Below are 46340 nucleotides of genomic sequence, written 5' to 3' on the forward strand. Positions count from 1 at the left end.
TGCGTCTGTCTGCTGCGCTGCGTCTGCCTGCTGTGCCGCAAGGCTCTCGGCGCGCATCCGGAGGGAAGCCTCCTGCATCTCCTGATAGAGCGCCTCATAGCGCTTTGTGACGCGCCGCTGGAAGCGCTGTTCATAGTTCTTTTCAAAGCGCCGGAAGAAGACGAGCGCCAGGAGCGACAGGAAACTCACAAAGGCACCGAGTTTCAGCCCCTCCGGGAAATATCGGAAATGAATGTGGTGCTGTCCGCTCGGGACGCGGAACGCGAGAAAGGCATCCATGGCCTTCTCGGTCTTGACCGGCTTCCTGTCCACATAGACTGTCCAGCCCTTGTCATAGGGGATGCTCGTAAAGAGCAGGGACGGCCCCTCCGCCTCGACCTCTGCGTTGATTGTGTTGTCCGTATAACTGTCTATCTGCATCCCGTGCTTCAGCATGGCCTGTCGGAGTTCTTTCAGTGCGTCGAAATCAAAGCGGTACACGACGACCGAGGGCTCGGGCTTATCGTCGGAAATCTCCGAAAAGTTCAGAATTTCGCCCGCCTTCCGGTAACCGAGTTCCATCAGATAGCGGCGTTTCAGATTGTCGAAGGTCTTGTCTTTGTCGTCCGACGAAAACTTGATCTTATTTGCCTTCGCATTGGTCGCAAAGGCAAAGTAGAGGCCGTCCTGCTCCACTGTCATGCTCTCCTGACTGCCGTTCGGCTTGGTGTCGTACGCAATCAGCACAGGCGACGTATTGAACAGGTTGCAGAGATCGTTCTGCACATCGGCGGGATTCTCAAAGGTGCGGCTCCAACTGTCCGTGAAGTCGTGCTCTGCCACAAACCCGAGCGGCAGCGTGTCAGGGTTTTTGACGAGCACAGTTGAGCCGGAGCGCCCTGCCTCTTCTTGGCTCTTATCGTACGTTTCGTCCGAGACAAAGCCGTACCCGACATCCAGCAGCGCATCGACGAGCGGCGTGGAACCGGTGATCGAATAGGCGTTGACCGACGCCTCGCAGCCGACCGAGCGCAGGAAGTCCGTGAGCGACTTATCGGCGGTCGAGCTAAAGAGTGAGACCGAGTGGAAGTTCAAGAAAGCGCCGTCGTCCTTACTCTTCCGCTCGTACTTTTTGAAGCGCACAAACGGCGTCTCGGGAACCGATTTTTTCAGCAGCTGAATATCCGCATTGTCCGCAGTATATTCGGTGCGGCTCGTCGTCGGTATGCTCGTATAGGCGAGATTCAGCGTCGACTCCAGCGTGACCAGAAGGAGCAATATGCAAAAATAGTACTCCCTCGCAAACTGTCCCGTCGCATAGGAGCGGAAAATGAGCCCGTAGAGCGCCGCGAGCAGAAACGCGAGATAAAAGACCCAGAAATGAAAATGTTCTTCCGTGACCAGTTTTTCGGCAAACAGAATAAAGAGCACCACTGCCGCAAAACTCAGGAAAATTTCGCGCGGCGAAAAACGCGGAAAGTGCTCCAGGGCCTGAAACGAGAGATAGAGCACGAGGAAACAAAAGATAAAGCTCTGTCTCGCAGGGAGCGAATTCGGGTAGTGGAAGCCGTGCCAGATGTAGTTCAGCACATTGACCGAAAAACTCGCAAAGAAAAAGAGCAGGAACAGCGCATAACCCACGCGCTGCTTAATCGGCACTTCGCGGCTTGTAAAGTACAGGAGCAAAAGCTGTAGCGTGAAAATACCGCAGTAAATGTTCGGCCAGTGGTCAAGGCCGATCTCGCACTCCACAAACGGGAGCTGACGCGCCATCATGTCGACAATCGAGAAGTAACTCTCAAAGGTCTTCGGGAAGTTCATCTCGCCCGAGGCCGTTAAACGCAGCGCAAAAATCTCCGGCAGGAGCACCACCGCCGCGAGCCCCGCCGCGATCAGCGAGGCGATTGCAAAGCGAAGCGCTGCCTTTCCGGTTTCCGCCGGGCCGAGTTCCGCCGTGACTGCCTGAAAGACCGCATAAAAAACCAAGAACAGGCAGATCATGATGGATATATAGTAGTTCGAGAGAATACTCAGACCGAGGCAGAGAATGTACTTCATCGAGCTCTCGCCCCGCACCATTTCCTCCGTGCCGAGCAGTATCAGCGGGAACAGCACGATGCAGTCGAGCCACATGACATTCCAGGAATAGGCTGCCATATAGGCCGAAAAGGCATAGAGGATACCGAAAATCGGTGCAAAAAGTCCGTCCCGGCGGCTGTGGCGCAGCAGATAGTAGGTCATGCTGACCGAGGAGAGCGCTGTCTTTATCACAATCAGAAGCGTCACGAACTCAATCACATAGCGCTTCGGAAACAGCACCACGAACCAGTTTAGGGGACTCGCAAGGTAGTAGGCGTAGATTGCCGTGAAGTTTACCCCGAGGCCGATGTCCCAGCTGTACAGGAGGCTGCCGCCGTGCTGTAACTTGTACTGGAATTCGGAGAAAAAGGGCGCGTACTGGTGGTAGAGGTCGGTGCGAAGAAAGCTCTCCTCGCCGAACGGGAAGATGCCGCGTTGCACAAACAGGCAGAGCAACGCAAAAAGCGGCACAAAAAAGGAAAGGAGTAAAATCCTCCTACGAGAACGTCTCTGTTTCATCGTCATCGGCCGTTTTAACTCCTTCCCAAAATACTACGGATTCTTACCGGGCTGTGCGCCCTCCGAAGTCAGCATGGTGCCGTCTTCCAGAATCATATAGCCGTAATAGCCCTCTGTGCGATTGAGCAGCGCCATGCCGGCCTCCTGCCCCAGCGAAAAAACCGTCGTCGAGAGCGCATCGCACTCCGCTGAGCTCGGCCCCACAATGGTCACGGACGTAATGCCGTTCTGATAGGGGTAGCCTGTGCGCGGATTTAAGATATGGTGATAGTGGACGCCGTCAATGTCGAAAAAGCGCTCATAGACGCCCGAGGACACGACAGAGAGTCCGTCGATATCCAGAATTTTGACGACATCGTTCGAGTGCTCTTCCGGTTTCCGGATGGCAATCTGGAAGGGCTTGCCCTTCGCCTTTTCGCCGATACAGAGCACATTGCCGCCGAGGTTGATGATGGCACTCTTGACGCCTTTCTCGACCAGGAAATCCTTCAGGCGGTCGGCAATATATCCCTTTGCCGTGGAGCCCGAGTCAATCTGCGTGACATCATCGCCGAAGTCGATCACATCTCCCTCGATGTGCACGCGTCGATAGTCGACTTTTGCAAGTGCCGCCTGAATCTCTGGCTCGGAAGGCAGCTTGGGCTCGCCGCCCGAAAAGTTCCAGAGCGAACTCAGCGGAAGCACCGTCACATCAAAGGCGCCGTCGGAGAGCTCACTGTAGCGGAGTCCGAGCTTTACCATGTCGAGCATCGCAGGACTCGCCTTCCAAGTTGTGACACCGCTGCCGCGGTGATTCATGCGGTACAGCTCGCTGTCGGTCTTCGTCGGCGAAAACACTTCCTCGTAGTGCTCGAGCAGCTGAAAAGCCTCGTCGAGCACAGTCTCGTCCTGCTTGTCGTAGAGCGAGACCGCAATCACGGTGTCAAAGAGAAAGCCGCTGCGCTCTAGCGGCTTTCGGTTCGTTCGCTCTGCCTGCAGGCGCCAAAGAATTCCGAGTAGCAGCACCGCGATAAGGCAGAGCGCGGCGAGGGATTTCTTTTTCACGGAACCCCCTGTCAGTTCGTCTGGTTATTGTTCCTGAGAATGACATCGTGGCTGCCTCCCTCGACAATCGAGGTCGAGGAGACAACGGTCAGTCTCGCCTTCTCCTGCAGCTCTTCGATGGAAAGCGCACCACAGTTGCACATGGTCGAGCGCACTTTGTAGAGCGTCGTCTGTACGCCCTCCGCGAGTGTGCCCGCATAGGGAACATAGCTGTCCACGCCCTCTTCGAACGAGAGCTTCTGTGCGCCGCCGAGGTCGTAGCGCTGCCAGTTCCGCGCGCGGTTCGAACCCTCGCCCCAGTACTCCTTGACATAGTTGCCGTTGATGCGAAGTTTTGCGGTCGGACTCTCGTCAAAGCGCGCGAAATAGCGACCCAACATCACGAAATCGGCGCCCATCGCGAGTGCCAGCGTGATGTGGTAGTCGTGGACAATGCCGCCGTCCGAGCAAATCGGAACATAGATACCGGTCTGCTTGAAGTAGTCGTCTCTCGCCTTCGCGACTTCGATGACTGCCGTTGCCTGGCCTCTGCCGATGCCCTTGGTCTCGCGGGTGATGCAGATGGAACCGCCGCCGATGCCGATCTTCACGAAATCGGCGCCCGCCTTCGCGAGGAAGAGGAAGCCCTCACGGTCCACAACATTGCCCGCGCCGACCTTGACGCGGTCGCCGTAGTTCGCGCGAATCCAGGAGATGGTTCTCTCCTGCCACTCGGAATAGCCCTCGGAGGAATCGATGCAAAGCACATCGACACCCGCCTCGACCAGAGCCGGGACGCGGGTCTCATAATCGCGCGTGTTGATGCCCGCACCGACCACATAGGACTTGTTCTCGTCGAGAAGCTCGTTCACATTCTCCTTGTGGCTGTCGTAGTCCTTGCGGAACACCATGTACTGAAGTCTGCCCTCGTCGTCGACAAGGGGCAGGGAGTTAATCTTGTTGTCCCAGATAATGTCATTGCAGTCGTGGAGATTTGTGCTCGCCGGCGCCGTGATGAGACGCTCCAGCGGGGTCATGAACTCTTTGACGCTGAGATCCATCGGCATACGAGACAAGCGGTAGTCGCGGCTCGCGACAATACCGAGGAGCTTGCCGTGCGCCGTGCCGTCATCCGTGATGGCGACCGTCGAGTGACCGGTCTCATTCTTCAGCTCAAGCACGTCCGCCAAGGTTGCGGTCGGCGGCAGGTTCGAATCCGAGGTCACAAAGCCCTTCTTGTACTGCTTGACGCGGCGCACCATGTCCGCCTCATCCTCGACGCTCTGGGAGCCGTAAATAAAGGAGACGCCGCCCTGCTTTGCGAGCGCAATCGCAAGCTTATCGCCGGAAACCGACTGCATGATGGCGGAGACCATCGGAATATTCATCTCAACCGGGCACTGCTCCTCGCCCTTCCGGAAACGCACCAGCGGCGTTTTCAGGCTCACAGCGGTCGGAACACACTGTGCGGAGCTGTATCCCGGAACCAGAAGGTACTCTCCGAATGTTCTCGACGGTTCCTCAAAATAGTATGCCATCTCTTTACTCCTTTCAGGCTCTCAGTTCAGACTTGCCACCCATGTAGGGACGAAGTGCTTCAGGAATACGGACCGATCCGTCCGCCTGCAAATTGTTCTCGAGGAATGCAATCAGCATGCGCGGCGGTGCGACGCAGGTGTTATTCAAGGTGTGGGCGAGGTATTTCTTGCCGTCCGCGCCCTTCACGCGGATGCGGAGGCGGCGCGCCTGCGCATCGCCGAGGTTCGAGCAGCTGCCCACCTCAAAATACTTCTTCTGGCGCGGGCTCCAAGCCTCCACGTCACAGCTCTTGACCTTGAGATCCGCAAGATCGCCGGAGCAGCACTCGAGCGTTCTGACCGGAATATCGAGGCTGCGGAAGAAATCCACGGTGTTCTGCCAGAGCTTGTTATACCAGTCCATCGACTCTTCCGGCTTGCAGATGACAATCATCTCCTGCTTCTCGAACTGGTGAATGCGGTACACACCGCGCTCTTCGATGCCGTGTGCGCCCTTCTCCTTGCGGAAACAGGGGGAATAGGAAGTCAGCGTGTAGGGGAGCTTTGCCTCGTCGTTCACGCTGTCAATAAAGCGCCCGATCATCGAGTGCTCGCTCGTGCCGATCAGATAGAGATCCTCGCCCTCGATTTTATACATCATCGCGTCCATCTCGGGGAAGCTCATCACGCCGGTCACGACATCGGAGTGGATCATGTAGGGCGGAATCACATAGGTGAAGCCGCGGTCAATCATAAAGTCGCGCGCGTAGCTCAGCACCGCCGAGTGCAGTCTCGCAATGTCGCCGAGCAGGTAGTAGAAGCCGTTGCCCGCGACTTTGCCGGCTGCCTCTAAGTCAATGCCGTGCAGGCGCTCCATGATATCCGTGTGGTAGGGAATCTCAAAATCCGGCACCACCGGCTCGCCGTAGCGCTGAATTTCGACATTGCAGGAATCGTCTTTGCCGATCGGAACCGACGGATCCATGATCTGCGGGATGGTCAGCATAATCTCCCGGATTCTGGCCGTGATTTCCGCCTCTCTCGGCTCGAGTGCCGCGAGGCGCTCGTTAATCTTTGCGACTTCTTCTTTCGCCTTCTCGGCCTCGTCCTTCTTGCCCTGTCCCATCAGAGCGCCGATGCTCTTTGAGATTTTATTCCGGTCGCTGCGAAGCTGATCGGCCTCCGCCTGGGTCTTGCGGCTCTCCTCATCGAGCGCAATGACTTCGTCCACCAGCGGGAGCTTCTGCTCCTGAAACTTCTTCCGAATATTCTCCTTCACCGCCTCCGGGTTTTCCCTCAGAAACCGAATATCAATCATTCCTACTCCTCCTAAGCGCTTGTCCGCCCGCAAAAAAGATTTAACCGATTATACACCGAAAACGAAAACAAGACAAGCAGGGGCACTGACCCCGCTTGTCTCTGTCTCTCAGTGAAACAAAATACCCAACAGACCGTAAGAGACAATTGCCATAATAAAGGTCGCAAGCAATACGCCGAGCGAAATTGCGAGCATCGCTTTTTTAAAGTCCATCTCCATTAAACTGGCGACCAGGGCGCCTGTCCAACCACCGGTTCCGGGCAGCGGTATTCCGACAAAGAGCAAAAGCCCCCAGAACTCACCGCGCTTTAAACCTGCCGACTTATTTTTGGCGCGCTTTTCGAGCCACTCGACAAAGGGGCGCGTCATCGAAAAACGGCGCATAAAATTCAGAATACGACGCATAAAAAGCAGCACGAACGGAATTGGGAGTATGTTCCCGACAATGACCAGTGGTATTGCCTTCAGCAGGTTTACCTTGAGGATAGACGCCAGCAATAATCCGCCTCTGCATTCCAGTATGGGCAAAAGGGAAACGATAAAGGTGACGGCCTCCGCCGATATTCTGCTTCCTACGGTTGTCGCAAACCAGTTTACGACCTGATCCATTTAGACTCCTCTCTGTCACAACTCTCAATCAGGAGGAGTCCCGCCGCAGGGTCTCCCGAGAGTTCCAGTTCCGCACTGTCGGCACTGATTTCATTGCTCACGGTCAGCGTCGGCGCTGTTGCATCGCTCAGCGAAAAGTCAGTGAGCGGATAGCGCACGCCTCTCAGTTTCTTGATTTCCACGGTTCCGCCGATCGGGAAAAAGCCGAGATACTTTCCCCACTGCCTGTCCCGCCGAAGTGAAAAATGCCGTTCGGCTGCCAAAACGCAGCGGATGCGGTTCTGCTCATCCAGCAAGTACAGCGACACGCCTCTTTTTTTGTAGGCATAGCAGAGACGCATATTGGCAAGGCTGTGATCTGCCCTGCCGCCGAGTGCGCCGAGCACATAAATTTCCGTGCATCCTTTCTCCGCGAGTGTGCCGATTGCAAGCGCCAAATCCGAATCGTCCTTGACCGGATTATGGCGCTGCACTTCTATGTCCGGGTGATTGATATAACGCGCGAGAATCTCTGCCTCAACTGTATCGAAATCCCCGACCAAAAGTGCAGGTCGTAAATCGAGCAGGTCAAAGGTTCTGAGGCCGCCGTCGGCTGCCGCAAACATAAGCGGATTTTCGATTTCCTGCAGAGCACTTATGACCCGCTCCGCGAAATATTTGTCCACATGACCGCTCGCAATTAACAGCGCCCGTTTCATGCCTTTTCTTTTGCCTCCGCCTGTCGGAACGCATCCAGGAAAAAAGCGACATTTTCCGCGATATTTCCTCCGAAAACGGCCGATCCCGCGACAATGTCATCGGCTCCCGCAGCGAGCACTTCCGCGAGTGTTTTCCGGTTCACGCCACCGTCCACCTGAATCGAGAGTTCCGGATGTTTTTGATCTGCGAGTGCCCGCAGTCTGCGAATTTTATCCGTGCAGTAGGGAATGTAGCTCTGCCCGCCGAAGCCCGGATTCACCGACATAAGGAGAACCATGTCGAGTTCCGGCAGAATGTCCTCGACCGCGACAAGCGGTGTCGCCGGATTTAAGGCGACTGCCGCCTTCTTGCCGCAGGCCTTGATGTGCTGTACCGTGCGGTCCAGATGCCGACAGGCCTCGGCGTGCACCGTAATGCCGTCTGCGCCCGCTTCGACAAAGGCGTCGATATAGCGATCCGGTTCCGTCACCATGAGGTGCGCATCCAGAAAGAGATCGGTTTTCTTTCGAATTGATTTAAGAACCGGCATGCCGAAGGAAATGCTCGGCACGAAATCGCCGTCCATAATGTCGCAGTGCAGGGCACGAACCCCCAGGGATTTGAGAAAGTCAATCTGACTGCCGAGTTCCGTAAAATCCGCCGACAAGAGGGACGGTGCCAAACGATATGTCTTCAATATTTTCTCCTCTCTGCGCTCTCTTCTGCCATCTTCCGATAGCTCTCATAGCGGCTCGCCGCAATCTCGCCGCGAGCAACCGCTGCCTTGACGGCACAGTCCGGTTCCGCGCCGTGGTTGCAGCCGGTAAAGCGGCACTGCCCCTCCAAAGCCCGGATTTCCGGAAACGCCTGTTTGAATGCTTCCGTATCGCCCCAAACCTCGACTGCCGTAAAGCCCGGCGTGTCAAGCAGATAGCTGTTCTCGCCAAGGCAAAAGAGCTCCGTGTGGCGTGTGGTCTGCTTGCCGCGCAAATTCTTGCGGCTCAGCTCTCCAGTCTCCATGTTCGCCGCAGGGCAGAGTAAATTCGTGAGAGTCGACTTTCCGACCCCGGAGGGACCGGCGAGCACCGTGGTCTTGCCCGCGAGATGGGCGCGCAGCGTTTCGATGCCGCTGCCGTTTTCGGCACTCACCGAAAAGACCGGATACCCCGCCGTTTCGTAGCGACTTCGGTAGTCCGCGAGTTCCCCTCTGTCCAGATCTTCTTTGGTGAACAGAATCGCCGCCGGTATTTCCTGCAGTTCCATTGTGACCAGATACTGGTCAAGCAGATAGAACTGCGGGTTGGGGGTCCGCACCGCCATCACGACCAATGCCTGATCCACATTGCTGACGGCCGGGCGAATCAGGCGGTTTTTCCGCGGCAACAGGGTTACGATATTTGCCTCCGATTCGCTGGTCTGCGCTGCCTCGACTTCCGCTAAATCGCCGACCAGCGGCTTTTCCCCCCGCTTCCGGAAGAGGCCCCGCGCCTTGCAGGTCAAGACCTCACCGCCGCAGTCTACGAGATAAAATCCGGCAATGCCTTTGATGATTTTTCCCCGCATGGCTTACTGCACCTTGAAGAACTGCACATCGAAGCTCTGCAGTACCTGGCCGTTATCCGTCCGCACGATCTCCACATAGCCCGTGTCCACGCCATAGGCGCCCTCAATGGTGCGGAAGCGGAGCGGCAGAATCGCATCGCCCCGAATGGTGCGCGGTTCCATGAGCGTCCGGTAGACGGTCTGTCCGTTCACATCCTGGCGAAGGCGCACCATGACCGAGACACTGGTTGCACCGGAATCCGGTCCGATCAGATTCGAGAGTGTAAAGTTCGTATCAATCGAGGCGACATAGCGGGACGCGGCCTCGCTCGCCTGTGTGGATTCGACCGCGGTGACCTTCGGACCGTCGCTGAGCACAAGATCCACACTCTTGCCCTTTTCGATTTCCGTTCCGTTGCTCACGCTCTGGCGTATCACCTGTCCCTGCGGCACGGTGTCCGAGTGCTCTTTGGTCACGGTGCCGAGCGTCAGGCCGACTTCGGTGAGCGCCTGTTTTGCGCTGTCCTCCGTGTTGTAGGTAAGATCCGGCATCTTGACCTTCTCCGGTTCCTTGCCGAGGGAAAGTACGATCGTGACGGTATCGCCCTTTTTCACTTTTTCGGGACTTAAGCGCACCACCTTGCCTTTTTCAATCGTGTCGGAGTATTCGCTCTTCTCTTCCACGGAAAAGCCTTTCTCTGTGAGCGCCTTCTTTGCGCTCTCCTCCTCCGTACCGACCAGATTCAGTTCCGAGAGTTCGGTTTCTGCGGTGCCGAGGCTCAGGGTCACATAGACCTTGCTGTATTTCTGTGCCACGGTGCCGGCCTTCGGCTCCTGCTCCATCACGACATCTTTTTCAAACTGATCCGAATTCTTCCGGAGCTGGATGACCAGCGTCAGGTCGTCCGCGCGGAGTTTTTCCTCGGCCTCGTCACTGCTCAGCGCAATCAGATACGGCACATAGGTCTGCTTCTCGCTGAGCGCGGAACTCGATTCGGTCTCGGCACTCTCGCTCTCCGCGACTGTCGGATCTTTCCGGAGCATCCCGGAGAGTATGAGTCCGGCCGCAACTCCGCCGCCGAGTAAGAGCACCAGCAGTACAAAGCCGACGCCCTTAATCAGCTTATTCAGGCGGCGATCTGTCGGCGATGTTTCCTCGTCCTCAGTTTCTTCCTCGCCTCCCGCAGTCTCCTCGCGCGCACTGTCGGCCTGTGACGCGCGTTCTGTGATATCTGCCGCGTGAAACAGGATAGTGTCTCCTCCCGTTCCGTGCGTCTCCTGCACGCGGGGCAACATGTCGCCGCTGTTCCGGGACGCTGCCTCCAGATCCTGAATCAGCTCGGCCGCACTCTGGTAGCGCGCCGCCGGGCGTTTCTCGAGACTCTTTAAAATAATATAGTCGAGTTCTTCCGAAATCTCCGGATTCAGCGAGCGCGGCGACACCGGCTTCTGATTGATTTGCGCGAGCAGCACGGTGACCGCCTCTTCACCGTCAAAGGGCACATGCCCCGTAACCATCTCATAGAGGCAGATGCCGAGCGAGTAGAGATCGCTCCGCGCGTCAGTCGGCTTTCCCTGCGCGTGTTCCGGCGAAATATAGTGCACGGAACCCATGGATTCCTGTGAGAGTGTCTCGGTCGAGGCCGCGCGAGCAATGCCGAAGTCTGCGAGCTTCACCTTGCCGTCGCTCGAAATAATCATGTTCTGCGGCTTCACATCGCGGTGCACAATGCCCTGCCGGTGCACTTCGCCAAGGCCGTTTGCGACCTGAATCGCAATGCCGATGGCCTCTTGCTGCTCGAGCTTACCCTTCTGGCGGATGTACTCCTTCAGCGTGATGCCGTCCACAAATTCCATGACAATGTAGTAGACGCCGTCCGTGTGCTCAACCTCGTAGACATTGACGAGATTCGGATGATTGACCTTGGCGGCCGCCAGCGCTTCCTGCGTAAAGCGGCGGATAAAATCCTCGTTGCCGTTATATTCCTGCTTCAGGACTTTGATGGCGACTGTGCGCTGCAATTTGTGACAGAAAGCGCGATACACTTCCGCCATGCCGCCGGTGCCGATTATGGCTTGAATCTCATAGCGATCCTGCAAATACGAACCTAATCTCAAAATCATTGCGCACCCGCCTCCTCTCTAAGGTCAACCAGAACCACGGAGATGTTGTCCCGCCCGCCTTTCATATTTGCCGCCTGAATCAGCTTTTCGGCCTTTTCTTTCAGCGTGATTGTCTCACAGAGTATTTCCCGAATTTCCGCATCCTCGAGCATATTGGTGAGTCCGTCCGTGCAGAGTAAGAGCAGCGCGAGATTCTCGGCCGGAAGCTCGAACAAATCCATCTGCACCTCCGCGCCGACACCGATGGCCCGCGTGATAATGTTTTTGGACTTCTTATACGCCTCGCTGCCGCGCTGCATTTTCCCCGCGCTCACCATCTCTTCGACATAGGAGTGATCCCGCGTTACCTGGCGGAAGCTGCCGTCCGTAAAGCCGGCATAGCAGCGACTGTCACCGATATTCAGAACGGTTGCGCTCTGCTCTTCCAGAAACGCAGCGACCAGCGTGGAGCCCATGCCCTCGAGTTCCGCATGGCGCCTGGCCTCCGTAAAGAGACTCTCGTTCGCGAGCAAGACCGCGTCCCGAAGCGCCGGGAGCGGTAACTTGCCCTCGCTCTCCCGCACGGCGGAAACCACGCGCGCGGTCAGTGTCTGGGAACAGTAATCGCCCGCGCGGTGGCCGCCCATTCCGTCTGCCACGATATAAAGGTTCGGCAGTGCTCCCACGGGATGATTTTCCGCAAACACAGTATCCTGGTTGGAATCCCGAACCCTTCCCCTGTCTGTCAGTGCGACTGCATTCATCTGCTACTCCTCTTTGGTATCTCCCTGTTCTCTCTTATCCCGGTACCGGCGTCTCAGCTGACCGCAGGCGCCGTCGATATCTCTCCCCATTTCCTTTCGAATTGTGACATTGATGCCGTTCTTTTCGAGCGTATCGCGAAAACGGTGTACCGCCGCGAGACTCGGTTCTTTGAGACTCCGCTCCACAACCGGATTGACCGGAATCAGATTCACATGACCCTTCCGGTGCCGCAAAAGCGCGATCAGCTTCGCGGCCTCCGCAGGCGTGTCGTTGACCCCCGCGACCAGACTGTACTCGAAACTGACGCGCCGCCCGGTCTTTTCGAAATAGTAGGCGCAGGCGTCCAGCACATCACGAAGCGCATAGCGATTTGCAATCGGCATGAGGCGCTGTCTCGTCGCATCATCCGCTGCGTGCAGAGACAGTGCAAGCGTCACCTGCAGCTTTTCGTCGGCAAAGCGCCGTATCTCCGGGACCAGCCCGCAGGTCGATACCGTGATGTTGCGCTGAGAGATATTTAAACCGTCCTTTTCGCTTAAGAGCCGGATAAAACGGACCACATTGTCGTAATTATCCATCGGCTCGCCGCTTCCCATCACGACGACATTCGAGACGCGCTCCCCGATTTTCCGCTCGATTGCATAGACCTGTGCCAGCATTTCTCCGGCGGTCAGATTCCGCGCGAGGCCGTCCACGGTCGATGCACAGAAGCGGCAGCCCATGCGACAGCCCACCTGGGAACTGATGCAAACCGAGTTGCCGTAGTTGTAGCGCATCAAAACGCTCTCAATCATATTGCCGTCCGACAGCGAGAAAAGATACTTCTCCGTGCCGTCGTTCTTTGAGACCTGTACAACCTCCTGCACCAATCCGGGCAGTCTCGCATGTTCTTTTAAGCTTTCGCGGAGACTTTTCGGGAGATTGCTCATCTCGTCAAACCGCTGTGCTTTTTTCTGATGCAGCCAGGAAAAAAGCTGCTTTGCGCGAAAGCCCGGTTCGCCGAGCTCTTTCAGATATGCGCCGAGTTCGCTTTGCGTCAGCGAACAGAGATCCAGTTCCGTTGCCATCTCATTCCGCCTTTCGAAATACGGAGATAAAAAAGCCGTCGGCGGGCAGACGGGACGGTAAAATCTTGACCGCTCCCGCAGGGCAGAGAAGCACCTTCGCGCCGGTGAACGACATCGCCGCAGCGACATCAACCGGCATGAAGTCGTGAAACTTTGCCGCAATCCACGCCGCATTCGCTTCATCTTCCTCTTCCGTCAGCGTACAGGTCGAGTAGAGCAGCCGACCGCCCGGACGGACATAGCGGACTGCATTTTCTAAAAAGCGCCGCTGTAAGTCACAGAGCGAACGAATATCCTCTTCGCGCAGTCTGAGTTTGATGTCCGGCTTTCTGGACAGAACACCGAGTCCCGAGCAGGGCAGGTCCGCAATGACGAGGTCAAATTCGCCCTCCCAGTCCGGACGGAACACGCCCGCATCCGACTGTAGCGGCCGCACACAGCCGGAAAAACCCGTGCGCGCCACGTTCTCTCTCATGCGTTCCACCTTTTGGAGAGAGAGATCCGCGCTGACTATGCTGCCCTCGCCCCGCATGCAATCCGCTGCCGCAAGGCTCTTGCCGCCCGGTGCGGCGCAGAGATCCAGAACCCGCTCACCGGGCTTCGGCTGCGCCGCCTGTACCGCAAGCGAGGAACTCAGATCCTGCACAAAAAACATCCCCGCCGCGAGCTGCCGCCGGATGTGTTCTGTGAGCCCCTCTTCCGCAATAAAACTATCCGGCGCGTACGGAGACTGCGTGAGTCCTTCCGTCACGGCGTCAGGTTCTCCTGCCGCGATATACTTAGTCCGGTTCAGGCGAAGCGTGAGCGGTGCCGGTTCCAGAAAGCGCGCCGCAATTTTCTCGCTCTCTTCTCTGCCGAACTGCGCTGTAAAGCGCTGCGCAAGCCACGGCGGCAGGGCATAGCGGAGAGCAAAGTCAGGACTCCCGTCAAGTTCCGCCCTGATTTCATCCCGCTCACGCGCAAAGCGCCGCACCATAGCATTGACAAAGCCTTTCAGGCCAAAGAGCCCCCGGCGCTCTGTCAGCTTCACGGCCTCATTGACCACAGCGTGCGCCGGAATCCGGCTGAGATATAAAAACTGGTAGAGCGACAGGCGGAGAATGCAGCGAATTACCGGCTTCAGTTTTCGGAACGGCGTCTTAGAGCGCGCCGCAATCAGCCGGTCAAGCTGCGGCAGATACTCGACGCTGCCGTGCACGAGGCGCTCTATGAGAGCTCTCTCTTCCTCCGGCATCCAGGCGAATTTATCCCGCGCAGCCGCAAGCACGACATGCGAGAACTGCCCCTCCTCTGTGATGAGGAGCAGGCAGTCCAAGGCGACACTTCTCGCGTTCGGCGCAGTCATTTGCGCCTTCTTCCGCCGAACAGAATCCAGAGCCGAAGAAGCTGTAAGAGCGAAGACGCCGCGCCCGCCACATAGGTCAGCGCAGCGGCAAACAAAACAGATCTCGCCTGCGACTCCTCGTTGGGCGGCAGAATACGCAATTCACGGAGCTGAATCAACGCTCTGCGGCTCGCATTAAATTCGACCGGCAGCGTGACCAGCTGAAACAGCACGGCAAGGCTGAACGCAAGCAAGCCGAGATTCAAAAGCTGCGGTCCCAGAAAATTTCTGCCGTTGCTGAGCAGAACGCCTATGATGATAATCGGCATGGCGAGCTGAGAACCGAGGTTTGCGAGCGGCACCAGCGCGTGCCGGAAGCGGAGCGGAAAATAGCTCTTGTCATCCTGAATCGCATGGCCGCACTCGTGTGCCGCGACGCCGAGCGCGGCAATACTCCGGGAGTCGTAGATGACTTCCGAGAGATTTACGGTCTTTTTCGCCGGGTCGTAGTGGTCGGTCAACTGTCCGCCGATTGCCTGCACTGTGACATCGTAGATGCCGTTCGCCCGGAGAATCCGCTCCGCGACTTCCCGCCCCGTGAGTCCGGTGCTGCTCTGCACTTTAGCGTAACGCGCAAATGTGCTCTTTAAAAAGGCCTGGGCGCCGAGTGTCAGTCCCACACCTAAGAGTACCAGAAGGTAAGTCCAATCCAATCCGTAGTAGCCGTACATGATACCCTCCTCTCTGTCTTATCCCTTGTTCTCTGCGTCCCGACTGCGCTGTAAGCGGTCTCCCGGCTGCACCTTGGCGCCGCGGAGCCAGTTGGCCGCCGCCATTGCTTTTTTGCCCTCCGGCTGCAGCACGGTGATGCAGAGTGCACCCGCGCCGGTCTGCACAAAAATACCGCGCTCATCCGCCGCGAGTATCTCGCCCGGCATGTTGCCGGATGCCTCTCCGCCTTCCGTTGCCTGTTTGATTTTCAGGAGCTTCCCGTGCAGATAGGTAAAAGTGCCAGGCCACGGGTCAAGTCCGCGAATCAGACGAAGCAGACTCGCCGCATCCCGGGTAAAATCGAGATTTCCCATCTCTTTCCGCAGCATTTTGGCATATGCGGTTGTCGTCTCGCCCTGCTTTTCGGGGACGATGCTGCCCGCCTCGAGGCCCTGTACGGTGTCGAGGATTGCCTCCGCGCCGAGCTTCTCAAGCTTCGCAAACAGACTCCCGCCGGTTTCTTCCGGACTGAGTGGGAGCGGATACTTGCGGAGAATGTCGCCGGTATCCAGTCCCTCGTCCATTAACATGGTCGTGATGCCGCTCTCCCGCTGTCCGTCGATGACAGCCCACTGAATCGGTGCCGCTCCCCGGTAAGCGGGAAGCAGAGACGCGTGAATGTTCACACAGCCGTAGTGCGGCAGTTCGAGAATTTCTTTCGGCAAAATCTGACCGAAGGCGGTCACGACAAAGAGCTCTGCCTTCTGTGCGCGGAGCAGCCCGATAAAGTCCGCATTTCGCGCCCTCTCCGGCTGTGCGACCGGTATTCCGAGGCGAAGCGCGGCTTCCTTGACCGGCGGAAACTGCAGCGCGTGCCCTCGGCCCCGCGGCTTGTCCGGCTGGGTCACAACGAGCACAATCTCGTGTCCCGCCTCATGCAGCGCGACGAGCGGTGCGACGGCAAAATCCGGCGTTCCGAAATAGACAATTCTCATTCCTGCTCCTCTGCCGCCTCTTCTTCCTGCATCGCCTCGAGTTCCTCATTCGTATAGAGCTCCTCGGCGACTTCCGTATAGAGATGTCCGTCCAGATGATCGATTTCATGGCAGAGTGCCCGCGCGAGCAACTCTTCGCCCTCGACGGTGACAGGCTGCATGTCCTCATTCAGCGCTTTGACAATGACATGCATCGGACGCGTCACAATGCCGGTCTTGCCCGGAACGCTGAGGCAGCCTTCATAACCGGTCTGCTCGCCGTCCCGCTCCGTTATCTCGGGATTGATCAGCACATGGAGTTCGCCCTCCTCGCACTCGATGACGACGAGCCGCTTCAGGATGCCGACCTGCGGCGCCGCAAGCCCCACGCCGTTTGCCGCCCGCATGGTCTCCACCATGTCGGCAATCAGCGTCTTTAGATGCGGGGTCATGCTCTGAATCTCCTTGGCCCGCTGATTTAAAATAGGATCACCGATCTCTCTGATTGTACGAAGTGCCACTTGTTCTCCTCTCCGTCAGACAAACTCGTAGAGAAGCGAAATGCCTCCCGGAATCTGTGCCCGGAACGCCTCCTCTGCCGCTGTCTTGATTTGTATCAGTATATCATAGCACGCATGCTTCATGTAAATCATCTTCCGGAAATAGTCCTGCACGCGGTACACGCCCGCATTGACCGGCCCGATGCACTGCGGTGCCTCCGCAGCAAGCGCGGTCGCTTGTTTGAGACAGTCCGCAAAGAGCGCCGCCGCCCGTGTGAGCGCAGTCTCGTCCTTGGCGGCGAGCTGTATGGTCAGCATGTGCAAAACCGGCGGGTACCCGGCTGCGCGACGGTAGGCGAGCTCCGCCGCCGCAAAGCGCTCATAGTCCTGCGCCGCCGCACTCTGAATCGCATAGTGTTCCGGGCGATAGGTCTGAATGACAAACTCTCCCCGTTTTTTTGCGCGTCCCGCGCGCCCCGCAGCCTGTGTTAAGAGCTGAAAGCAGCGCTCCGCGCTCGTATAACGATTTGCATAGAGCTCGGTATCCGCCGCCATCACCCCCACCAGCGTCACATTCGGGAAATCGTGCCCTTTCACAATCATCTGGGTTCCGATCAGAATGTCGGCTTTGCCCGCCCGGAATTTTTCCAGTATGCCCTGTCCACTGTCATGTCCCCGCACCGCATCCGCGTCCAGCCGCAATACGCGCGCCGCCGGGAACATGCGCCCGGTCTGCTCGACCAGCTGCTGGGTGCCCATACCGAAGCCGGCAAGATACGGAGAACCGCAGCTCGGACAGCGCTCCGGTTTCACGGTACGGTATCCGCAGTAGTGACAGCGAAGACTGCCGTCTTCGTGAAGGGTCAATGTCACATCGCAATGCGGGCAGCGAAGCGCCTCGCCACAGCTCCGGCAGGACAGAAAGCGCGCATAGCCGCGCCGGTTCATAAAGAGCATGACCTGCTCGCCGCGCGAAAGCCGCGACACAATTTTTTCGCTGAGCGCTCGGCTAAAAACCGAGCGGTTGCCCTTCCGCAGTTCGTCGCGAAGATCCACGACAGTTGCCTCCGCCGGAACGGCACCGGAAACCGCGCGCTTCGTGAGGCGAAGCAGTCGATACTCGCCCTGCTTCGCGCGTTGCCAGCTCTCGACCGAAGGAGTCGCAGAGCCGAGAATCAGCTGGGCCCCGGAGAGCTCTGCCCGCTTGGCCGCGACTTCCCGCGCGTCATAGCGCGGCACGGCATCGTTCCGGTAGGCGCTGTCGTGCTCCTCATCGATGATGATGAGCCCGAGATTCGGAAACGGCGCAAAGAGTGCCGAACGCGGTCCCACCATGACACTTGCCTCCCCGCGCGCCGCGCGGAGAAACTGGCGATAGCGCTCGCCCTTCGAGAGCTTGGAGTGGATGATTGCGACTTCCTCGCCGAAGCGCTCTTCCAGATAGCGCACGGTCTGAAAGGTCAGGTTGATTTCCGGCAGCAATAAAATGGCCTGTCTCCCCAGGCGGCGCTGTTCTTCGATACAGCGCATGTAAACTTCCGTTTTCCCGCTGCCGGTCACGCCGAAGAGCAGATAGCTGCCGCCCGGTTTCTCTGCCTCCGCGCGCCGAAGTTCCGAGAGCACGGTACTCTGTTCTGATGTGAGTTCCCGCGCTGGCCTGGCGACTTTTGCCTCGCTGCGCCCCGTCGCTTCGGTCTTCCGCGGCCGCGCTTTCACAGCCTCCTTGACCGGCAGCACGGTTTTCAGCGCCTGGTTTAACATGCAGCCGTAGTGCTCATGCATCCAGACCGCAAGGGTCAGAAGCCTCTCTTCCACGCCGACCTTTTTTTCGGCAATTCCCAGAATTTCGCGGAGCTGAAATCCGGTCGGCGCTTCTTTCCGGAGCGCGAGCACATAGCCGAGTTTTGCTTCCTTCGCATTGCCGAAGGGCACTTGCACCGCAGTTCCCGGTGTAAGTTTTCCGCGCAAGTCCTCAGGAATGATATAGGTAAACGGGCGGTCCACGCTCTCATGGCTGATGTTCGGAATGACATCCGCATAGCGCTCGCTCAATGCGCGCCTCGCTCTCCCTGTCCCGAAAAATAATCCGCGAGTTCCGAGAACTTCATACTGTTCGAAGCTTTCAAGAGCAGCGCATCGCCCGGCTTTACCAGCGCTTTGAGCGCCGCAAAAAGCGACTCTCGATCCGAAAAACAGCGAAGTTCGGGGCGATAGTCCGCGTCGCAGCTCTCCCGACACGCTGCGGCGAGCTCCGCCGCGAGGTCGCCGAGTGTATACAGGCACTCCGCCCCTTTCGCGACTGCAAGCTCCGCGCCGATTTCCCGGTGCAGCTCTTTCTCCGCTTCGCCGAGCTCTTTCATATCGCCGAGCACCGCAATGCGACGGCGATCCTTCATCTCGCGGAGAATCGAGAGCGCCGCCCGCATCGAAGCCGGGCTGGCGTTATAGCTGTCATCGATCACCAGCACGCCGTCGCGCTCAAAAATCTGCTGGCGGTGACGATAGCCCTTGAATTTCTCGAGTTTCGCGGCCGCTCCCGCAAGCGGAACGCCGTACGCTTCCGCAACCCCGAGCGCCGCAAGAGCGTTCCACACCTGATGCTCGCCCGGCACGCCGAGTTTCACGGCGACGCGCTTACCGCGTATATTTGCCGTAAATACGGCACAGCCGTTGACCAAGCCGACATTCTCCGCGCGGCAGTCCGCACCTTCCGCGAGGCCATAGGTGCGCGCCGTAATTCCCTCCCGGACCTGACCCGAGAGCAGCATCGCATCGTCCGCATTTCGAAACAGCAGTGCATCATTTTGCATACCGTCCTGTATTTTTAATTTCTCATCGCGTATATTTTCCCGGCTTCCGAGTTCCATGAGGTGCGCCGTGCCAATGTTGGTGACGACGGCCGCCGCAGGACGCACGAGTTCGCTGATGATGTGCATCTCGCCCGGGCGGCTGATGCCCATCTCAATCACACCGATTTCTTCGTCTTCGATGTCGAGTAGCGTGAGCGGTACGCCGATCTGCGAATTGTGATTCGCCTTGGTCTTAAACACTCGGTACTTTGCCGAGAGCGCAGCCGCAATCATCTCGCGGGTTGTGGTTTTGCCCACACTGCCGGTCACGCCGATTAACGGCAGCGAGAGGCGGCTTCTTAGCCAACCCGCAAGTGCCTGTAAGGCGAGAAGCGTGTCGGCCACACGGATGACCGCAGTCCCTGCAGCCGCCGCAGCCTCATGCTGTGCCTCCGTCAACTCTTCTGCGGTGAAGACCGCCTTGGCACCGTCCGCAATCACCTGCTCCAAAAAGCGGTGTGCATCCACTTTCTCGCCGACAAGCGGCACGAAGAGGGTCTCCGCCTTCACATCCCGCGAATCAATGCTGACATAAGAGATCTTTTCTTCTTCCCGGCCAAACAGCAGCTCGCCGCCGGTTGCCTCTCTGATTTCACCTACATTCAGCGCGCGCATCTCACTCTCCCATCTCGCGGAGCGCATCTTCCGCCACTTCCCGGTCCAGGAAGTGCGTGCGCACACCGCAAATCTCTTGGTAGTCCTCGTGTCCTTTGCCGATAATCGCAATCATATCGCCGGGCTCTGCCTTCTGCACCGCATAGTAGATGGCTTCCCGTCTGTCCGGAATCTCAATGAATGCGCCGCCGGTCTTCTCGATGCTCTCGCGAATGTCGGCGAGAATATCCTCGACTTTTTCATAGCGGGAGTTGTCCGCCGTGATAATCGAGAGATCCGCCTTTTTGCCGCCGATTTCTCCCATCGATGACCGGCGCTCCTTGGCGCGGTTGCCGCCGCAGCCGAACACGACCACGAGACGCTTCGGATGGTACTCGCGCAGGGCGTCGAGCAGAGCTTCCATGCTGACCGCATTGTGCGCATAGTCCACCAGAACCGTGTAGGGATGCAGCTTAACAATCTCCATCCGGCCGTTCACGCGGATGTTTTTTAATCCGATACGAAGCACTTCATCCTTCACCCCCGCGAGTGCCGCAACCGAGAGCGCCGCGAGTGCATTTTCCGCGTTGAAGCGTCCCGGCATACCGACCTTGACATCCGCGACGTCTCGTCCCGCGCCCGCAAAGTCAAAGCACATACCGACAAAATCGGGGTCTGCCGTATGGGAGAGATTGCGAAGCGTAAAGTCCGCCGGATTCTTTTCGCCGAAGCGGTACAACTTCTCGCAAGTCGCCATTTTCTCAATGTAGAGCGAGTGCACATCGTCCGCATTGATGAGTCCCGTCTTGCACTGCAAAAAGAGTTGCGACTTCCAGAACAGGTATTCCTCAAAACTCTTGTGCTCATTCGGACCGATGTGATCCGGCGCAATGTTCATAAAAATGCCGTAGTCGAACAGAATACTGCCTGTGCGGTGCAACATAAGCCCCTGACTCGAGACCTCCATGACCACAGCCTTCAAGCCCGCATCCGCCATTTTCCGGAAACTCTCCTGAATCTCATAGGACTCCGGTGTCGTATTCTTGGTCGCGATGTGTTCTTTGCCGACGGTGATGCCGTTGGTGCCGATGAGCCCGGTCGGAATGCCGCCCGCCTCGAGCAGCGCGCGTATCATGTGGGTGGTCGTCGTCTTGCCCTTGGTGCCGGTCACGCCGATCGTAAGGAGTTTCCGCGCCGGGAAACCGAAGTAGGCCGCCGAGAGCGCCGCCAGGGCCGCCCGCGCATTGTCCGCGCGGTACACAGTAAGCCCCTCCGGCAGCGCTTCGACTTCGCGGTCAATGACAACCGCCGCAACGCCCTTGCCCGGAAGCTCGGGGAGCAGCTCGTGAGAGTCAAAATTGGCACCCTTCATGCAGACAAACAGACAACCCGGACTGATTTTTCGCGAATCATACACCAGTGCACCGAGTTCCACGCCCATATCGCCCTGCAGGAGCTCTCCCTTGAGCTCCGACATCGCAAGTTCCAGTAATTTCATATGTCTCTTCCTCTCATTGCTCCATTGCTTCAAACTCTTCCATACTCATCAGCAACTCGCGGGGCTTGGTGCCCTGCTCTTCGCCGACCACACCCGCCGCCGCGAGCTGATCCATGATACGCGCCGCGCGGTTAAAACCGATTTTAAACATGCGCTGCAGATTTCCGATCGAAGCCTTGTTCTTCTCGATCACAAAGCGTCCCGCCTGGAAAAAGAGCGGATCTCGTCCGCTGTCGGCAGTCTGAACCGCCGGACTGTCACCCGAACGCAAAATCTTGTCCTCGATCTCTTCCGAGTACGAGAGCGGAATCTCCTCTTCCCGGATGAATTCGACCGCCTTCTGCACTTCCTGATCCGAGACAAAGGCGCCCTGCACACGCACCGGCTTCGGGATACCCTGCGGGAAAAAGAGCATATCACCCTTTCCGAGCAGTTTTTCCGCGCCGACACCGTCCAGAATGGTCCGCGAGTCGATCCCCGAGGAGACCGCAAACGCGATGCGGGACGGTATATTTGCCTTGATGAGGCCGGTGATGACATTGACACTCGGCCGCTGCGTTGCGATCACGAGGTGCATGCCGGCCGCACGGGCGAGCTGCGCAATGCGGCAGATAGCCTCTTCCACCTCATTTTTGGAGACCATCATGAGGTCGGCAAGCTCATCGATGATGATGACGAGCTGGGGTAACGGCGTCGGCAAATCCTCCTGACGCACCGTCCCGCTCGCCGCGGCCGCCCGGATTCTCTCGTTATAGCCCCGCAGGTCGCGAACACCGGTCTCCGCGAATTTCCGGTAGCGGTCCGTCATTTCCGCAACCGCCCAGTTGAGCGCCCCCGCTGCCTTCTTCGGATCCGTGACGACCGGAATCAGGAGGTGCGGGATGCCGTTGTAGACCGAGAGTTCCACGACCTTCGGGTCTATCATGATGAGTTTCACTTCCTCCGGCCGATAGCGGTAGAGGATGCTCATAATCAACGTGTTGATACAAACCGACTTACCGGAGCCCGTCGCACCGGCAATCAGGAGATGCGGCATCTTTGCGATGTCCGTGACCACAGTCTGTCCCGCAATGTCCTTGCCGACCGCGAAACTGATCTTGCCGTTTGCCTTTTTGAAGCGCTCGCTCTCCAGGAGATCCCGAAGATAGACCGTATTGTTCTCCTTGTTCGGCACCTCGATGCCGACTGCGGACTTGCCGGGAATCGGCGCCTCGATGCGGATATCCGCCGCCGCGAGGCTGAGTTTAATGTCATCGGCGAGCGCCACGATACGCCCGACCTTGACGCCCTGCGCGGGCAGAAGCTCGTAGCGCGTCACGGCCGGCCCGCAGCTGAAGTTCGTGACTTTGACATCGACGCCGAAATTGTGAAGGGTCTCCTCGAGTTTCAACGCCGTTGTCCTGTACTCGAGATCGCTCTCCTGTCGCTTTTCCTTGCCCTTTTCGAGAAGGTCAAGCGGCGGTGTCTTGTACTTTTTCGGCGGCGCCGGTTTCTTCGGCGCGCTGACTTGCCTGTACGCGCTCTGCTGCCGCGAAGCTGTCTCCTGCCGCGTCGTCGCTGTCCGGGCAGGCGCTGTGTCTGTCGCGACACCGCGCTCTTCCGTCCGGAACGAAAGAGGGCGCAATGGCTCGGCCTCGGCAATTTCGATGGAGCGCGGCACCTCCTCTTCGTCTCGGTTCCACTCGGCAGTCTCGCTCTTTTCAATCTGCGCGAGTTTCTCTGCCCTTTCGGCTTCGCTCAGCTCTGTCTCCGGTGCCTCGTATGCCTCACCGAAAGAAATCGGTTCATCATATGTCGGTTCGTCATACCTGTCTTCTTTCTGTGAAACCGCTGTCTCTTCTGCCGGACTGTCATCCCGTCTTAAAATTTCATCGGCACGTCGCAACGCTTCGAGGAGGGCGGGGTCGCCGTCCGCGTACAAGTCCGGCGTCGGCGGTACGGCAGACGCCTCCTCTGTCACGGTCTCTTCCGGTGGATACAAGTCTCGCGAAAAATGCAGTACCTCCGGCTCGTCTTCCTCGCGGAATTCCCGCCTTGCGCTCCGGCGCTCCTCCCAGCCATCCTCGATCTCCGTCCGTATGACCTCGCGCGGCAATGCATCCGCCTCTTCTTCCGCAGTCTGTTTGTCCGGTTGTATGGCGTCAATCATTTTTTTCCAGGATGTTCCGGGGATGGGGGCTGTCTCTGTTTTCGCCGCCTCGCTGTCCTCAGTGACCGGATTTCCGGCCTCCAAAGCCGCCTTCTTGGCTTCGAGCTCTTCGAGCCGCGCCGCAACTTCCGCCGAGAGCGCAGCCTGTCGCTGCTCTCTCTCTGCGCGACGCCTCGCAAGCACTTCGCGGGTACGGACATAGGCCTTGTCGCTTTGGCGCTGCACGAGCGCGACAAACGATTTTTCCGTGACATACGAAAGGCAGAGAATCAGGAGCACCAATACAATCAGCGCAGCCCCGACCTGCCCCAGAACCGCGCGGAGTGCACCGGCGAGCAGTCCGCCGACGGCACCGCCGCCCCGCTTGCCGGCATAAAGATAGGCGAGATTGCCGCCCTCTGTCCCCTGCATGAGATGTGCCAATACAATCAGAAACACATAGGAGAGAAAAAGCGCTGTGTTTTTCCGGAGCGCCCGCTCCTTGTCACCTGAGAGAAGGCTGTAAATCACGGTCCCGCAGAGCAACAGCGGAAACAAGAACCCCAGACTGCCAAAGAGACCCAGCTGCACATCGCGAAGCACGGCACCGAGTGCGCCGCAGAGTCCAAAATTGCCGAGCAGCAAAAGGACTGCCAGAAGACCGAACAAAAGGGGCAGTGCTTCCTCACGCAAAAATAGGGGTTGCTCCGCTGCTGACTGCCGCTTTTTCCGCACAGTCGCGCTGCTCCGTTTTCTGTTTTTTGCCGTTGTCGCGGTACGCCGTCTGCTTCCGCCCTTTTTCTGCGCCAAAATCGCCCCTCCTCTCCGTGAACCTGCGTTCGATAAAATAGGAACCCTGAACTTACAGTATAACACAAGCAGGGGAATCTGTCACAGAACGCCTTTGCCTTCCGTGACAGATTCCCCTGTCCTCTTCACTGTTTTGACCTGCCTTCGCCGTTCACAGCTTGTGTTTGGGCTGTCCCGCCGTCTGGATGCGAATCAGTGCGCGGTACAACTTGGCGCGCGCCTGAATTCTCTCCTCATCCGAGAGCTTCGCCTTGAGCCGCTCCTCGGCTCTCTGCTTGGCCTCCTCCGCGCGGTGCAAATCAATCTCGTCGCTCCACTCGAAGGTGGTCGGCAGTAAGCGGCATACACCGTCCATCACCGAGAGCATGCCGCCGACACAAGCGGCCTCCCGCTCTTTTCCGTCGGGAAACCGAAGCTTTGCCGTACCCATACCGACTGCCGTGCAGTAATTCGTATGACGCGCGAGGATTGCGAGATCACCCGTGATGCTGCGGAGCGTAAGACGCTCCACCTCACCCTCGTATTTCAGCCCGTCCAGCGTGACAATTTCCAAATGGAAGTTCGCCATGCGCTCTCCTCCTTACTGCGCGTTCTTTAACGCCTTTGCCTTCTCAAATGCCTCGTCGATGCCGCCGACCAGAAGGAAGGCGCTCTCCGGAAGCTCGTCGCACTCGCCGTTTAAGATCATGCGGAAGCCGCGGAGCGTCTCCTTGAGGGATACGTATTTACCCTGAAGACCCGTGAACTGCTCTGCGACAGAGAAGCTCTGCGAAAGGAAGTTTTGGATTTTGCGCGCGCGGAACACCGTGACCTTGTCCTCTTCCGAGAGCTCGTCCATACCCATGATGGCAATAATATCCTGCAACTCCTTATAGCGCTGCAGAACCTGCTGCACACCCATTGCAATCTCATAGTGCTCCTGACCCACAACCTCCGGCGTCAGAATGCGACTCGTCGAATCCAGCGGATCCACAGCCGGGTAAATTCCCTTACTCGCAATGTCGCGCGAGAGAACCGTCGTCGCATCGAGGTGCGTGAAGGTCGTCGCCGGCGCCGGGTCCGTCAGGTCATCGGCAGGGACATAGACCGCCTGCACCGAAGTGATGGAACCCTTCTTGGTGGAGGTGATACGCTCCTGCAGGGCGCCCATGTCCGTCGCCAGAGTCGGCTGATAACCGACGGCGGACGGCATGCGGCCGAGCAGCGCCGACACCTCGGAACCCGCCTGGGTAAAGCGGAAAATGTTGTCGATAAAGAGAAGCACATCCTGGTTTCTCTCATCGCGGAAATACTCCGCCATCGTGAGTCCCGAGAGACCCACGCGCATTCTTGCGCCCGGCGGCTCATTCATCTGACCGTAAACCAGAGCGGTCTTGTCGAGGACACCGCTCTCCTTCATCTCGCCGTAGAGGTCATTGCCCTCTCTCGTGCGCTCACCGACGCCGGTGAAAACCGAAATGCCGCCGTGTGCCGTCGCGACATTGTGGATGAGTTCCATAATGAGGACGGTCTTGCCGACACCTGCGCCGCCAAAGAGACCAATCTTACCGCCCTTTGCGTACGGGCAAATCAGGTCGACAACCTTGATACCGGTCTCCAGAATTTCCGTTGCCGGCGTCTGCTCCTCAAACGAGGGCGCGGGGCGGTGAATGCTACGGCGCTCCGTCGTCTCCACGGCCGGGCCGTTGTCGACCGTCTCGCCGAGCAAGTTAAAGACGCGGCCGAGGCACGCATCGCCGACCGGCACCGTAATCGGTCCGTTTAAATCGCGCGCGGCAGCGCCGCGCACCAAGCCGTCGGTCGAGCTCATTGCGATGCAGCGGACCGTCTCGTCTCCGATCTGCTGCGCCACCTCGGCAATGAGCTTTTTGCCCTCCGGCATATCTACTTCAATCGCATGGAGGAGCGCCGGAAGTTCTCCCTCCGCAAAGCGGACGTCGAGCACAGCGCCCATCACCTGAACGACTTTACCTACATGCTGCTCACTCATCAAAGCTTCTCCTTCATAAGCGCTTATCCGTTGCTGCCCTCTGCGCCGCCGACAATCTCCGTGATTTCCTGCGTGATGCTCGCCTGACGCGCGCGGTTATAGTAGAGGCTCAGTTTGTCAATCATCTCGCCCGCATTGTCCGTCGCAGCCTCCATGGCTGTGCGGCGCGCCGCATACTCACTTGCGAGCGAGCTTGCGACCGCGCTGTACAAAAGGCCTGCGAGATACTCCGGCACAATGGCGTCAAAGACCTCCTCTGCGCTCGGCTCGTAGAGAATCAGATTCTGCGCTTTCTTTTTCTCTTCTCTTTCTTTGCCGCTAATTTCAGAGACCTCATCCTTGAAATCGGCCAGCGGCAACAGGCACGTCGCGCCCGGTTCCTGCTTCATCAGCGAGACAAAGTCTGTGTAGACAAGCGAGACGTGTCCGAACGCTCCGCTGCGAAACAGCGTGCAAATCTGTCTCGCAATCGCATAGCAATCCGAGACATGAACGGTGGCGACCAGGAGCTTCTCACCCTCGAGGCGCGAGAGCTTTTTCTGCGCGACATAATCCTCTGCCTTTTTGCCGAGCGGCAGGACAACAAAATCCTTCCCCTTGCTCTCCGCCTCAAAGGTGCGGAACAAATTGGCGTTGTAACCGCCCGCCATGCCGCGGTCACCCGCAATCAGAATATAGCAGTGGCGTTCGCTCTGATTTTCCCGCGTATAGACACTGGTGTAATCCGTATTTTCCGCGGCAATGTTAATCAAGGTCTGCCGCAGCGCCGAAAAGTACGGCGCACTCGCCTCGGCTCTCTCCTTGGCCCTCCGCAATTTCGAAGACGCGACCAGTTCCATCGCCTTCGTAATCTGCATCGTGTTCTGGATACTCTTAATCCGGAGTTTGACGGACTTCATATTTGCTGCAGCCATCGTCTCCTCCTGTTAAGCCTGTGTTCCGCTCGTCTGTTTTCTCTGTAAGAACTCCTCTGTGCAGCGCTGGAGCGCCTTCTTCAGTCTCTCTTCGCCCTCTGCGCTGTATGCACCGGTCTTGCGAATTTCTTCCATCGCGGCGACACCGTCCGGATCTCTGTCAAGGAAGCGGTACAGCTCCTCTTCAAAGGCCCGGATTTCCTCAACCGGAATCTGCGTCAACAGGTTATTAACGACCGCATAGAGAACGGCGACCTGCTTTTCGACCGGAACCGGCGAGGACTTGCCCTGTTTTAAGACTTCCACGATGCGCTCACCCTGCGCAAGACGTGCCTTGGTATCCGCATCGAGGTCGGAACCGAACTGTGCGAAACTCTGCAGCTCACGGTACTGCGAGTAGATGAGTTTCAGCGTTCCGGCAACCTTCTTCATCGCCTTGACCTGCGCGTTGCCGCCAACACGGGACACCGAAATACCCGGGTTCACCGCCGGCATGACGCCGCTGTGGAAGAGCTCGGTCTCGAGGAAAATCTGACCGTCGGTGATCGAAATCACGTTGGTCGGAATGTAGGCCGAGACATCGCCCGCCTGGGTCTCGATAATCGGCAGCGCCGTCATCGAACCCGCGCCTTTCTCCGCGGAGAGCTTCGCCGCGCGCTCAAGCAGTCTCGAGTGCAGGTAGAAGACATCGCCCGGATATGCCTCACGGCCCGGCGGTCGCCGGATCAGAAGCGAAATCGCGCGGTAGGCCACCGCGTGCTTCGAGAGATCGTCGTAGACAATCAGCACATGCTGACCGCGGTTCATGAAGAACTCGCCCATCGCGCAGCCCGCATAGGGCGCTATGTACTGCAGCGGGCTCGGCTCCGAAGCCGTTGCCGCGACGACAATCGTGTAGTCCATCGCACCGGCCTCTTTGAGCGTATTCACCAGCGCTGTGACGGTGGAACGCTTCTGTCCGATTGCAACATAAATACAAATGACATCCTTGCCCTTCTGGTTCAGGATGGTGTCGAGGGCGATCGTCGTCTTACCCGTCTGGCGGTCGCCGATGATCAGCTCACGCTGTCCTCTTCCGATCGGAATCATCGAATCGATGGCCTTGATGCCCGTCTGCATGGGCTCCTTGACCGGCTGACGGTCGATGATGCCCGGTGCCGGACTCTCGACCGCGCGATACTCCTGACTTGCGATCGGACCCGCACCGTCGATCGGCTGACCGATTGCGTTCACGACGCGGCCAAGCAAGGCCTCGCCGACCGGAACCGAAACCACGCGCCCCGTGCGCTTTACGGTCTGTCCCTCCTGAATGCCGACGTCCGAGCCGAACAAAACCGCCGAGACGCTGTTTTCCTCCAGATTCTGTGCCATACCGAAGCTGCCATCCTGAAATTCGAGAAGCTCACCGGACATGCAGTTTGCAAGGCCGGAAACTCTCGCAATACCGTCTCCGACCGTGAGCACGGTTCCGGTTTCGTTCTGAATGATGGCGTTCTCGTAGTATTTGATCTGGCTTCGAATGACCTCAGAGATCTTTTCTGACTTTAATTCCATTCTATGCCCACCTTTTTACAGTACTATCTCTTCCACTTTTTTGCGAATGGCGAGAAGCCGGCCCGCAACGCTGCCGTCCAAGGTCTTGCCGTCTATCTCGACCACGATGCCGCCGAGCAGGCTTGCCTCCACCCGCTCCTTGAGCACCACCTGCTTTCCGCTCTGCTTTTCGAGCGCTTCCCGCAGTTTGATTTTTTCGCTCTCGTCGAGCGCCGCTGCCGTGCGCACCAGCGCCACGGCGATGTTATGTGCCTCATTGTAGCGCCGCTCAAATGCGCGACACATGCTCGCATACTGAAACAGGAGCCCTCTCTCGGTAATGAGCTTCAAGAAATTCAGGAGATAGGGTCTGATTTCACCGCGGAACGCCTGATCGAGAAGCTCTAAGCGCTTCTCCTTCGGGAGGCTCGGCTCGGAGAGCAACGCGGCATACTTCGGATTTTCCCGCAGTAATGTTCCGATGCCCTGCATCTCCTCGAGTATGTCCTTCTCCTGCTTCTCCTCTGCGGCCAGGTCATAAAAACTTCCGCCGTAGAGCTCGGCCGTGCGCATCATGACGCATCCTCAACCTTCTGCAGGAAGTCGTCAATCAGTGCGCGGTGATCCGCCTCGTGGATTTCACGCTCCACGACACGTCCCGCGATGTCCATCGCGAGTCCGCCGATTTCATCCTTCGCCTCGTTCAGTGCGCGCTTCTTCTCCTGACGGATATCGCTCTCCGCCTTCGCTTTCAGTGCCTGCGCTTCGCTGCGCGCACTCGCGAGCAGCACATCCGCCTGCTGGGATGCATCCTGCTTTGCGCGCTCCAAGATGCTTGCAGCCTCTTCGCGCGCCTGCTCCATATTCTTTGTATACTCTGCCTTGACAGCCTCTGCCTCGGCCTTTTCCTGCTCTGCTGCCCGGATGTTCTGATCCGCGCGCTTCTGGCGCTCCTCAAGGATGCGCTTCACCGGCTGAAACAGAAATTTCTTCATCAGAAACAGCTGAATGAAGAGATTCAGGATGGTCAGAACAAAGGTCGAAGGCACGATGGTTACCAGTGCCTGTGTATCCATCTTAACCCTCCCGACTTACTTCAGGAAATTCATGAACATACCCGGTGCTACGAAAATCAGAAGAAGGCCCGTGACGAAACCGTAAATACCCGTGGTCTCTGCGATTGCGCAGCCGAGCAGCATGGTGCTCGTCACATCGCCCTTGCACTCCGGCTGACGGCCGATTGCCTCAAGCGCCTTTGCAACCGCATTACCCTCACCGATACCGGGTCCGATACCGGCGATCAGTGCGCAACCCGCACCGATGCCGCAACCCATGAGCGCGATACCTCTTGCAAGAAACTGAAAATCTGTCATGACTCTATCCTCCTAAATGTTGGTGATTGCAACTGCCGTCTTAACCTTCGGACGCATTCGCAATGTACATAATGGTTAGCATGGTAAAAATAAATGCCTGCATGATGCCGGAAAACCAGTCGAAATAGAATGACATGATTGCCGGAAGTCCGACCGCGAGAATCGGAATGCGCGAGAGGAAGTCACCGACCGCCCCCGGAATCAGACCGAACAGCGCCGCCGAAGCAACGCCGAGCGCCGCATAAATAAGACCGTTGATGACCACACCTGAGAGCACATTTCCAAAGTGACGGCACGCCATACTGATCGGCGTCGCAATCTCCGAGAGAATGTTAAACGGTGTCATCACCGGGATCGGCGTCGTGAAGCCCTTCAGGTAACCGAGCAAGCCGCCCGCCTTGATTTTATTCAGTGTAATCATCGTGAAAACGGTTACAGCCCAGGCAGCTTCGACCGACAAATCGGCTGTCGGACTTCTGAGTCCGACGAGGCTGATCAGGTTCGAAATCACGCTCGTGGAAAACAACGCGCCGACGAACGGAATCAGATAGTCAAACTTGTTTCCGCCCGTGTTGTTCCGCACCAGATTTTCCGCACTCTCCACAATGAGCTCTGCGAGAGCCTGCCGTTTTCCGATGTGCTCCACCTTTAAATCGCGGGTCAGAAAAATACAGAGTCCCGTGATAATCAGCATCACCAGCCAGGAGACAACCACCGTCTCCGAGACAAGAATGTCCCCGAGTATCGGCAGATGTGTCGGAATGCGGAAGAAAATCTTTGCGCCGGAAATATCAAAATTCATAGCTTAGATCTCACCCCCTTGTTTGGTTTTCTGCTCTTCCTTCGACGGGAAGATACCCTGCAGCCGCACGGAAAAACCCGGGAAAAACAGCGGCAGAATACCCGCGACCGGATGAATAACAGGCACTGCCACCGCCAATATCATCCACACAATCTGCATGGTATTGCGATTCACATAGGATTTCTGCATGAACCGCTTTGCCTCCTTGGGGTCTTCGAGACCTGCGACGTGCTGCACCGTGAGTCCCATCAGAAAGAAGTTTAATATCCCCACCGCTGCGCCCGGCAAGGCAGAGAAAACTGTGCCGTAAGAAAAGCCGATCTTCTTCGGAAATGCCAGGTGCAGCGCAAAAAAAATTGCCAGCATGACGAGGGTCATGAGCACTACATGGAGTGCCACCCGCCCGGTTTCACGCCGAACAGCTTCCTGTACCTTCATAGTTCTGCTCCTTTTCCCGGTCAGCGATGGTCATTGCTCGCAATACGCGTTTCCTTTTCCTTCTCTTCCTGTTCTGTCCGCTCACATTCCCGCCGGTACAGTTTCCACGCCGTCGTGAAGGAGCCGCCGAGTCCAAAGAAAAAGCCCGGAATATACACCCACGCGCCGACCTGCCAGCGTGCAACCAGATAGTGACAGAAAAAAAGGCATAAAAGAAGCGGCGCCGCGAGAGAAAGACCGAACTGGCTCAGCAGCAAAAGATTTTGCATAATCTCAGAACGATGCTTCATTTCCTGCCTCTCTTCACAACACCGGAACAATAAAATACGCGGTCATTTTATCACCGTTTGGCACGCTTGTCAAGGTAATGTTGACTAATTGGCACTGGCATCCCTCCCCGCTTTTTCGGCAGAGTGTTAAAAACAACCATTTGACAGTGCTTTCTGCGGAAGCACTGGACTTTTTTCGCGCTTTGTTCCAAAATGCATACAAGAACAACGCGGAGGTACGCACGGATGAAAACAGTCAAAGAAATCGCACGGGATATGGCCTATTACTCGAAGGGGAATTTGCATGACATCGACCACTTTCTCCGCGTCTGGGGCTATGCGCGAGACATTGCCGACGGCGAACGCCTCTCAAGGCGCGAACGCTATGTGCTGGAGGTTGCGGCCATCACACACGACATTGCCTGCCCGCTCTGCCGCGAAAAATACGGCAATACCGACGGCAAGAATCAGGAGCGCGAAGGCGCTGTTCTGGTGCGCACTTTTTTACAGGACGCCGGGATTCCGGACGAACTGTTAGAACGCATCGTTTTTCTGGTCGGACATCACCACAGTTACGATGCGGTCGACGGCACAGACTACCGGATACTCCTCGAGGCCGACTATATTGCAAACGCGCTCGAAAATCACACGCCGCCCGCTGCCGTGAGACAGGCTCTGAAGTCTGTCTTTCGCACCAAGAGCGGCATTGAAGAGGCAAAGACTATGCTGCACCTCTCATCCCTCTCCTAACCGATTCCGCACTCCGCATAGAGCAGAGGCATTCTCGCCTGCATTGCCTTGTAAAACCGGACTTCCCAGCCGTTTTTCTTTAAAAAATCCAGATATTCCTCCGGCGTCCATTGGTTTGCAAAGCGTAGGCCCGCGAGGGAAAGTAGCGCTTCCCAGGAGCGAGTCAACAGATTCTCCCGCTGTTTCACAAAGTTCGGCGCAATCAGGATACCGTCGGGCCGCAAAACGCGGGCTATTTCTCGCAGGGCGCGCTCGGGCTCCGGCAAAAGATGCAGGGCGTTCACAATCACCACTGCATCGAAGCTTGCGTCCGCGTAGGGCAGAGAGTGGGCATCCGCGACTTCAAAGCGCAAGTTGTTCGGGCAGGCGCCCTTTTTTGCTTCCGCAATCATGCCCTCCGAATAATCGGTCGCGAGCATGCGCTTGGTAACCGGCGCAATGCGCTTCGCGAGCGCGCCGGGTCCGGTGGCAAGCTCCAGCACTTCCTTGCCGCGAACCAGCTTCGGAATACGGCGATAGAGATACGCATAGCTCCTCTCCTCCGCACGCATGACCCGACTGTAGACAGGCGCATACCAATCCCAGATTTTTCCTTTCATCCGGCCCTCCTTTCCGAATACGAAAACGCAACATTCACGCGAAGTCTATTTTTCCCCTGTACACTCTCTCCGAAAACACTATTTTATAATAATCACTTTTGTCCGCTTCGCTCTTCTCAGTCCAAACGAGCTTTTGATCCTACGCTCGGCAAGCCGATTTTGGGTATCTTGTCGAGTACGGTTACTCTGCCCGCCTCGGCGAGGCTGCCGAGTGCAGCCGTCAATTCACTTCGTTTCTCTTTCGGGAGCTTCCCAAGCCCCTTTATGATAAGCCCGGTATTCTTGAATAAATTCTCTCCGAACTCCGCGAAGGTCTCCGCCTCTGTCATCTCTATCATCGAAAAGACAGTCTCGACCAAGGATTTTCGCGTCTCATCGTCCATGGTTTCAAGCCAAGTTCCGAGGGATACCTTGACAAAATCGCTGAAGGCATCCAGCTCTCCGCCGACAAATTTGTCCTTGGTCACTTCCCAAGTCGTCACATCGTGCTGAAAGATTCCGGCCGCGGTGCTCTTCACAACATGTTGTTCCGCCTCATTGGAAAGTAACTGCCCTATGACAGAGGTCTGCGGGAGTATATTTGTGATTTTCGGCAGCAGCTCTCGGTACGCTGCCGTGCGCACAATCTCTTCTCGAAAGCCGGGGCCGTCGTTGTTATAGACTTTGCGGATTCGTCCCTTGACCGCATCCTCTGCGAAAGCGGCAGCGAACATCGCAAAGTTGCCGCCCTTTGAGTGTCCGCCGAGGATTAGGTCTCCGTCGACAGAGGCGGCTACTTCGTTCAGATAGGAAACCGCCTCCTTGGCTCCCTCGGTTTCCGCGGTGAAGCTCATCAAAAAGTCCTCTTTCCAGCCCGTGATGCTAAGGTCCGTGCCGCGAAACGAGACATACTTGGTCCCGTCCGGAAGCAAAAAGACAAGGGCCGCAAACTGCTGCACCTTTTCCTTATCAAAAACCTCTCTGAAGTGCGCAACTTTTGTCCCCCGAAAGCGCGCCCCGCATACCATGTCTTCGAGTAAAAGCGGCGCTCTCTCGATAAAGTGCTTGCTCTCCCGCACTTCCGCCAAGTCGTGCTTTTCACAAAAGCGTTTGAAGCAGGTTTCGATGCTCACGTGCCGCTTCTGTTCATGCAAGAGTTCACCGAAGTCCGCATAGGCGAGATAGGACAAAATGACATTGTCGATTTCATTAAACGGTGCTGCTCTGAGGCTGACATCGTTTCTCCACTGCAGATAATCCATTAGCTCCATCTGACTTACCTCAATTCCCATCCATTATCATTATGCGAAAGAGCCGTCGGAATAACATCCACAGTTCCTTCCGTTTCATTGGGACAGCCTCTGCTACCACGGATGACCATGGGGCGTTTTTTGTACTCTCAGATATGAATTCGGAACGCTCCGAACTCAAATACGCCCTTTCCCTGTTTCAATTTTCCCTGTCTCTCCAGGAGAGAAAAGGCTGTCTCAATCTCCTCAATCAGAGAAACCGGAAGTGCCAAGTCATGATGCCCCGGAAAGATTCTGCGGATCTCGTAGTCGCGCAGGCGTTTGACCGAGCGGTAGAAGAGCTGCGGATCCGTGGAGGGATAAAAGGCGTCCAGACAACCCTTATAAATCAAATCGCCGGAATACAGGTATTTTCTCTCCGGCTCATAAAAACAGCAGTGCCCGGGGGAATGCCCCGGCGTGTGTATGACCTCGACCGTCCGCCCGCCCAAATCAAAGCGGTCTCCGTCATGCAGGATTAGCTGCGGCTCTCCTTGAAAGATCCGATAGGACTCCGGGTCAAAGGAGGCCGGAAACGAGCAGGGCTCGGAACAGAGCTGCGCTTTCACCCGATCCGTTGACAAAGGAAAGCGATCCTCTATCCAATCCTTCTCTGCTTCATGCACCGCAAAGCGCGCAAACAATCGGTGCGCTCCGATGTGATCCCAGTGAACATGCGTGGTGAGCACAGTGAGCGGCAGCCTTGTCAGGCTGTCCACGACAGCTCTGAGATCGGAAATACCAAGTCCCGTGTCAATCAGAACAGCCTCCGTCTCTCCGCAGAGCAGATAGCAGTGCGGTTCTTCCGGATGCCGGTATTCACTGATGACAAAGGTCTGCGGATCGATGCACGCAACGTGAAACCAGGAGTCCCGATCGAGCTGATAGACCTCACAGCCGTCTCGCTGCCCCAGATATGAGAATCCGAACTTTTCCGCGATATGCTTCGTCACGGCTTGTGCCGGGCTGCACTCGAGCACGGCCGATTTTCCTTCGGCAGTCGCTTTTTCAAGCAACTGTTTCGTCAGCTCGCCCGCGTATCCCCTGCCCCAAAAAGCTCTTCTCAGTACCCATCCGATTTCTTTGCTCTCTTCATCGTAGTCATGGTAAATCACATAGCCGACAAAATCATGCTTCGCCGTTTCAACGGCGAAAATAAGCGGCGACAGAGATAAACCCGCGGATTGCAAGAAGGTTTCCGTCTGCTGCGGGGAATAGGGCGGCTCTATGTAGCGCATCACCTCTTCGTCCGAAAGCAGCTTGTATAAGGCTTGCAGATCCTCTTTCTTGAAGCGTCGAATATTTAGCGTGTCCATCGTTTCCTCCGAACGACTGTATCAGCCTGTTAAAACACCTATCTCGTTCGTCACGTCAAATGCATCTGATAGCAACGATAGTTCCCGACACAGTGAAATCCGCATTCTACCGCAAGCGCCTCATATACTTCATCACAAAAGAAGGTCATCACCTTCCCACCTCTGCACTTCGCATCCAGTAGAGCCGCGCTCAGCAATTTTTTCAGCACTTGCGGATCGTATTCACGCCGATTCATATCCACACCGAAAATCTCATACCACGTATCCCCCGCAGCGGTATAGTAAACGGCTCCGCGCGCTTCACCGTCTTTTTCTCCCAGAAAAATGCTCCAGTTTTCAAGCTTTTCATAGATGCGCGCCGAATTCCAATACATATTTTCTTCAAACTGACTGTGCAACAACCGAAAACGCGTGTAATTCTCTTTTCCGATTTTCACAACCTCCTTGTTGTCCGCCACGGGTGCGAGCTGCTCAAGATAGGCGGTGTTGTTGTAGGCATCCTCGATACACGCAAAGCCTTGGCGCTGAAGAAACTCGACCGCGGACTGATTCTCAGCGGGAAAGCCGAGAAATAAATCATAAGCTTTGAACTTTTCTCCGGCATAGGCCAGAAATTCGGAAAGTGCCTCTTCGGTCTCCGTATTCGTTAAGAACAGCATCTGCTCCTGCTCGCATGCAAACGCTTTTCTTGCCCGTTCCAGAAACATATCCTTCGCCTTAATACCGTCGCAGTAGGTCGGATATCCGGACTTTGTTAAGTCGCTTGCCAGTTCATATGCAAAATCTGCATACCGATCAAATTCGGTTTCGGAACAAAGTCTTAGCAAAGGAACCCTCCGTTTCAGTCACGATTTGACTTCAATGAGCAACGACAGAGCCAAGCCCACAGATTACAAGAAGGCTTCCGTACTCTCCTTCGCTGTTCTGCCGAAGTCTGTACCTTGATTCTCTTAGCTCTCTATATATTGTCCGCAGATTTCTTACCGCCGCTTGTCTCTTCGTACCTCTTCCCTTAAGAGAGCATACTCAATCAGTCTGTACACAAAATCCGACACTTCTTCATTGTCTAGATAAAATAACTGATCCATCGGCAAGCTTCCAAGTTCAATCTTCTCATCTGATACCTTTAGGCAAGTTCCGTATTTCTCTACCTTGGCTATAACATCCGCTTTTTTGAAGCTCCCTATCCTGCCATCGTGTATGAACTCTATGTGACCTTGTAAGTCGATTTTAGAATACCTGTCTACGTTATATTGCAGTGAAGCATGACTTACCTTAGAGTTATCTATTCCAACAATCAATGATGTGTAGCTACCTCTGTTTTCTCCCCGAAAATCCGGATCTGTTCCAAAAATAGATATCGACACCTCCTGCGTTTCGCCGAATCTGTCATTGACACGGAAGCGACGATAGGAACCATCATATTGGCCACCGCCTGCATTTTTGTAAATCTTATTTTCACAGCCACAATCCTCTAATACTTCAAAGCTCTTAAACTTCTTGGCTGGGAGTCTATGTTCGATCTCCGATAACGCCTGATCAAAATATGCGGCAAAGCTCTTAATCTTTGGTGTTGAATCATTTCCGTTGAATGACAGACTTAAATTTAGCTTCTTCTTAATGATCAAATTATTTTCCTCCTTTGTCTTTCTATCCAAATCATACAAGCTTTCCAGTTGAAAGTCGATAGCGCTCCTTAGTGCCACGCAATTATGATTCGGACACAGGCTACAGAACGAAAGCAAAACAAAAAGGCCTCCCGCCATCCTCTCTTGCAAGAGACGGCGGGAGGCCTTTTGTTTCAACGGTTCTGTATGCTCACGACTTCTTTTCCAGCAGCGCCACGCACTCCAGATGCTCCGTGAGCGGAAAGTTATCAATCGGCACAAAGCGCTCGCAGTGGTAGTTCCAACGCTTTAAGAGCTGCAAGTCCCGCGCAAGGGTCTCCGGATTGCAGGAGACATAAACAATGCGCTTCGGCTTTACCTTGCAGGCGCTCTGCAAAAAGCGCTCGGTGCTGCCGCTCCGCGGCGGGTCCATAATCACGACATCGAGCTTCTCGCCGCTCTCCGCAACGCGCAACAGGAAATCGCTCGCATCGTCCGCGAAGAAGCGTATGTTCTCGATGCCGTTCCGCTTCGCATTCGCGATTGCATCCCGCACCGCTGCCTTGTTGAGTTCCACACCGATCACCTGTCCCGCGCTGCGGGAGGCCGCCATGCCTATGGTGCCCACACCGCAGTAGGCATCAAGCACCGTGTCGTTTGCAGTCAGATTCGCAAACGAGAGTGCGGTCTCGTAGAGTTTCTCCGTCATCTTCGCATTCACCTGGTAGAAGGAGGCCGGCGAGAGGCGGAAGGTAAGCCCCAAGAGTTCATCCTCGATGTAGCCTTTACCGTAGAGCACTTTGTCGCGCTCTCCGAGTATCATGCTGGTCTTCTGCGGGTTGATGTTCTGGATGACGGTCGTAATCTCCGGACACTGCTTTCTTAGCGCCCCCACAAAGTTCTTGCTCCCCGGAAATATGGGCGTTCCGGTTACAATCACCACCATGATCTGCCCTGTCGCCTCGGAGGTGCGCACCAGCACATGCCGCAGGGTCCCGATTCTTAAGTCCTCGTCATAGGCCTTCAAGCGGAAGGAGACCGCCAAATCGCGGATGATGTGGATGATGCGGTCCGCCGTTCGGTTCTGGATACGGCAGTGGTCGATCGAAACAACCCTGTGACTGTCCCGCTCGTACACACCGACCACAAGCTTCTTATTCTGAAAGCCGAAGCTCGCCGTCACCTTGTTCCGGTAGTGCAAAGGCTCCGCTGCCGCTACAATGGGCTCGACCTTACAAAACTTGCCGAGCAGTTTCTCTGCCTGTCTCTGCTTTTTCCTAAGCTGTTCTTCGTAGGGTAGGCCGCTAAAGGAACAGCCACCGCAGCGCTTCTCATGGGGACAGCGCGCTGTGTCGGAGACAGCGCGAAGCGGCGCAGCTGGTTTCGCTGCGCCGCTTTTTTTCAAAAGCGCCTTCTTTTCTAGATTACTGTGCCGCTCAGTGCTTTTTCTCGCGGCGGATTTTTCTTGTCTCATGAATGAGCCATTCTCTCTCTTCTTCCGGAAGCAGCGGCGCAATGGTCTTGCGAACGCGCTTCTGATACTTGTTAAAGCGGCGGATATCGTCCTTCGACATGACACTGAGATCCAGAGCATCCGGATCGAGCGGTGCCCAGGTCAGGTTCTCGAAGCAGTTGAAGCCCTCGTGTTCCGTATCCTTCACGCAAATCAGCATGTTCTCGATGCGGATGCCGTAAGCGCCGTCAATGTAGACACCCGGCTCGTCACTCGTCACCATGCCAGGCTGGAAGGTAACCTCTCTTCTGCGGTCCGGATGCGGCCACGGGCGAACCGAGACCGGAAGCTCGTGGACATTGTTCACGAAGCCGACGCCGTGGCCGGTACCGTGACCGTAGTCTCTGCCGAACTTCCACATTGCCTGACGCGCATAGGTATCAAGCAGCGGAGCGGTCGCATAGTACGGGAATACCGCAAACATGAGATTCAGCATACCGATGACAGCAAGCGTGTAGTCGCGGCTCTGCTCCGGCGTGATATCGCCGAGCGCAAGCGTTCTCGTGACATCCGTCGTGCCGTCCAGATAGTGTGCGCCGGAGTCCACAAGGAAAAGTCCCTCGGGCTTTACGACATCACTCTGCTCCTTAGAGGGCATGTAGTGTGCCATTGCCGCATTTGCCTGGTAAGCCGGGATGGTAGAGAAGCTCAGGGTCACATACTTCGGATCCGCTGCGCGGAACGAATTCAGCTTCTCGCCGAGATCGTACTCGGTGTAAGTATCCGCCTTGCCCTCCTTGATGGTCTTCTTCAGCCAGTAGAGGAAGCGGGTCAGATGCACACCGTCACGCACATGGCAATCGCGGAAGCCCTTGAGCTCGGTATCGTTCTTGATGATCTTCATCAGGGAGATCGGGCTCAGCTCGTCCACAATCGTGTTCTTGTCAACGACCGCATTGTAAACCGCGAAGTTCAGGTCACGGAGATCGGTCAAGACGCGCTCATCCTTTAATTTGCCGACAGCCGCAATAAAGTCGTCATAGGAGCCGACAGCAATGCCCTGCTCCTCAAGATGCTTCTTTGCCTCATCGGTAAGTGCGTTCTCCTGGCAGAAGAGCTTTGCGGAGCGCGCCTTCACCATCAGATAAGACAGGAAGACCGGGTTGCAGGCAATGTCGGAGCCGTGCAGGTTCGTGACCCAGGAAATCTCATCCAATCTGCCGGTCAGGAAGACTGTGCTGTCGAGCTTCTTCATAGCCTCCTGCACGCGATCAATCTTGCTCTTCGCCTCTTCGCCGGTGTACTTCAGCTCATGCACCCAGATCGGCCCATGGCTTCTCTCCGGGCGATCCTTCCAGATATCATCGACGAGGTCAAGGTCGGTGATCAGCTTGCCTTTCTTCTTCTCAACGAGTTCCTTCAACTCCTTGCCGGTCTTAGTTCCGAGCAGCGGCGCATAAAAAGCGAGCGTCCCGCCCTCCGGGAACTTCTCTTCGAGATAAGCGGTAATCGACGGGGTGCCCGGGACGCCCGCTTTCATGAGGCCGACGCCGCTGTCTTTCAATTCTATTTCCGCCTGCACAAAGAATCTGCTGTCGGTCCAGATGTATGCTTCTTTCTCCAGAACAACCAAGGTGCAGGAATCTCCGGTAAAACCGCTGATTTCACGCACGCTCTGATCGCGGGCACTGATGTCCTCACTGCCGTGTGCATCGGAATACGGCTGATAATAGACCGTGACTCCACGCTTCTTCATCGCCTCGCGAAACTGTTTCAGTTCTTCTCTCATATCGGCCTCCTTGTTTTTTCCCCGGGCACTCACACCAGCTGAAAGTGCTTACAGGCATTCCAAATACCGTCTTCGTCAATCGGGCTTGTGACATAGTCCGCAATGGCCTTCAGCTCCTCCTTCGCATTGCCCATCGCAATGCCGACACCGGCCTCTTCGAGCATCTCGCTGTCGTTAAAGGAATCGCCGAACGCATAGACATCGCGCATTTCCAAGCCGTAATACGCGCAGAGTTTCTTTAATCCCTCTGCCTTGCTGATGCCTTTTTCAATGATGTCCGCGCCGTAGTTCACGGAGAACATGCGAAGCTGTAAAGTCGGGAATGCCCGCTCCATGGCTCTCGCCTCTTCTTCCGTGCCGATAAAGTTGACCGTGCGTATCTTTTTGTCAAGGAGCGCCCACGCGTCCTTGAACTGTCGACCGCACTGCCCCCAGCGCTTCATCTCCGCTTCGCGGATGCGCTCGGGGTTTATGTAGTAGTCCTCATCTTCTATGGTGACACCGAAACCGATGCCGGTCTCCTCTGCGTAGTCCAGCATGCGCCGAAGAAGCGCGCGGTCAATGAAGTGCTCAAAGAGCACTTTGCCGTCGGCAACCACCTTGGCGCCGTTCTGCTCCACGCGGGCGTCCGCATTGACCAGATCCAGAAACGGGCGAGAGTAATGCGTTGACATATCTCTTCCTGTCGCAAGCACTACGAGCTGTCCCCGCTCCCGCAGTTCCCGCAGCGCTCTCCTTGCGCTCGCGGGAATCTCAAGCGCCTTGTGGTCATAGAGTGTCTTGTCAAAATCAAAGGCTACCATCTTTTTCATAGAAAAAAATCCTTTATCGCGCTGACACATGTGCAATTATACCATGTGTTCCCGCAAAAATACAGAGATGCGCCCGCGAACTTAGCTATCGCAAATAAAAATAACCGCACGGACATTGCGACTTGTAACAAAAAAACAGGAGATTTGGGAATCTCCTGTTTGATCCAACTCGGGGCGACAGGATTTGAACCTGCGACCTCACGGCCCCCAGCCGTGCGCTCTAGCCAAACTGAGCCACGCCCCGCAACACGCATTTTATTATAGCAGAGCGGGCTCAGAAAGCAAGTTGTTTTTGTTACGGGCGAAGCACCTGGTAATCCGGAACATCGTAGTACCCGGCCGGATCCGCGTCTTTGCCAAACCACACAAAGGCATAGTTGCCGTCGATGCCGACGCCCATGGTCTTTAAGCCAGACCACGCGCCCTGGGTTGTCATGACGGCGTTGTGACCCGCCGAGTGCTGCCATAGATTCAAAGCCTTCTCGGGTGTGAGGAGTCCGCTGGACCAGGCTGAATTCTCATAGCCGTTGCCCTGATAAGAAGTCAGCTCTCTCGGCTTACTCCACATGGCGGACGCATACATGTGATCATCGGTGTAAACCACAGGTGTCCAGTTGCCGTGCGAAGACCAGCTGTGCAGATTGCCTTGCACACCTCTCGCATCGACCTGATCTTTCGGGTTGTAAGCATTGGCGTCCGCCACATGCGTTCTTGCAACCGTAGTCAGCGATTTCGAGAACGATAATTTCTGCAGGCCGAGACTCTCGCGGTAGGCATTGATATCATAATAGAGCTTCGCCTCTTTCTCGGTAAGTCCCTGCGCCCGGAGGGCCGCAGTGACTCTCGTCTCTTCGCTTTCGGTCTGTGCCGCCGTAGCTGTATTTGCAGCGTTCTGGACGCCTGTGTTTGAATTCACCGCCGTATTCGAAGAATTTCCGCTTTCCTCTCCCTGCGTCGATGCCGTTACAGTCGTGCCTGTCGTACTTCCCCCGCCGGAACCGCCGCGTCTTCTGCCGCCGCTTCTGCTTCCACCGCCGCTTCTGCCGGTGCTTCGGCTTCCACCGCTGCTCGCCCGCCTCATAGGCTCTGCCTCTACAACCGGTTGGCGCAGCCCCTCGACCCATTTGCCGCTCGCATCCACATAGTAGCCGTCCGGCGTCCAAGTCCCCGCAAGCATCGCGCCGTCGGCGCCGACATAGTAGTTACCGATCCAGCGATTTTCTGCCATGTAGCCGATGGCATCAAAATAGTACCACTTGCCGTTGATGAGCCGCCACGCATTGGTCGGATAAGCGCCGTTTGCCTCCTCATACCACCAGCCGCGGTCGTTTCGCTTCCACTGCGCACCGTCAGCGAAGGCCGGGACAGCCAACGCCGCGGAAACTGCCGCCACGGAAAGCACACACACAAATCTCCTCCACACTTTCATAAGTACCTCCCTGAGAAACCACGATACAGTTTGCAATAGCTACAGTTTAGCATGTATCTTCTGATAAGTCTAAGAAATTATGGTTATTTTCGCATTTTCTCAACATACTGTTGTCGTGTGAAAAAAGAGCCGCTCTCCGGCAATGGGAGAACAGCTCTTTTCTGTTTGTTATCGTTTGTTCAAAGATGCATAAGCTCCAGCAGGAGGATCCATGCAAGACCGTAATAGGTCACGACACCGACCAAGTCGGTGATGGTCGTGATTAACGGACCGGAAGCCGCTGCCGGGTCTACATGAATATGCTTGAAGAAAATCGGGACAGCCGTGCCGACCAAACTCGAAATCAGCATTGCGACGACGAGGGAGATGCCGATACAGCCGGAAATTGCAAAGCCGTAGTGAATCGGCATGCCCTTGAAGAACGCGATGTAGACACCGACGCCGACAAAGGCGAGCACGCCGAGGACAGCACCGTTCAGTGTTCCGACATTGACCTCCTTGAGAATCAGCTTCAACTTTTGTTTCGGCGTGAGCTGATCGTCCATCAGGGCACGAATCGTGACAGCGAGCGACTGGGTACCGACATTTCCGGCCATGTCCAGAATCAGGGACTGGAAGGCCATGACAATCGTGAGGCGCGCCACCACGCCCTCGAAGAGACCCACTACGGTCGAGACGACCATGCCGAGGCCGAGGAGCAGGACAAGCCAAGGCAGACGCTTCTTGACACTCTGCTGCAGCGGCTCATTCAGATCTTCCTCCGCGGAGAGACCAGCCAGCTTTGCGTAGTCCTCTCCCATCTCATCGCCGACCACCTCTGCGATTTCCTGCGAGGTGATTGCGCCGAGGATGTGGTTGTCGGACGAAAGGACCGGAATACTCTCCTCGGAATAATCCCGGATAATCCAGATACAGTCCTCGATGCGCTCATCGGCGTAGACATACGGGAACTGTGTCATGATGATGTCCGAGAGTTCGGTGTCCCGGCGTGCAATGATTAAATCCTTTAAATTGATTGCACCGTAAAAGACACCCTGCGGATCCAGCACATAGAGCACCGAAATGTTGTCGTGCTCCTCTGCCTGCTCAACGAGAGACTTCATGCCCTCCCGCACGGTCATATTGCTGTAGAGCCAGACGAAGTTCGTCGTCATGCGGCTCGCGATTAAATCCTCATCGAAGGATGCGAGACTCTGCAGTCTGCTTCTCGACTCGGTATCCATGAGTTCGAGCCATTCTTTTTTCTTGACGGAGTCGGTCTCTTTCATGAGGTCGACCGCGACGTCCGGCTCCATCTTTGCGAGCACGCTGGCCGCGCGGTGCAGACTCATTTCTTCCAGGTACTTATCCGCCTCATCGCAGTGCTCCAGCACTTCCGCGAGATCCTCATCGCTCTCCAGGCGATAAAAGCGCTCTCTCTCTTCAATCGTAATCTGATCCAGCGCTGCCGCGAGATCGCCCGCATGATATTCGTCGAGCTCATCTCGCATAATTTTCGGTGATTTTCGCCCGCGGAGAATTTCCAGGATTTCCTGCTGAATTTCTTCACGGGTTTTCATGCCCTTATCTCCCATACTCTCTCCTCTCTGTTCTTCTAAGCTGCTGCGGCAGCTCGTTGACTGGTTGCACACTGACAGTCAAACCGGAGGCGCGGCGAACAGGAGAGAGCGGCAAAAAGCCTACCCCTACTTTTGAAACTTCAAAAGGTTTCCGGGATATTGCACGGGGCAAATTCCGGCGAACACCCTGTCCGCTGCGATCTTACTTCGCCCTCCACCATCACTGTCACTCATCCCGGTCACCTCCTCCTCTTCTATCGTTCGTTATAACTGTTACTCTTGTTAAGGCATACACTGAAACTATAACATTCCGGCTATTTCATTTCAAGAAAAAAGCTGCTTTGCCCTTTGGAAAAAACAATCCTTGAAGCGCCGCTTTTGCACGAGAAAAAGCCGTTTCCGCTGTATCTTTGCAGAAATTCTTATGATATGATACTTCCACGAACAAAAAGGGGGAACGTCTCATGGAACTCGAAAATAAACGTGCGGAACAGAAGGCGCTGCTCTCGCAGCTGCTCGGCGCAACCGTCGGCGCACTGATTTATGCTGCGGCGACAAACTGGTTTATTGTCCCGGCAAAACTGTACTCCGGCGGTCTCTTCGGTATGTGCCAGTTGATCCGCACCGGTCTGGTATCGCTTCTGCACCTGAACACCGGAAACTTTGATATCGCCGGTATCATCTACTACTGTGTCAACTTCCCGGTCCTTTTGATTTCGATGCGTGCCATCGGCAAAAAGTTCTTCTGGAAGACACTGTTCACGACCACTCTGATTTCTTTCTTCCTCTCCATCATCCCCGTGGTTCACGTCATGGATGACATGCTCTCGACCTGTATTGTGGGCGGCCTGGTCTCCGGTTTCGGTCTCGGCATCATGCTCCGTAACGGCGCTTCCGCCGGCGGCATGGATGTCATTGCGCTTCTGCTCATCAAGTGGAAAAAGGATTTTAGCGTCGCCAAGGTCGGCATTGGCGTCAATGTCGTGCTGTACGGCATCTGCCTCTTCCTCTTCAATGCCCAGATTGTCATCTACTCTCTGATCTGCACGGCAGTCTGCACGGTCGCAGAGGACAGAATGCACACCCAGAACATCAATGTTCTGGTCACGATTATCACGAAGAGCAAAGACACTTCGCTCGAAGAAGCGATTCTGAAGCAGCTCGGACGCGGTGTCACCACCTGGGGGGCGCATGGCGCTTACACGAATGAAGCGACCCGTGTTCTCTTCTGTGCCGTCTCGAAGTACGAAGTGCGCCAGCTGAAGACTGTGATTTACAGCATCGATCCGCAGGCTTTTGTCGTCATCAACGAGAAGGTCAGCATCGAAGGTCACTTTATCAAGCGACTGTAAGAGCCAATGTTTCAGAGGCCGTGCGCACGCGCGGCCTTTTTTTGGTCCATGCAAGCTCTGCCGGCATCCGCACGCAAAAAGGCGCTGTGCTTTCGCACAGCGCCTTTCTTCTTGCCTGTTTTTTCCTGCTAGTGCCGGTTCTCCCAGCTCTTCGGCTCTTTACCGCTCTTCTTTCTTCTTCGCGACTGCGAAGCCTGCGAGCAGCATACCGAGCGCAAGACCCGCGTAGTTCAGCGCGAGCGGCGCCTCACCGGTCTTCGGGAGACGGCGCTTTCTGCCCTGCAGCGCAGTGCCCTGCGCTGTGGTCGGCTTCTTGCCGCTGTTCTTCTCCGCAAACTTACTGTCGCCCTGCCGGTCCACGTTCTTCTGCGGGGTCGGCTCGGACTTGACAGGCTTGTTGTCGACTGTCGGCTCGGACGGCTTTGCGTTGTTCGTCGGAAGCGGTGCGACATTGTTCGGGCTGATGGTCGCGCGGTGTCCGCCGTTTCTGGTTCCGCCGC

The 46340-nt window shown here is 56.3% G+C and carries 42 protein-coding genes and 1 tRNA gene; 2 read left to right on the forward strand and 41 right to left on the reverse strand.

The window, feature by feature from the left end; translation table 11 throughout:
• From ACO4XG_RS00360 to ACO4XG_RS00500, 29 genes are all read right to left on the reverse strand, one after another.
• Positions 1 to 2583: YfhO family protein (locus tag ACO4XG_RS00360; protein ID WP_485129625.1), on the reverse strand; the 2583-nt coding region annotated here is incomplete at its 3' end.
• Positions 2584 to 2610: 27 nt separating this feature from the next.
• Positions 2611 to 3621, reverse strand: coding sequence for an FAD:protein FMN transferase (locus ACO4XG_RS00365; RefSeq protein ID WP_308507820.1), 1011 nt, complete (start codon positions 3619 to 3621; stop codon positions 2611 to 2613).
• An 11-nt stretch (positions 3622 to 3632) separates the two neighbouring features.
• Entirely contained in the window at positions 3633 to 5138 is a 1506-nt protein-coding gene (locus ACO4XG_RS00370) for an IMP dehydrogenase (RefSeq protein WP_308507819.1), read from the reverse strand.
• Between the two features lie 13 nt (positions 5139 to 5151).
• Positions 5152 to 6435 (reverse strand): serine--tRNA ligase, encoded by a 1284-nt coding sequence (gene serS / locus ACO4XG_RS00375; RefSeq protein ID WP_009531993.1) that lies wholly within the window; start codon positions 6433 to 6435, stop codon positions 5152 to 5154.
• Positions 6436 to 6543: 108 nt separating this feature from the next.
• Positions 6544 to 7044 carry a COG2426 family protein gene (locus tag ACO4XG_RS00380; RefSeq protein ID WP_308507818.1) on the reverse strand — a complete coding sequence of 167 codons (501 nt, stop codon included), beginning with the start codon at positions 7042 to 7044 and terminating at the stop codon, positions 6544 to 6546.
• Positions 7029 to 7742 carry a thiamine diphosphokinase gene (locus ACO4XG_RS00385; RefSeq protein ID WP_308507817.1) on the reverse strand — a complete coding sequence of 238 codons (714 nt, stop codon included), beginning with the start codon at positions 7740 to 7742 and terminating at the stop codon, positions 7029 to 7031. Before ACO4XG_RS00385 ends, ACO4XG_RS00380 begins: the two co-directional genes overlap by 16 nt.
• On the reverse strand, positions 7739 to 8419 hold the full coding sequence (gene rpe, locus ACO4XG_RS00390; protein ID WP_308507816.1) for a ribulose-phosphate 3-epimerase: 681 nt from the start codon (positions 8417 to 8419) through the stop codon (positions 7739 to 7741). Before rpe ends, ACO4XG_RS00385 begins: the two co-directional genes overlap by 4 nt.
• On the reverse strand, positions 8416 to 9285 hold the full coding sequence (rsgA, locus tag ACO4XG_RS00395; RefSeq protein WP_308507815.1) for a ribosome small subunit-dependent GTPase A: 870 nt from the start codon (positions 9283 to 9285) through the stop codon (positions 8416 to 8418). Before rsgA ends, rpe begins: the two co-directional genes overlap by 4 nt.
• 3 nt (positions 9286 to 9288) lie before the next feature.
• Positions 9289 to 11388 (reverse strand): Stk1 family PASTA domain-containing Ser/Thr kinase, encoded by a 2100-nt coding sequence (pknB, locus tag ACO4XG_RS00400; RefSeq protein ID WP_308507814.1) that lies wholly within the window; start codon positions 11386 to 11388, stop codon positions 9289 to 9291.
• A complete protein-coding gene (locus tag ACO4XG_RS00405; protein ID WP_308507813.1) occupies positions 11385 to 12131 on the reverse strand; it encodes a Stp1/IreP family PP2C-type Ser/Thr phosphatase in 747 nt (248 codons plus the stop codon). Before ACO4XG_RS00405 ends, pknB begins: the two co-directional genes overlap by 4 nt.
• 3 nt (positions 12132 to 12134) lie before the next feature.
• A complete protein-coding gene (gene rlmN, locus ACO4XG_RS00410) occupies positions 12135 to 13199 on the reverse strand; it encodes a dual-specificity RNA methyltransferase RlmN (RefSeq protein ID WP_308507812.1) in 1065 nt (354 codons plus the stop codon).
• A 1-nt stretch (position 13200) separates the two neighbouring features.
• The gene (rsmB, locus tag ACO4XG_RS00415) at positions 13201 to 14544 is read right to left on the reverse strand and encodes a 16S rRNA (cytosine(967)-C(5))-methyltransferase RsmB (protein WP_308507811.1); all 1344 of its coding nucleotides are present in this window, start codon (positions 14542 to 14544) and stop codon (positions 13201 to 13203) included.
• Entirely contained in the window at positions 14541 to 15254 is a 714-nt protein-coding gene (locus tag ACO4XG_RS00420; protein ID WP_308507810.1) for a zinc metallopeptidase, read from the reverse strand. The genes rsmB and ACO4XG_RS00420 overlap by 4 nt, the downstream gene beginning before the upstream one ends.
• A gap of 18 nt (positions 15255 to 15272) precedes the next feature.
• Positions 15273 to 16229 carry a methionyl-tRNA formyltransferase gene (gene fmt / locus ACO4XG_RS00425; protein ID WP_308507809.1) on the reverse strand — a complete coding sequence of 319 codons (957 nt, stop codon included), beginning with the start codon at positions 16227 to 16229 and terminating at the stop codon, positions 15273 to 15275.
• Positions 16226 to 16729 carry a peptide deformylase gene (gene def / locus ACO4XG_RS00430; RefSeq protein WP_308507808.1) on the reverse strand — a complete coding sequence of 168 codons (504 nt, stop codon included), beginning with the start codon at positions 16727 to 16729 and terminating at the stop codon, positions 16226 to 16228. The genes fmt and def overlap by 4 nt, the downstream gene beginning before the upstream one ends.
• A gap of 15 nt (positions 16730 to 16744) precedes the next feature.
• Complete coding sequence (gene priA, locus ACO4XG_RS00435; RefSeq protein WP_308507807.1) at positions 16745 to 18760, reverse strand: replication restart helicase PriA; 2016 nt, start codon at positions 18758 to 18760, stop codon at positions 16745 to 16747.
• On the reverse strand, positions 18757 to 20199 hold the full coding sequence (locus ACO4XG_RS00440) for a UDP-N-acetylmuramoyl-tripeptide--D-alanyl-D-alanine ligase (RefSeq protein ID WP_308507806.1): 1443 nt from the start codon (positions 20197 to 20199) through the stop codon (positions 18757 to 18759). The genes priA and ACO4XG_RS00440 overlap by 4 nt, the downstream gene beginning before the upstream one ends.
• Positions 20174 to 21649, reverse strand: a complete 1476-nt coding sequence (locus ACO4XG_RS00445) for a UDP-N-acetylmuramoyl-L-alanyl-D-glutamate--2,6-diaminopimelate ligase (RefSeq protein ID WP_308507805.1) — start codon at positions 21647 to 21649, stop codon at positions 20174 to 20176. Before ACO4XG_RS00445 ends, ACO4XG_RS00440 begins: the two co-directional genes overlap by 26 nt.
• A 13-nt stretch (positions 21650 to 21662) precedes the next feature.
• Positions 21663 to 24587, reverse strand: a complete 2925-nt coding sequence (locus ACO4XG_RS00450; RefSeq protein ID WP_308507804.1) for a DNA translocase FtsK — start codon at positions 24585 to 24587, stop codon at positions 21663 to 21665.
• Between the two features lie 151 nt (positions 24588 to 24738).
• On the reverse strand, positions 24739 to 25155 hold the full coding sequence (gene atpC / locus ACO4XG_RS00455; RefSeq protein ID WP_308507803.1) for an ATP synthase F1 subunit epsilon: 417 nt from the start codon (positions 25153 to 25155) through the stop codon (positions 24739 to 24741).
• Positions 25156 to 25167: 12 nt separating this feature from the next.
• A complete protein-coding gene (gene atpD / locus ACO4XG_RS00460) occupies positions 25168 to 26577 on the reverse strand; it encodes a F0F1 ATP synthase subunit beta (protein WP_308507802.1) in 1410 nt (469 codons plus the stop codon).
• Between the two features lie 23 nt (positions 26578 to 26600).
• The gene (gene atpG, locus ACO4XG_RS00465; RefSeq protein ID WP_308507801.1) at positions 26601 to 27491 is read right to left on the reverse strand and encodes an ATP synthase F1 subunit gamma; all 891 of its coding nucleotides are present in this window, start codon (positions 27489 to 27491) and stop codon (positions 26601 to 26603) included.
• A 12-nt stretch (positions 27492 to 27503) separates the two neighbouring features.
• Positions 27504 to 29045 carry a F0F1 ATP synthase subunit alpha gene (gene atpA / locus ACO4XG_RS00470; RefSeq protein ID WP_308507800.1) on the reverse strand — a complete coding sequence of 514 codons (1542 nt, stop codon included), beginning with the start codon at positions 29043 to 29045 and terminating at the stop codon, positions 27504 to 27506.
• 15 nt (positions 29046 to 29060) lie between these two features.
• A complete protein-coding gene (gene atpH, locus ACO4XG_RS00475) occupies positions 29061 to 29600 on the reverse strand; it encodes an ATP synthase F1 subunit delta (protein WP_308507799.1) in 540 nt (179 codons plus the stop codon).
• Complete coding sequence (gene atpF / locus ACO4XG_RS00480) at positions 29597 to 30100, reverse strand: F0F1 ATP synthase subunit B (RefSeq protein ID WP_308507798.1); 504 nt, start codon at positions 30098 to 30100, stop codon at positions 29597 to 29599. The genes atpH and atpF overlap by 4 nt, the downstream gene beginning before the upstream one ends.
• Positions 30101 to 30115: 15 nt before the next feature.
• On the reverse strand, positions 30116 to 30397 hold the full coding sequence (atpE, locus tag ACO4XG_RS00485; RefSeq protein WP_009531971.1) for an ATP synthase F0 subunit C: 282 nt from the start codon (positions 30395 to 30397) through the stop codon (positions 30116 to 30118).
• 40 nt (positions 30398 to 30437) lie between these two features.
• The gene (locus ACO4XG_RS00490; RefSeq protein ID WP_308507797.1) at positions 30438 to 31199 is read right to left on the reverse strand and encodes a F0F1 ATP synthase subunit A; all 762 of its coding nucleotides are present in this window, start codon (positions 31197 to 31199) and stop codon (positions 30438 to 30440) included.
• Between the two features lie 3 nt (positions 31200 to 31202).
• Positions 31203 to 31637 carry an ATP synthase subunit I gene (locus tag ACO4XG_RS00495; RefSeq protein ID WP_308507796.1) on the reverse strand — a complete coding sequence of 145 codons (435 nt, stop codon included), beginning with the start codon at positions 31635 to 31637 and terminating at the stop codon, positions 31203 to 31205.
• A gap of 20 nt (positions 31638 to 31657) precedes the next feature.
• Positions 31658 to 31927, reverse strand: a complete 270-nt coding sequence (locus ACO4XG_RS00500; protein WP_308507795.1) for an AtpZ/AtpI family protein — start codon at positions 31925 to 31927, stop codon at positions 31658 to 31660.
• Between the two features lie 225 nt (positions 31928 to 32152).
• Between ACO4XG_RS00500 and ACO4XG_RS00505 the strand changes: the two genes are divergently transcribed.
• Complete coding sequence (locus ACO4XG_RS00505; RefSeq protein ID WP_308507794.1) at positions 32153 to 32656, forward strand: HD domain-containing protein; 504 nt, start codon at positions 32153 to 32155, stop codon at positions 32654 to 32656.
• On the opposite strand, the gene ACO4XG_RS00510 is transcribed toward ACO4XG_RS00505, so the two are convergent.
• The 11 genes from ACO4XG_RS00510 to mgtE form a co-directional block, all read right to left on the reverse strand.
• Entirely contained in the window at positions 32653 to 33255 is a 603-nt protein-coding gene (locus ACO4XG_RS00510; protein ID WP_308507793.1) for a class I SAM-dependent methyltransferase, read from the reverse strand. The two genes, ACO4XG_RS00505 and ACO4XG_RS00510, sit on opposite strands and share 4 nt — an antisense overlap.
• 116 nt (positions 33256 to 33371) lie before the next feature.
• A complete protein-coding gene (locus tag ACO4XG_RS00515; RefSeq protein ID WP_308507871.1) occupies positions 33372 to 34505 on the reverse strand; it encodes an Mbeg1-like protein in 1134 nt (377 codons plus the stop codon).
• A gap of 128 nt (positions 34506 to 34633) precedes the next feature.
• Positions 34634 to 35839, reverse strand: coding sequence for a GNAT family N-acetyltransferase (locus ACO4XG_RS00520; protein WP_330670068.1), 1206 nt, complete (start codon positions 35837 to 35839; stop codon positions 34634 to 34636).
• Between the two features lie 50 nt (positions 35840 to 35889).
• The gene (locus ACO4XG_RS00525; RefSeq protein ID WP_308507792.1) at positions 35890 to 36546 is read right to left on the reverse strand and encodes a hypothetical protein; all 657 of its coding nucleotides are present in this window, start codon (positions 36544 to 36546) and stop codon (positions 35890 to 35892) included.
• 273 nt (positions 36547 to 36819) lie between these two features.
• Positions 36820 to 37467, reverse strand: a complete 648-nt coding sequence (locus tag ACO4XG_RS00530) for a hypothetical protein (RefSeq protein ID WP_308507791.1) — start codon at positions 37465 to 37467, stop codon at positions 36820 to 36822.
• A gap of 190 nt (positions 37468 to 37657) precedes the next feature.
• Positions 37658 to 38851 (reverse strand): 23S rRNA (uracil(1939)-C(5))-methyltransferase RlmD, encoded by a 1194-nt coding sequence (rlmD, locus tag ACO4XG_RS00535; protein ID WP_308507790.1) that lies wholly within the window; start codon positions 38849 to 38851, stop codon positions 37658 to 37660.
• A 31-nt stretch (positions 38852 to 38882) separates the two neighbouring features.
• Entirely contained in the window at positions 38883 to 40688 is a 1806-nt protein-coding gene (locus tag ACO4XG_RS00540; RefSeq protein WP_308507789.1) for an aminopeptidase P family N-terminal domain-containing protein, read from the reverse strand.
• 29 nt (positions 40689 to 40717) lie between these two features.
• The gene (locus ACO4XG_RS00545; protein WP_308507788.1) at positions 40718 to 41500 is read right to left on the reverse strand and encodes a Cof-type HAD-IIB family hydrolase; all 783 of its coding nucleotides are present in this window, start codon (positions 41498 to 41500) and stop codon (positions 40718 to 40720) included.
• 169 nt (positions 41501 to 41669) lie between these two features.
• Positions 41670 to 41744: transfer RNA gene (locus ACO4XG_RS00550), tRNA-Pro, on the reverse strand.
• 51 nt (positions 41745 to 41795) lie between these two features.
• Positions 41796 to 42929 (reverse strand): CAP domain-containing protein, encoded by a 1134-nt coding sequence (locus ACO4XG_RS00555; protein ID WP_308507787.1) that lies wholly within the window; start codon positions 42927 to 42929, stop codon positions 41796 to 41798.
• A 179-nt stretch (positions 42930 to 43108) separates the two neighbouring features.
• Positions 43109 to 44503, reverse strand: coding sequence for a magnesium transporter (gene mgtE / locus ACO4XG_RS00560; protein WP_308507786.1), 1395 nt, complete (start codon positions 44501 to 44503; stop codon positions 43109 to 43111).
• A 449-nt stretch (positions 44504 to 44952) separates the two neighbouring features.
• Here mgtE and ACO4XG_RS00565 point away from each other — a divergent pair, with 449 nt between their 5' ends.
• A complete protein-coding gene (locus ACO4XG_RS00565) occupies positions 44953 to 45840 on the forward strand; it encodes a YitT family protein (protein WP_308507785.1) in 888 nt (295 codons plus the stop codon).
• Between the two features lie 159 nt (positions 45841 to 45999).
• On the opposite strand, the gene ACO4XG_RS00570 is transcribed toward ACO4XG_RS00565, so the two are convergent.
• On the reverse strand, positions 46000 to 46340 hold a 341-nt coding region (locus tag ACO4XG_RS00570), incomplete at its 5' end, for an LPXTG cell wall anchor domain-containing protein (RefSeq protein WP_308507784.1).

This window comes from Stomatobaculum sp., from assembly GCF_057248925.1.

Excerpts from the sequence above, each read along its gene's own strand:
- ACO4XG_RS00405 (WP_308507813.1), bottom strand. The coding sequence starts at position 12,131 with ATGAATGCAGTCGCACTGACAGACAGGGGAAGGGTTCGGGATTCCAAC.
- ACO4XG_RS00380 (WP_308507818.1), bottom strand. The coding sequence starts at position 7,044 with ATGGATCAGGTCGTAAACTGGTTTGCGACAACCGTAGGAAGCAGAATA.
- ACO4XG_RS00385 (WP_308507817.1), bottom strand. The coding sequence starts at position 7,742 with ATGAAACGGGCGCTGTTAATTGCGAGCGGTCATGTGGACAAATATTTC.
- atpA (WP_308507800.1), bottom strand. The coding sequence starts at position 29,045 with ATGGAATTAAAGTCAGAAAAGATCTCTGAGGTCATTCGAAGCCAGATC.
- ACO4XG_RS00440 (WP_308507806.1), bottom strand. The coding sequence starts at position 20,199 with ATGCGCTCCGCGAGATGGGAGAGTGAGATGCGCGCGCTGAATGTAGGT.
- rsgA (WP_308507815.1), bottom strand. The coding sequence starts at position 9,285 with ATGCGGGGAAAAATCATCAAAGGCATTGCCGGATTTTATCTCGTAGAC.
- atpE (WP_009531971.1), bottom strand. The coding sequence starts at position 30,397 with ATGACAGATTTTCAGTTTCTTGCAAGAGGTATCGCGCTCATGGGTTGC.
- rsmB (WP_308507811.1), bottom strand. The coding sequence starts at position 14,544 with ATGACTGCGCCGAACGCGAGAAGTGTCGCCTTGGACTGCCTGCTCCTC.
- ACO4XG_RS00445 (WP_308507805.1), bottom strand. The coding sequence starts at position 21,649 with ATGAAATTACTGGAACTTGCGATGTCGGAGCTCAAGGGAGAGCTCCTG.
- atpF (WP_308507798.1), bottom strand. The coding sequence starts at position 30,100 with ATGGATACACAGGCACTGGTAACCATCGTGCCTTCGACCTTTGTTCTG.
- atpD (WP_308507802.1), bottom strand. The coding sequence starts at position 26,577 with ATGAGTGAGCAGCATGTAGGTAAAGTCGTTCAGGTGATGGGCGCTGTG.
- ACO4XG_RS00420 (WP_308507810.1), bottom strand. The coding sequence starts at position 15,254 with ATGTACGGCTACTACGGATTGGATTGGACTTACCTTCTGGTACTCTTA.
- atpH (WP_308507799.1), bottom strand. The coding sequence starts at position 29,600 with ATGATGCGCACGGCCGAGCTCTACGGCGGAAGTTTTTATGACCTGGCC.
- atpC (WP_308507803.1), bottom strand. The coding sequence starts at position 25,155 with ATGGCGAACTTCCATTTGGAAATTGTCACGCTGGACGGGCTGAAATAC.
- mgtE (WP_308507786.1), bottom strand. The coding sequence starts at position 44,503 with ATGGGAGATAAGGGCATGAAAACCCGTGAAGAAATTCAGCAGGAAATC.
- ACO4XG_RS00370 (WP_308507819.1), bottom strand. The coding sequence starts at position 5,138 with ATGGCATACTATTTTGAGGAACCGTCGAGAACATTCGGAGAGTACCTT.
- ACO4XG_RS00515 (WP_308507871.1), bottom strand. The coding sequence starts at position 34,505 with ATGGAGCTAATGGATTATCTGCAGTGGAGAAACGATGTCAGCCTCAGA.
- ACO4XG_RS00495 (WP_308507796.1), bottom strand. The coding sequence starts at position 31,637 with ATGAAGGTACAGGAAGCTGTTCGGCGTGAAACCGGGCGGGTGGCACTC.
- ACO4XG_RS00540 (WP_308507789.1), bottom strand. The coding sequence starts at position 40,688 with ATGAGAGAAGAACTGAAACAGTTTCGCGAGGCGATGAAGAAGCGTGGA.
- ACO4XG_RS00500 (WP_308507795.1), bottom strand. The coding sequence starts at position 31,927 with ATGAAGCATCGTTCTGAGATTATGCAAAATCTTTTGCTGCTGAGCCAG.
- ACO4XG_RS00505 (WP_308507794.1), top strand. The coding sequence starts at position 32,153 with ATGAAAACAGTCAAAGAAATCGCACGGGATATGGCCTATTACTCGAAG.
- ACO4XG_RS00490 (WP_308507797.1), bottom strand. The coding sequence starts at position 31,199 with ATGAATTTTGATATTTCCGGCGCAAAGATTTTCTTCCGCATTCCGACA.
- ACO4XG_RS00520 (WP_330670068.1), bottom strand. The coding sequence starts at position 35,839 with ATGGACACGCTAAATATTCGACGCTTCAAGAAAGAGGATCTGCAAGCC.
- atpG (WP_308507801.1), bottom strand. The coding sequence starts at position 27,491 with ATGGCTGCAGCAAATATGAAGTCCGTCAAACTCCGGATTAAGAGTATC.
- serS (WP_009531993.1), bottom strand. The coding sequence starts at position 6,435 with ATGATTGATATTCGGTTTCTGAGGGAAAACCCGGAGGCGGTGAAGGAG.
- ACO4XG_RS00545 (WP_308507788.1), bottom strand. The coding sequence starts at position 41,500 with ATGAAAAAGATGGTAGCCTTTGATTTTGACAAGACACTCTATGACCAC.
- ACO4XG_RS00510 (WP_308507793.1), bottom strand. The coding sequence starts at position 33,255 with ATGAAAGGAAAAATCTGGGATTGGTATGCGCCTGTCTACAGTCGGGTC.
- ACO4XG_RS00555 (WP_308507787.1), bottom strand. The coding sequence starts at position 42,929 with ATGAAAGTGTGGAGGAGATTTGTGTGTGTGCTTTCCGTGGCGGCAGTT.
- ACO4XG_RS00565 (WP_308507785.1), top strand. The coding sequence starts at position 44,953 with ATGGAACTCGAAAATAAACGTGCGGAACAGAAGGCGCTGCTCTCGCAG.
- fmt (WP_308507809.1), bottom strand. The coding sequence starts at position 16,229 with ATGAGAATTGTCTATTTCGGAACGCCGGATTTTGCCGTCGCACCGCTC.
- pknB (WP_308507814.1), bottom strand. The coding sequence starts at position 11,388 with ATGATTTTGAGATTAGGTTCGTATTTGCAGGATCGCTATGAGATTCAA.
- rlmN (WP_308507812.1), bottom strand. The coding sequence starts at position 13,199 with ATGGCAACGGAACTGGATCTCTGTTCGCTGACGCAAAGCGAACTCGGC.
- ACO4XG_RS00525 (WP_308507792.1), bottom strand. The coding sequence starts at position 36,546 with ATGTTTCTGGAACGGGCAAGAAAAGCGTTTGCATGCGAGCAGGAGCAG.